This is a genomic window from Rhodococcus sp. BH5 (assembly GCF_027583855.1).
GTDB lineage: Bacteria > Actinomycetota > Actinomycetes > Mycobacteriales > Mycobacteriaceae > Rhodococcus_F > Rhodococcus_F qingshengii.
Genome location: NZ_JAJHVW010000017.1, coordinates 1 through 55850, shown reverse-complemented (window position 1 = coordinate 55850; position 55850 = coordinate 1). Strand labels below are relative to the sequence as shown.

Sequence of the window (55850 nt, the reverse complement as noted above, 5' to 3'; positions counted from 1 at the left end):
ACGGCCGCGGTGGGACGGATCTAATGTCAGTAATACTGGCATTACTGTCACGTCCGCAAAATGTCACGAAAACCTCACTGACGTGCATGTTGCTAATAGCAGCATTAACAGCATTGGAGTCGAGAGGGCCCTCGTCGCTGGCAAAACCCACCCAGGCGGGCCATCGAAAGCGGGGAATACTGGTATTACTGTCATTCCTGCCATTATGGGCCTCGCGGGGCTTAACCCGCACTCAAACGCGATTTGCTGCTATTGACAGTAATACTGGCTTTTTGCGCTAAGGGTGGCGCAGCTTCCGTTTCGGGCCGCCGTCATCGCGCAAAATTGCAGGTTGCGAGGCCGAGCCGTGGCGCCGCACGGTGGGTGCATGTCCCGCTCTACCTTCAAAGTGGATAGGGGAGGGGAGGGCTGTTGCGGTTGCTCGCCGGGCTTGGATCCTCACCTTCGGATCGCGTTTGCCAGTTTTGCATGCGCCACCAGCCAGGCTTTGCGTCCTTCCGCAGAGCCATCTCATTGCTCCGGACGTACTGCGCCAGATGCAAAATGACCAATGCTTCGGCTCACGTTTCCTTCGCCCGGAGTCGGATGTTGTTTCGTGCTGGGCCAAAGACTGTCACTCCATGTTCGACCTCGGCCGGCGTCGAGCTTTGGTGAACGAGAGAAACCCGGTCTGTTGCGTGCACTGCGGCTTGGTCGTGGGAGTGCACGGTCGCGGTGTCGTAGGCATAGGTGGTGGTGTCTTCTCCGACGTCGCCGAAGGAGTCGTCGACGAGGTTGCTTGTGGCGCGGTTGGTGGCGCGGACGCGTGTGGTGTCGAATGCGTCGGTATGGGCGTTCCCATAGGCGAAGAGAGTTGCGTGCCCGAAGATTTGGGATCGTGCGGCGTCGGTGGCCACGATCTGGGCACTGCGCTTCGTTTCGGGTGTCAGTCGGGTGATGATGACTCGTGAGACGCCGACGATGCGGATCGTGACGCCGTCGGGCAGCTCGGCGTCGGTGAGTTCTAGGGGTTCGTCGTTCCGGTGGTCGATGACGATCGTCTTTGCGCCGGTGCGCAACCGTTCGTGGATCTGGGGGACGGTCTGGCAAGGGGAGAGCGGCCGGCGTCTGACGGACGGCTTTGCGGAAGGGCGTTTTCCGTTCATCGCTTACCTCGATCGGACAGATGGGTGATCCACACGGGCGAGGTTTCATTCTCACGGGCGGATGCCTGGGTCTTTCGGATGCGGGCGCTGTCGGCCGCTCGGCGGGCGACGAAACGGGCAGCTTGGCGGCCGGGGGAGTCCTCGGCAGCGGCTGATGCGTACCGGCCCCGTTCCGCCTCGAACGCTGCTGCCTGTCGTTCCCGTTCGACTTTTTCCTGGTCAGCGGCTATCTGAGCGAGAACGTGCGGGGCGAAGGCGAGATCCTGCTGCTTCATGAGCCAGCGCATGAACGCGATGGGGTGCTTCGGGTCCGGTGCCATCCGCGTGGCCTTGCTCCAGGCGTCGATCGCGTCGTTGAGATCCGCGGCCGTCCAACCGTGCGCCGCTGGTTCGGCCAGTGCGGGAGCCCACCCTCGGGGGGTGTGCCGCCGCGCCCAAACGGGAGTTCGCGGGTTTCGGAGCCATTTGGATGCGAGCAATAAGCCCTTCCGGATGGCGTCAGCCTTCTCGAGATCGGCCTTGGACTCCTTGCGCCGCGAAGCGGCTCGTTTATCCACAGATCGTTTAGTAGTTAGAACCTCTCTACGAGAGGAAGGGATACAAAACTGACCCCTGCGGGGGTGGGGTGCCATCTGTATAGATCCGTCGACGACGATGCGAGTGTTATCCACAGGCTTGCGTGGATGCAAAGCCCAGACAGATGCCCAGCCGCGGCCTCGGTCTTGGAAGCGATGAGAGCCGAAGCGTTCGCCTCTGCGGCGTAGTCGGCCGCGGAGTACTTCGGTGGCCACACGCAACAGTTTGAGGGTCTCGCGGGCGCGTTGGATGGTGCGTTCGCCAAGGCCGGTGCGTTCGACGAGGGTCGCGATGGTGAGGCGGCTGTTGCGTCCGGTTTTGAAGTCGGCGGCGCCGGCCATTGCAGCTGCGACGTTCAGGAGTGTTTTGAGGCTGATGCCTCCGCCGGTGTTGGCGACGAGCTGCGGGCGGATGGTGTTGTATTCCGCGGTGTACGCCGTTCGGACACAAACCTCGACCCAGTGCTGCTGCCCCTGCCAATAAGCGAGACCTGCGTGCGCGCCCTCGTCAAGTTCAAGGCGAACTTGGCAGTAGCGGCGGCACGCTGCTTCGCGGCCCCCTAGCGCGTTGAGGTACGCAGGGGTCAGCGAATGGCACTGGTGCCCGTACAGATGGCCCCTCATTCTGCGAGGAGTACGAGCTGTTCCGTAGCGGCGCCGCGTAGGGCTGCTACCGCAATACGGACGTTGTATGGTCGCGGCCGCATCAAACAGTGCGACTCGCGAAAACTGAGTTGTTGAATCTTCATCAGGGCGCGATGTACCCTGAGACGTACCTAGCACGGTAAGTCCCTTCGGGGATGCAGTAGTCGCGAGCGGCGAACTCGCTATCTACAAGGACGGACCCTGGTTTCTCCGGCATGAGAGCCAGGGTTTTGTCGTATGTAGATGTACTACTGCGCTCTAGCTATTCAGATGTTGTAGTGGCGACTACGCAGCTGTGAGCGGCAGCACCTCCTGATTCGGATTCAGTTCGCGGACAAGATCAGGGCGATCAGCGCGGAGGCAGAGCAAGTCGGAAACGTACTGGCTCACTGAAGAGACGCCGGCCTTTTTCCGTTCGATCTCCAAGAGCTCGTACAGCTCGTCAGGCACTCGACCAAGCCGCTTACGTTCTCCAAGGCTCGGGCGTCCGACCTTGTTGTGAGTCCCCTTGCTCGGCATGGCTTCCTCCCTGTCCGCGGTTCCGCTAATTCTGGACCTGTAACGTTGGCACTCTGCGGAGGCGCGCCGATTCCTGGTCCAAAAAATCTTCACGGCTTGACTATAGTAAGGCCTGACTCTAAAACAGACCGTAGATCCTCTGGCTGAGATGACGGGGCGTGAGAAAATGTTGCTCATGGGACGAAGCGCGACTCCGCTGGCCACTCGTGTCGAAGAACTGTTCACCGACCGTTGGCCACGCGGAAACAAGGTGGCGAACGCCTTGGTCGCTGACTATGTGAGCAGAGCCGTGGGACGCCCGATCGATCGGCAGTACATCTACCGCATCCGCACGGGACGTGTGAGGAAAGTCGACGTCCCTGTCTTGGAAGCGATCGGTCGATACTTCGACAAGAATCTGGACTACTTCTCGGGCGAGGCGACGCCGCCAGCCGACGAACTTGATCGAGCGCTAGCCGAGAGCGGAATGCAGATTGCAGGGTTGAGAGGGAAGAAGCTCACAGAGGCGGACCGTCTCCAGCTCGCTCGCTTGGTGCGGGAGGCGAACGATCTCCTCAAACGCGATGAAGCGCAGGATTCATGAGCGCGCAATCCCGCCGGCGCATGGATTCATACGTCCGGGCGACTGTGCGAACACCATTCAGCATCGAGACCTTTCTGAAGAATGTTTCGCACGAGCTCGGCCGTCCCGTTCATCGACTGAGTGGACTGCCCGCAGGGAGTCGCCTGTCGGGCGTGGCACTCGAAGAGCTGACCGGTGGGGGCGGGGCGGCTTTCGTAAGCGGGCCGGACGGGAGTCCCGAAGATCACCAGCTGTACGTTCTCGCACACGAAGTGTGGCACCTGATCAAAGGCCATCGATGCACGAAGCATCGGGAGGATCTCACCCCGATTGCGCGGCTGGCTGGGGTATTTCGGGAACTGGAGTGCGAAGTCTTTGCCTGGAAGGTCGGTTTGGCAGCAACCCGATCGCTGCGCCCGGCGGGCAGGCTGCCGGCTCCAACCCACTTATTGACCTCTGCGTTTGACTCGCGGCCGCGATGACAGGCCGCGTGTGATCGCCTCCTGGGCTTCCTATGCTTTGTTTGCCGCCGGCATTGTCCTTCTCTTGAGGGGTTTGATCCTCCAACGCCGAGAGCGGTCACTGCTTGGAGTTGGGTTCATTTTTTACGCACTTGCGCTGCGCACCTACGCGCCGCTGCTGCCGATCGGAACCCGAACCCCGTTGGAAACCGAGGACCGTATCTGGGGAGCTACGTTCACCGTGATGGGCGGCTGGGCGCTGCTGACGTTGATGACGGCGACGATCCATGCGTACCGCACCAATGAGGTGGATTGGTCTAAGCCAGCAATAAAACGCGATTTCGCGGTACTGGCGATCGCGGCCGTGGCCAGCACATTCATCCTGCGGGTGGCTTTGTCTGGCGGATATGCCCCTACTACGGATTTCCTCAACGAATACGGATCAGACCCTGCGGTCATGGTCTACGAACTCGTATTCGTGCTTTGGATGGTCGTTCCTTTCGGACTCCTTGGCTATCTGACCTGGAAACATACCGATGACTTCGGCAGGTCTCTGACGGTTATTGGCTGCGGAGTCAGCGTCGCATGGGGAGCATGGAAGCTGATTGGTGTCGGCGCACACCTAGTGGGTTACGACCGGATCGACATCGAATCGCCGGTGAGCGTGGCCCTTGCCTTGACCGCGTGCTTTTTCGTCGTCAGCGGTCTATCGCTTTTCACCGTGCGCCGCGTAGCGAAGCAGGTGAATCTTCTGCTTCGCTACGGGTGGCGGCGAATGATCGACGACGCGAGGCACCGATCCCCTAGAGATACTGAGAGATAAGCCGAGATTTGAAAATCTTGCCTGAGTCCTCGCGAGGCAGGGTGTCCACGATCTCAAGCCTTGTCGGGATCTTGTATTTCGCCAACTCAGTGGCGATCGCTTTGCGAATTCCCTCTCCGGTAAGTGTGGTTCCGGGTCGTGCAACGACGTGGGCTGCGACGGCTTCACCGAGATCGCCGCCTGGAACTCCGAACACTGCGACGTCTTCGGCGGTCGTGAGCTTCATGATTGCGTTTTCGACCTCGGCCGGATAGATGTTGACTCCTCCGGAAATGATGACCTCGCTGGTCCTACCGGTCAGATAGAGGAAGCCCTCTGAATCGACATATCCATGGTCTCCAACCGTGACGAAGCCGGGAACTGGACTGGGATCGGAACCTTCGTGGTTGATGTACGAGAACTTTGGCCAGTAGTCAGCACCCTTGACGTACACCTCGCCGACTTCGCCCGCAGGCAGCACGACGCCATCACTAGACACGATTCGCACCTCAGCCCCGTCAACCGGCCGACCAACGCTACCTGGACGTTGAGTCCATTCCTCTGCGCTGATCCAGGTAATTGTGCCCGCTTCGGAGCACCCGTAAAACTCGATGAGAGCATTTCCAAACCATTCGATCGAACGGCGCTTCACCTCAGGCGGGCACGGCGCGGCCGAGTGAATCAAATGTGTCAGACTGCTGACGTCGTACTGAGATTGGGTCTCAGCAGGCAGTGAGAGCAAGCGAGAGAGCATGGTGGGGACAATTTTGGCTTGCTCGATCCGGTGCTCTTGGATGAGCTGAAGGAAGCGTTCGGCATCGAACCTGGGCATGATCGTGATGTTCGTGCCCATCCGCAACGCAAGTACGGCAAGTGCGTTCGGGCTGGTGTGGTACATCGGACCTGCGACCAACATCTGTCCGCCGGGTTTAAGGCCCATTCTTGTCGCTGTTCCCCCTGCGATCGACAGAAGTTGATGCGGGGACATCCGTTCTCGCAGTACCCCTTTGGGTAGTCCTGTTGTTCCGGAGGTGTAGACCATTCCCATGGAGTCGACGATGGCACCCTCTTGATGAGGTAATGGCGTTTCGGTTTCTCTGAGCAACTCCTCGAGCGTGACGTATTTGCCGCTAGGGCGCGCCAGTTCACTGCTCACTCCCAACTCTGCGAGCAGTTCACCAGGCATAGCTACTTCGATGATGTCGACGGGGTTCTGCAACTGAGAAACAGCATCTTCGGCGCTACTGATGAACTCGGTGTGCGCGATTACCAGTCGCGCGCCGCTGTCGCCGAGGAGATGACAGATCTCTGAGCCAGTCCAGTGCCAATTGACTGGAACCGGATTTCCGCCGCAGCTGGCCACTGCGAGCGAAACTTCGAGAAACTCGATGTCATTCCGCATTACGAGGGCTACACGTTCCCCCGGCTGTATTCCTCGCGCCTTGATCGCGGCGGCAAGTCGGCCGGCACGTTGTTGGGACTCGTGCTGGCTACGGACTCTGGTTCCACAGGTGACGGTCGGCTGTTGAGGGTCGTCCATTGCACTCATGCCATCGAAGTCTGCCAGGTGAGGGCCTGTAGCGAGCTGATGGTTCAACTCCGCAGCGCCGCGAATCGGACGAAAGTCACATAGCAGAAGCGCGTGGGATGTTGCGGACAATCGCCCAAAGCTGTTTACTTCTGATTGCGCAGACGATCAAAACTGATCGTTTGAGTTACTTGCGGGCAGCCATTACAGGGGGAGGCGAGGATGGAGTTGCACTCACGGCGACGTATAGGGAGGCCGGGTACGGGTTCGCTCATATGCAGCCTTGACCTCGTCCACCGTGGCGTCGAGCCCCTGTGCCAATTTTTCGGCGACATCTTCCCTCAGTCGAGAATGCCCTCGCTCGACGGTAGCCAGAGCGGTCGTGGACATTCCAATCTTCTTGGCCAACTGAGGCTGCGTCAGACCTCGAAAAACTCTGAGGTCGCCCAGATATCTCTCATTCCGCGGGATGAGCACTACGTCATCCATGGTGATACCGAGAACGTTGACGACCCGAGCAAGGTAGTCGACCTGCGGGGAAGCCTTGCCCACTTCCCAACTCAGCACAGCAGCGGGACTTACCTCTGCAAGTCTCCCGAGCTCCCCCCTGGTGAGCTTTTTCGCCTTACGTGCAACTTCCAACGAAGCGGGCGAAAACCCCCTCAAGATTCGTCGGCTCATTCCTCGCACCCGCACATGAGCCATCACTTTGCCTGACCCCAATCTATGCCGTCCCAGTGTCCCGCAATGGACATCGGTGATAACATCCTGTTTTAGAATCAGATCATAAAGTACGAAGATGCGGGGCGAGAAGGGGAAGGGGCCGAGATGCAGACGAATTCATCGACGCACCTACTCTGCGCATCTCGACAAAGCTCAGTCGCAGGCAAGCCAATTCGCCTGGCTACAGATGCGACTGCGGTGGTTGCTGGCGCAAGGTTATGCCGAATCGCGTGCCACACATACGCAACCGCGAAAGACCCCAGGGACGGACTCCTGTTTGGCGACCGGTCCCGTCCCTGGGGCTCTCTTCTGCCTGCGACACCATTCGCATCAGGGCGTCCGGACCGCAGGCTTTCGAGCTTATGCGGTGTCGTTGAATCCGCAACCAGCCGGAGGCAACTATGGAAAATCCCGCAAGGCTTTCCGTTGAAATTGATCGCCACGAGATAGTTCCTGCTGGCAAACGCCAGCACACGAGCACGGCTGAGTACTTCGCCGTCTCCTCATATCGCGTTATCGAACCTGTGCCGTGCGCAGGCCGGGCCATGGGTCACACATGTGTACCCGCCGTCGTGGTCGGCGCCCGACTCTGCCCGGTCGGACATTCGTTGATTCCCGCGGGCTCCGTTGTTATGGCGCATCTTTCACGCTCCATCGAACTTCCCGGCGCTGTTGCGTCGGGATCACAGGCCGCGTAGCTCTCGCTTTTTGTGCGGCCGGCCCCACCACGAATCCACCTATGTGTTTGCAAAACAACACGATTGAAGGGATGTCATGAAGCAGTTCAAGAAACCACGGTCCGGCGGCCGTCATCGGTCGCCGTCGACGGGTGCGGTCGCAGCCGTGACGTTGGCGGCGATGGTCGGAGCCGCCTTCGTCAATGCCGGAGTTGCGATCGCAGCGCCGACCCAGCCGGGAATCACCGCTCCGTCGCAACCGGGCATCACGACACCTCCGCCTCCGTCGGAGCAGCCTGGCATTACTACTGCCCCTGAGGTTCCTGCGCCGACGTCTGATCGTTCGTACTGGACGCCGCCTCCGGCTGAGTACGACAACATTCAGTGGCAGCCTTCTCCTTCGACGCAGCAGTCGTCCCCGAACTACGGAGGCGATAGCAGCGGGAACTACGTTGCGCCGGCGTATTACGGTGACCCGATCGACGTGGGGACACTCCATCTCCCGACCGAAGTCGAGATCATCGCTCCGATCGAAGCACCGCCCCAGATGTTGCAGCTGGGTGATTACGTCGGGCCGAAGCCCAATTGGATGTCCGACGAGTATCTCGAGCGCACCAATAACACTGCATCTGTCGGTGTTTCACAGTTCGCGACATTCTGGTCCAGTGTCGGCGTCGACGTCGATCGTTCGCAGCGTGTCTCGGCTGCAACCTTCGGCGGAGCCGCAGCAGGTGCCTTGGCGGCCGGAACCGCAGGGTTCACAGTGGGCGCTTTGGGTGGCGGCACAGTGGGCGGTTTGATCGGGGCCGGTATGGGCGGTCTGGTTCCGCTTCCCCCGCCACTGCCGGAAGCGACGACAGGCGTCGTCGGCACGGCAATCGGTGCCGGTGCAGGTGGATTGATTCTCGGGATTCCCAGTGCCGTGGGCGGCGCTGTGGTGGGTGGGTTGACGGCGGGAGCAATCGGGGCTGGTGACACCGATGCCGAGCCTCGCCACATCGACGTGCCGAATCTCCCCGAGCCGGACGCACCTGCGATCACCTCGCAGACCAGTGACGCGCTGGCGGCGCAGGCCCCGCAGGTCGCACAGGTCGTCACCGACGCTGTGGCGTCCGTTCCGCAGATCACCGAGAACGTCAACGCGCAGCTCACTACTGCACGTGAAACCGTCCTCGCTCAGCCCGGTGGCGATCAGGTCATCGCCGCACTCGACAGCGCGGCCGTCGAAGCGAATTACGCCTTCGGACCTACCGCCGATCTGATCGGCCAGGCCCTCGGCGCTGCTGCCGCTGGAGCGAGTCCCGCGTAATCACTACCGCCGCCGGGGTCGGGGCTTCGGCCCCGGCGGTGTTAGTCGAAGTTCTTTTTCTTTGCACGAGAGGAAATATCGACATGTCAGGTCAGAACTGGTTTCCACCGTTGGACCCGACCGAGTTCGCCGACGAAGTGGACACGGGAGAGCAGACCCCAGACACCGGCGTACATTCCGAACCCGAGTCCGAAAACCCCGATGAGGAATCAGAACTCGACTCCCTACTCGACCATGCCGAAACTGTTGAGAGCGAACCGGTTTCCAACGGCAACGCTGGCCCGGCAGAGGAGACCGTTGTCGCTGCGGTGAACCGACCCGCCCAACACCTCACTCCCACATCCGAACTCGCAGATGAGGACGAGACCGGATCGGCGACCGATCCGATCTCCAGTGGGGCCGTCGGTGTTGTCCGCACGCTCCCGGTCGTCACCCTCGCTGTCAGTGACCTGAATACACAACCGGATTGGGCATCGGAATGGGATCTTCCGTCCACCGACCCGGAACCGACACCGACCACCCCGGATGAGGGGGAGCGGATCGGAATCCCCGAGCCTCCCCCTGGATCCGACAGGGCGCGTGGCCGGAGTCGCCGCACGAAAGCCGCTGTCGGGGGAGCCGCTGCTGCCGTGCTGGCCGTCCTCGTCGGCGGAACCGCAATTGCGCTGGCCTCCGGTTCCGACGAACCGGACGCTCCAGCCTCCCTCGAAGTACCTGGAACCACTACGGCTTCACCGGCGGCGGGAACCTCTGTCGCCGGGGCGCAGGCCGCCTCGTCCTGGTGCCCGAGCAGCGTCAAGGGCGACGTCATCAGCGGGAATGGCCCTGGCGGTACCGGATCTGGCCCTGATGCGATCCTCGGATTTCAGTACGCCTTCTACGTCGATCGCAATGCGGACAAAGCGCGAGGCTTCGCCACTCCGGAAGCTGCGGCCACCCAACTGTCGACCTTGCAAGCCGGCATCGACGACGGCGTCCCGGTCGGCACCGAGCACTGCGTTCTGATCCGCCCGTCCGGTCAGCCGGGTGTCTTCGCCGTAGAGATGGTCCAAAAAGCCGCGGACGGCGCGATCGTGCGATACGCGCAAACCATCAGCACGACCGTGCGTGACGGAAAGACGCTGATCGCGGCCATCAACGAGAGCGTAGGCACGCCGTGACGTGGGCGGGGGACTGGCTCGAGGGCGAGCCGACAGAAGACAACGAATCCGACGAGACACGGTCGGCAACGGTGGACGACACCGCACCGCCGCTTGTGCCCGGGTCCGAGGCAGAAGCCCCGGTCGATGAGGTGCCCGAGCCAGAAGATGCACTGATTCCGCTGGCACCGCCTTCTGCTGTGCTGATCGCCGGGGTTGCCGGTGGAGTCGGAGCCACCACGACAGCGGTCGGTCTGGCGAGTGCACTGCACACCGAACTCGTCACTGCTGCCGCCGTGGATACGACCCCTGCCGGTGGTGACCTGTCCGAGCGTGGCTGCGGGCGCGAGCTGAACCCCGGTCAATGGGTCTCCGAGCACGGGGTGCTGTGGGGTCGCCGCACGCTCGGGGAACTGAGCGGCGACGTTGCGGCACTCGCGTCCGTTCACTCACTCCTGACCGCGTCCGGTCATTTTCCGATCTACGACGCCGGAAACCCTTTGCGTGCCCAGCATCTCGCGCCGCTCCTGGCCGATGCGTCGGTCGTGATCGTCCTGGTGGTGTCCAGTCGCGGCGACTCCGTGAACCGTCTTCCCTCCGTCCTGGAATGGATCGAGAGCACCCTCGGCGCACACACGTTGGCATCGGTCGTGGTGGCCGTCGTCGAGGTCCGTCCCGGCTCGACGCCGGTGGCCGATCACCTCAGTGCCCATATGGCGGGCCGGATCGGAGCGGTGCGCCTGATCGGTCACGACCGGTCGTTGGCCGCAGGAGGACCAATCGTGACCTCGGCGATGGGCAGCGGTGTCGAGCAGGACTTCACCGCTCTCGCCGCCGACGTACGAAACCTCGGTGCAGCCGCGCCGACGCAGTGAACAAACACATCCGAAGGGAAATCCGCATGAGATATGCGAGAGGGATCACCACAGCGGTGACGGCCACGGTCGTCCTCGCACTGGCAGGAACCAGTCTGGCGAACGCCGCACCCACCTCAGGCGACTCCGCACCGATGCCCTGCACCGCTTTGGGAGTCTTCGGTGTTCAGGGGACCAACCAGTCCGCTCCGGATGCCGACCCCACCATCGACAGCGGCTTCCTCGGCATGTCGGTGATGGTGCCCTTGCTCCAGTCCGCTGCCGGTGAGGTCTCACGGATGCTCGTCCCGTACGCCGCCGACTTCGGTTGGCGGGGAGCGACGTACGAGCAGTCGATGACCGAGGGGGTCGACAAGACCAGCCAAGCGATCGCCGATTACGCCGACCGGTGCCCCTCGTCGATGATCGCCGTGACCGGATACTCGCAAGGCGCACAGATAGCGGACACAGTCATCCGCAATATCGGCAGCGGCAAAGGCCCGATCACAGCGGACAAGCTCGCCGCCGGTGCCTTGTTCTCGTCCCCGAATCGCCCGCAAGGTGCCAGTACCTTCCCCGGCGGCTCGTCCGGACAGAGTTCACCGACACCGCCCAAGGGCGTTGCCACCTCTGCCTTGTCGGATCTGACGGTGACCACCCCGACCCCTGCTGACGGCGGCGGCATAGCCCCGAACTACGCCGCCTCCGCCGGGTACGGCTCTGTTGCCGGCCGCGTCGCTTCGTTCTGCACCGACGGCGACCTCGCATGCGCGACACCACAAGATGCGACGCTGGCCCGCACCGTCACCAATATCGCTGGGCAGCTGCACCTCGAGCAGCAGGATCCGCAGAAAACTCTGGTCGACCTCGCGGGCGCATTGGGTGGGGCGACAATTCGCACCGCCGCCGACGTCGTCAACGACGACATCAACTTCTCCAACGGCCGGTTCACCGTGCAGTCGTCCGGAAAGACCATCCTCGGGCGCCTGTCCACGAATTCCGATCCGCGCTCCGCCACTCCGGACGCGGACGCCGATGTCATCCGAGCAGTCATCAAAACCGGTGTCATGGGATTGCAAGCGGGCATCGCGGTCGCAAAGAAAGTCCTCACACTGGACACGATCGGCACCCTCGCCACCGTCGGCATGGCCAATCCCCCTGCTGCACTGGGCATCTTGGCAGCGAAAGTCGGGGACGCGGCAATGAGTTTGTTCCCGCCGTCCACCGGCACCCAAATCCAGAAGTACATCTACAACGAAGTCCAGCGCGGCATTTCCGACAACAAGGACCTGCTGAAGATGGCAACGCAGGTCAAGTACTGGGACACGGCCCGCAACCACGGCACCTACGACTCGATTCCCGTGGGAGGACAGGGACAGACCCCGGCGAAGTTCACCGTCGAGTGGTTCTCCACCCTCGCGAAAGAACTCTCGTCCGGATCCACGTCGGCCGGGGCGAGCACCACGAAAACAGCCTCGCCGACGACTCGTCCGAGCGGGACGCCCTCTGCGGCCCCCTCGTCGTCGACGCCGCTGACCAGCTCAGTGTCCGCCACGACATCGGCGGTTTCTCCCGAAATCGTCGGGCCGGGCGGCGCGTTCGCGCCTGCCCAGATCCCGACTCCCACTCAGGCGCCTGCCGCCGCACCGCCCGCGCAGTGATCGGTCGGCGGCGCACGGAACTCCTCTGCTGCGCCGCCGCCCAGCAAACCCCGGGACGCACTGACGTCCCACTCCAACCGAAGGGACCATCTCGTGTCAGATGACAGCAGCAGCGGAGGCGTCGGCGGTGCCATCGTCGTTGTCGGTGCCGCAGCCGTCGCGTTCCTTCTGATGATCATGGCCGTGGTGGTCGTTCTCGTTTCCGAGGACGAAGAGTGCGCTCCCGTCGAAAACGGGGGCGGGCAGGTTGCCGCTGCTGGTTCGCTGGTCAAGCCCACCAAGTCGTCCGAAACAACGGACACCTCTCCGTTCGGTCCGCGATGGGGCACCGAACACAAAGGACTCGACCGTGCGGGTCCTGTCGGTACCCCGATCTACGCGTTCACCGACGGCCGCGTTCGTGAAGCCGGTCCCGCTGACGGCTTCGGGAACTGGATCATCGTCGATCACGAAATCGAGGGCCACGTATACAGCTCGGTTTACGGGCACATGTTCGACGACGGTGTGATGGTCCGCGCCGGAGAGCAGGTCCGTGCAGGTCAGCAGATCGGGGCGATCGGCAATGCCGGCGGCTCGACCGGGCCGCACCTTCATTTCGAGGTGTGGGACGGCGGTCGTCTACCCGACGGCGCCGGTACCGCGGTGGATCCGCAACCGTGGATCGACAAGGCCGCCGAACCCGGCGAGGCTCCCGCTGCGCCCGCACCGACATCTCCGGGCTCGGGCGATGCGGGCGATGAAGGTTCCGGGTTCGGAGGTTTGGACGGCCGACAGTTGGCGATCGCGAAGCAGATCGTCGCGGTCGGTGAAGTCATGGGCATTCCCGATCGCGGTGTCATCGTCGCGCTCGCCACCGCAAGCCAGGAATCCGGCTTTCGCATGTACGCCAATGACGGCACCGATCCTCGCCTCGAAGCCGATCAGAAGGACGTGGGCCGATCCCTGGACTTCCCACACGATGCTGTCGGACGAGATCACGGCTCCGTCAATCAGTTCCAACAGCAGTACCCGTGGTGGGGAACGCTCGAAGAACTGATGAACTCGGCCACTGCATCACGCAAATTCTACGAAGCGCTGGCCAAGCAGAGCGGGTGGGAATCGCTACCGATCACCGTCGCAGCACAGAACGTTCAAGGATCGCTGTACCCGGACGCGTACGCCGACGACGAGCCGATCGCCACCACGTTGCAGGCCAAGTTCAAGGGCGCCGGGGCGAACATGTCCGAAGCCGACCTCGCATCCATCGCAGCTGGTGGAGCCATCGCCGTCGCCGACGGCGGCAGCGCTGCCTGCAACGATCAGCAGCCCGCACCCGGTAGCGGCGGCGGCGAGGGTCCGGCCAGCGAGTTCGGACGAGCCGTCATCCTGGCTGCCTCGCGCTGGATCGGTACCCCGTACGTCTGGGGCGGTGGCGACACGAACGGCCCCACCGGCGGCGGATTCGACTGCTCAGGTCTGACGCTGTACGCGGTCTACCAGGCATCCGGCGGACGAATCAGCCTGCCGCACTTCACCGGATCGACCGCAGATCCCGGACAGCTCTACGACTCACGCGGCGCAGAGGTCCCCATCGACCAGAAACAGCCCGGCGACCTGATCTTCTTCGGTCCCGCCTCGAACACGCACCACGTCGGCATCTACTACGGCCTCGAGAACGGCGAAGAGATGTTGCTTCACGCTCCGACCGAAGGCCAGACCGTCACCATCGCTCCGCTGTCGGGGATGTCGGGAGAACAAATGCACGTCCGCCGCTTCGGCGCATCACAACCGCAACCGCAGGAGGCACGATGACAAACCGGACTGACCGCAGACCGATGAGGTTGACCGCGTTCGCCGCCATGACCTTCGCTGTTCTCGCACTTGTCGGATGCGGGCGCAGCGATGACCACGACCACCCGATGGATGAGGGCGGCCCCACTCAATCATTGACTGTTCCCGCCGATCCCACTCTGCCGGAACCGTTTTCCTCGGTCGATCAAAGCGATCCGGAAGCCGTGATGGTCGCGGCCGCGCAAGCTCTGTTCTCGTACGCCCCCGGGGCGGACACCAACCAGATCGACGCAGCGAACCGGGCAGCACCGCTGCTCGACGAGCGGTACTACACCGACAACGCGTCGTCCTTCATTGCTTTGGCACCGATCACCGGTCGCCAATGGGAGTCCTGGCGTGAGCGCAGCGCGGTAGCCACGGCCACGGCGACGGTGACCGCCGACAATCACCCCGAGGACAAGCCTGCGAAGGTCTCGCGAGTCGTGGCCGTGACGGTGACCGCCGTCGATGCCGGCGGCCGGGAGATTGATCGGGTTCCGTTCGCGGCGTACATGACCGCCACCAAGCTCGGTGTGTGGCGCGTGAGCGCGGTGATGGTCCGATGACCAGCGCATATGCCGATGTGCCGCGTCGCGGTGCTCCGATGCCGAGCGGTCCACGCATCGCGGGGGCTGTGATGCCCGGGACCGATGAATCCGCTCCGATCTGGGAAGGCCCGATCGAACGTGAGGCTCTGACCCCCGCCCGGCCGCTTGTCTGGCTTCTCGGAGCTACCGGCGGCGCCGGAGTCTCCTCGCTGACGCGTTCCCTCGCGTACGCGGGGGACTGCCAGCGCGGCTGGCCCGGATACATCGGTGACCTACCGGGCGCGGACTCACCGCTGGTGGTGCTCGTTTTTCGCACGACGATGCACGGCGTAGAGCGTGCTCATTCACTGCTTCTGCAACACGCCGCCGGTGGCACGCCGGAAGGAACACACATCCTCGGCGTCGTGTCCGTCGCCGACAGTGATCGCCCACTGTCCAAGCCGGTCCGGAACCGTCTGGCCGTCGTCGAGTCGCTGGCGCGCTCGCTGGCCGGTCACTGCTGGGACGTGCCGTGGCTTGAGCCCTGGCGGGTCATGCCTCCTCGCGAACTTCCCGAGTGGTCTCCGTCCTCGACGTTGCCGGCCGACAAGAAAGCGGCGCGTGACCCGACGAGATACCCCGTCGCCCCGGTCATCGCTCTCCACGACCAGATCCGAGTCGCAGCAGCAGCTCGGGTGAAGGAAATCAGTTCTTCCGCAACATAACTCGAAAGGCACTTTCTCATGAACGCACTCCACACCCTCAACACCTACATCCTCGCTCAGCAGCCCGCGCCCTTCCCCTCGCCTGGACAGGGCGGGGACGTGATCGACGTTCAGATGACCACTCCGCCGTCAGGCGACAAGTTTCAGGTCCTGCTCGGCGTCGGCCTGTGGGCGGCAACAGCTTTCCTGATCGGACTGGGAATGATGGCCGGCGTCAAGTTCGCCCAGTCGTTCGCCGACGGCACCGCTGGACGCGGCGAAAAGATGATGGTGGTCGGTGTCGCCGTCGGCGCGATCATCACGTCCTCCGCCGCCTCGTACGTCACCTGGTTCATGGAGTGAGTACTTCGATACTGGCCGCAGGCGGCGGCATCAAGATGCCCGGCGAAGACGTGCTGGTCCCGCTCGGGCAGATGCTCGGCGTGTTCCTCTGGTTCGTCGCCGCCGGTCTGATCGTCGCCGCGATGCGCGCCGGTGTCGAAGTCGCGCACCGCTTCGACGACGGCGAAGTCACCGGCCCCGGAATCCGGCGGTTGATCTCGATCGCCATCGGCGCCATCGTCACCGCCTCCGCAATCACGTGGGCGGGATGGCTCCTCATCTAGCCCGTCTCGATTCCACTACTCACTTTGCGAAAAAAGAAGGAAATCATGGCAATTCACCGTTACCGCCTCGTCGGCGCTCTCGTCGCCGCAGCTCTCGCGCTGTCGGTGGCCACCGCGTGCGGATCGCCGGAGGAGGACCCCGGAACCGGCACCGCCGCGGCGGTCGACACCAGCGCAGCGCCGCAGCAGGTGACGTGGGAGAGCTACCGCGGTGTCGCTGTCCCTGTCTCCGCGGTCGACGGACCGACAAGCATTTCGGCGAAGATCCCGTTCGGATACAGCCGAACACCCCAAGGGGTGGTGATGGCCGCCATTCAGGGCCAGAGCCGTCTCGCACTCGCACCGGACGAGACCTGGGCACAGACCGCACAACTGCTGACCGCCCCTGGCCGGGGCCGTGACGCGTACGCCGTGGCGCGGGTGATGACCTCCATCACCACCGAAGCCGATCCTGCGCAGACAGCCCAGTTCGCCGGATTCCGCATCGAGGACTACAGCCCCGACGAAGCCGTGGTGTGGCTGGCCACACGGATGCCGGACGCTGCACTGTCTGCATCGCCGACCTCGCTGATCTGGCAAAACGGCGATTGGAAGATCACTCTCCCTGATCCGCAGCCCGAGACCTCCGAAGCTGCGCCCACCGATCCAGTGCCGTTGACCTCGCTCGACGGATACACCGCCTTCTCCTACGCCGACTGATCTTCCCCCGACTTTTCAGGAGCCACCCGTGAGTAACCGCACCGAACCCCGCGAGACCACAGAAGGATCGCGCCTTCGCCGCACCGGCGAGTGGTTGGCGACCAGCCGCACGACCGGGATCGCCGCTGCCGTGTTCTGCGCGCTTCTCGCGGTGGTTGTGGCCGTCGCCGTGGTCATCGCCGTCACCCGCGACGACGATTCCGCCGGCAGCGGCGCCCCCACTTCCACCCAGCCGCCAGCGACGGCACCCGCAAAACCCGACAGCGGCACTGCGTTCGGCGTTCCGTCGGCGGATCTGTTCGGGCGCGTGATCGCCAACCCGCTCAACCCGCGTGGTCAGGCGTTGCCGCAGTCGCCGGCAGATCGCCCCTCGTTCAAGGAAGGTGACCCGGTAGCAGCTCCGGAGGGGTTGATGTGGCAGCAAGTCGGTCCGTTCATCCTGCCGTTCTCGACCTCCGACGGTCCCACTCGAGTAGATGGCCCATTGGCCACGGGTTTCGCTCGCACCCCTCAGGGCGCTGCGCTCGCTGCCTGGCAGATCAGCATGCGGACGGTCATGGACCAGGAATCACTCGATGCGGTCTTCGACAACCAGATCGAACCCTCGACACGGGGGAACAAGGCGTCGTGGGCGCCGAAGAAGTGGATCGATTGGAGCCAGCTGCCCCCTCAGTACATCCCGGCGGCATTCAAGATTTCCGGTTGGAGCGCTGACAATTCGTTCGCGGTCGTGGAGGTCGCGGCCCGCGACAAGATTCCGGGATCTTGGTTCACCACTCGCTTCGAGGTCGTCTGGCAGGACGGTGATTGGAAGATCCGTCGCCCGTCCACCCAGCTTCCGCCGCAGACGATCACTTCGCTGACGGGGTGGACCCAATGGTGAAGCGTCTGGCTGCGATCGCGGCTCTGCTCCTGGCGGTGCTGGTCTTCGGGCCGGTCGCGCTCGGGCATGCCCAGCCCCCGGCAGATGATCCGGGTACTTCGGAAACCGGGCAGGCGCCGGCTGACGACGACATGTATGCCGGTTGCCGCGACGTCGGTGATTCCGTACCAGTTGTCGGTGGGTTCCTCGAGCGGTTCTGCGACTTGGGCACTGCTGTTGCCAATCCGCAAGACGCGGCCGGCGAGTTCGCCGACGGGATGTGGAAATCGGGCGTCGGCAAGGCCGCCGAAGTGTTCCTCGACGGTTGGAAAAAGGGCATCACTTTCATGCTGACGTGGTGGATGACCAACTCGGTCACCGGCGCGGTCGGAAACAGTGACACCGAGAACACCGTCTGGCAAGTGCACCAATTCTTGCGAATATTCCAGATAGCGGCGTTCATGATCTCGGTCGGGATCTCCGCACTCAAACTCGCCTGGGCCAAATCGCGTCTGGCACAGCAACATGCCGAAGAAACGGCAATGATGTTGACCCGCACAGTGTTCGCGTCCTGGACTCTAGTTCCGCTCATCCTCGCCGGCGACGAACTCTCCCGAGCAGCGGGTGTGTGGCTGGTTCAAGCGATGGTCGGAGAGAACATCGACGAAGCGGCGAACAAACTCCTCGCCGTCGCCGAAGTCGGCCCTCTCCTGGGTCCGGGCTTGATCTTCGTCTTCGCGATCTTGGGCATCGTCGGAACCGCCGTGCAAGCGGTGTTCATCATGATGCAGATCGCGATGCTGCGCCTCGTCCTCGGATGGGCACCGATCGCGGCCGCCGCATCAGGAATCGGCAGCGCCGGAATGCAGGCCTGGACGAAACTACGGAATTGGGCGGTGGTGTTCGCACTGTTCCCGTTCGTCGCTTCCAGCGTGTACGGGATCGCTTTCCTCTCGGCCGCCGGTGCTACCGACGCACAAGGTGTCTTCGCCGGAATGATCCTGCTGACACTCTCGTGCCTGACGATGCCGGCGTTGGCGAGACTGATCGTTCCGGCGATGGGTTCGATGGCCGGCGGCAACGGCGGCGCGGTGCTGGGCGGCATGCTCGCCGCGACCGGCGCGAGTATGGGCGCTTCGATGATCCAGTCGATGTCCTCCTCGGCTGAACAGGATTCCGGGTCCTCCTCGTCGTCGAGCGTTCAAGGCGGCCCGAGTACGGAACCGACCGGCTCCAGCACCCCCTCATCCGGGTCGAGCTCACCGGCGCCCTCGGGCGGTGGCACAGAAGCCGCATCGAGCGGTCCCTCTGGGGCAGCGACCGCGAGCGGTTCGTCCGGAGCAGCATCCGGTGGCGCATCCGGAGCAGCATCCGGCGGTGCAGCTTCCGGCGCGGCCGCGGCCGCTGGTCCTGTCGGCGCGGCCGTCGCCGTCGGGCAGGAAGTCTCCGACCGGATCGGCAGCGCTATGGGCGCCGTCGCATCGACGATCGGCGACAGCGCCGCCGGAGCAAGTGGGGGAGCGGACGTTCCGGACGAGCCGCAAGGTGGGCGATCCGGATGAGCGCACGCCACACCGCACCGTTCGACCTCATTGATTCCATCCTCAAGGAGCAGCTATGAGCACCGAAGCACCGGCCCGCCCCAACACCTACGGCGGTCTTCACGAAGCCCCCTCGACGTACCTGTTCGGTGTGTCGAAGAAAATGTTCTACGTCTTCGCGTCGGGCATCGTGGCCGGCATCGTTGCACTGCTCGCCGGGTTCTTCATCTCCGGAGCGGTGATCCTCGGCGTAGTGGTGCTGACCTGGGCGCCGCTCGCTGCACGCATCGGCGGCAAGTCAGGGTACGAATTCGCCACTGAACTCACCGGGTGGAGCAAGCAACGTCGGCGCGGCCAGCACATCCTGCGCGCTGGTTCTCTCTCGAACGCGCCCGGAGGCCGAACCCGAGTCCCGGGAATCGGCGCTCCGATCGAAATGTGGTGGGGCATCGACAAACTGGGTCGACGATTCGGAATGAGTCATCTACCGAAACTGCATCAGTACACGATCAGGCTGCGTTGCTCTGTGCCCGGATACAAAGGCGTCGAACAGGGGCAGGTCGACCTCGACGTCGCCAACTGGGGAGAGTTCATCAACCTCAGCGGACAGACGCCGGACATCGAAGCGATCGCCACCATCATCGAAACCCTCCCGGAGACCGGCGCTCGGCAAGACGCGGAAATCACGCGACTGTGCAAACCCGGCACCTCTGAACTCGCACAAGCGGTGGTCCGCGAATCGGGCACCGGCGTACGTCACGGAATCCAGCTGCACACCCACATGGCGCTCACCTTCACCGCGAACACGGAAGCCAAACGCAAGGATCCGATGGCGATGATTGCCGATCTGGCAGAACGCCTTCCGTCGATCTGCGCGAACCTCGGCACCTTCCGCGTGACCGCTGTCCCGATGTCCGATCACGAAATCTCCGCAGTCGTGCGCCGCGCATACGATCCCCGCCCGGTTGTCGAAGCCGAGGTGGAATCGTCACTGCGCAGCGGAGAGATGTACGTCGACTGGCTCGATGCCGGCCCGATGACGGCCGAGGAAACCAAAAACACCTACTTCCACGAAGGCGCGGCCTCGCGGACCTGGGTGATGAACGCACCCCCGTCCGGTGCCCGCAACGAACGGATTCTCAAAGCACTTCTCGAAGGTCACGGCGACGTCCCGCGCAAGCGCGTGACACTGATTCACCGGCCGATGTCCCCGGCCGACGCCGTGAACGCAGTCGAGAGCGGCTACGTCTACGCAGTCGGTGAACGCAATGCCCAACGCGGTATCGGGTCGGTCCGCGCAGACCTCAAGGTCAAGGCAGCAGACCGTACTCGCGTCGAGGTCGGCAACGGTGCCGGCGCGACAGCGGTCTCGCTGATCGTCACCGCGTCGGCAAGTACCGAAGCCCAGCTCGACATTCAGGCCGACACGATCGAATCCCTGGTCGCCGGGTGCTCGACGAAGGTACGGCCCGCATGGCGATACCAGGCAGCGGCATTTCTCTCGGGCGTCGGAGTCGGGGTCTATCTCCAAGACCACGCAACGACGGCGAAAACCTTGCAGGCCTGAACCGGCCGACCACCACCGACAGGAGAAAACGATGAGTTTGATGTTGCGCCGCCGGATCGCAGACCTGACCGGCACGTACGAACCCGGACGCAAGAAGCAGAATGCTTCCCTACGCGATCCGATGGCAGCGGCACGCAAACGCCGCCAGGCAGAGGAAAAACAACGCATCGCAGACGAGAAGGCAGCAGCGAAAGCCGCCGAACTCGCACGCGACCCTTCCCGAACCGAACCGAAATGGCGACGCGCCCCCAAACTCACCGACCGCGGTTTCGCCGGCCACGGCGGCGGCAAGATGGGCGTCGTACCCAAGCCGCCGGAGTTCCGCGGCACCAGTGTGCAGGCATGTGGGCTCTCCCCGTGGGTAGTAGGCAGCACCTATCCAATGGTCGGAACCCCGCTCGGGAAAGATCCCGACGGCATCTCGTTCCACTACGACCCGATCACCGCCACCTACCGTTCACGCCGACAGAACACCCCCAGCGTGTTCATGCTCGCCCTCCCCAGTAACGGCAAGTCCACGGTGGGCCGCAAACTCGTCAGCGGCGGCATCGCCCAAGGTCACATCCCGTTCGTGTTCGCCGACACCAAACCCGACTTCACCAAGGAAATCGAAATCATCTGCGGCGATCGCGGCAAGATCGTGCGCCTGGGACACGGCGAGGGGTACCTCAACCCGCTCGCGATCGGAGCTCTCGGGTCGGTGATTCCGCTGCTCGCGGACTTCCCCGACTTGCAGAAGAAAGTGATCAAACAGGTTCACCAACGCCGCAAGCGCGTGATGCAGTCGCTGTGCGAAATCGAGCGCGGAACAGCGCTGACACAGGCCGAACGCAACATCATCACCGCGGCGCTGCGCCTACTCGAAAAGGACCCCCGTTTCGGATACGACAACCCGCCGCTGATCTCGGATCTGCTCACGTTGATCGAGAACCCGCCGGAAGAGTTGATGCGCAAGGCGTACACCCGCGACAAGGACAAGTACCTCGCCAAGGTCGAATCCCTCCTCGAGACATTGTCCGCGCTGCTCGACGGCGATCTCGGTGAGGTGTTCTCCCAGCAGACGACCACCCCGATCGACTTCACCGGCGAGGATCGACCGACCGGTGTGTGCGTGGACATTTCAGCGCTCAGCCACGGTGACACCAAGCTCGAAGCTGCGGTGATGGCCGCATGCTGGGAGGACGGATTCGGCGCCATCGAAGCCGCACACGTCCTCGCCGATTGCGGACTTCGCGACCGGTTGCTCTTCCTGGCGGTGCTCGACGAATTCTGGCGAGTCCTCGCCGGCCCTGGAATGGTCAGCCGCGTCGACGCCCTCACCCGCCTGACCCGCACCGTCGGAACGGCGCTGGTGATGATCACCCACACCGTCAAGGACCTCGAATCGCTCGAAATGGACTTCGACATCATGAAGGCCAAGGGCTTCATCGAACGCGCCGGAGCGTTGATCGTGGGAGCCCTGACCTCGGACGAGATGGACAAACTCGACTCCATCATTCCGTTCACCCGCGCAGACAAGGCATGGGTCTCCGCGCTGTCGTCCCCAGCCGGCTACGACGCCCAACTCGAAAAGCCAGGACCACCCCCAGGCCGAGGGTTTTTCCTGCTCAAACAGGGCACCGAACGCATTCCGGGGCACCGTTTCGAGACCGTCCTGACCCCCACGGAACTGAAATACCAGTGGCACGACACCGACAGTCGGTTCGTCGACGCCACCGACGCCGGATACGCGGCACAGACAGCGAAGGACAATGCGGCATGAGCGGCAAACGCAGCACCCGCGGCAACCGCTACGGAGCAGAGGTGCGCAGTGCCACAGTAGTTTTGGTCGACAAGCTGCGCCCTCAGTATCCGTCTCTGTGGGCGACCATCGAGCGTGTCTCCGCCGATACCGGGATCCACACCTCCACCGTGCGGGCATGGCTACGGCAGCGGGAAGGCGCGGACGCCGTGAAACCGCAACCGTGCGCCCCGGATTCCGAGATACATTCCCTCCGCGTCGAACTCGAAGCACTACGCGAAGTGAACCGTGGACTGATCGCCGCGAACAGAGGCCTGTAAATGACGCATATCTTCCTCTACAGCACCGCCACCGAAGTCGGTGAGCCGTCGGCCGCATTGCAGAGTGCGGTACAGAAGATGCACGACCTGGTCGCCGACCTCGAAACGAAACACCGTTTCGTTGCAGTACAAGGCCATTCACACACCGTCATCCCCGCTCGAGTAACGGGAACATCGTTGACAAGCAGGCCGCGGCCCGGTTACGCCGTCACATTGACCACCGTCGTCGAGATACCGACGGACAACACGTAAATCCGAAAGTTGGTAGTAACCACCATGTTTCGACGAATACTCACTTCCCCCGTCAGTGCCGCCGTCGACAGTAACGGAGATCAGTCATGAGTAAGGGTTCTGTGCGTGATCCCAGTCAAGGTGACGTGGCGTTCGAGGTGCTCGGTGTGTGCGCCGGGATCGCGGTTGCCGGCGTCGTCGGCGCCTCCGTCGCGATGCAGTTCGGCACCGAGCAGGATGTTCCGGTCAATCCGATGGCGATGGTCGCGGGCTTGATCAAGGGCGATCTCGTGTGGGAGTCCGGCGCGAGCGTAGTGGCGATTGCCTTCGCCTTGGCGTTGATCGTGCTGGTCGCAGTGGGCATGTGGTTGTTGATCCTGCGCAAGCGGGACAGCACCCGCGTCGACGAGCTGGCCAAGTACATGGGCCGCGGTCGCGACATCGCTTCGTTGACGGAACAAGCATGCCGGGCAAAAGCCGAATCCTTGCAGGTGTGGCTCCGTCCCGACGACGTTGTCGGCATCCAGCTCGGGTACCTGTTGCTGCCGAGCAAGCCGGTGTTCGGGTCCGCCCCGATGTTGCGCGGCAGCTGGGAGGACCTGCACGTCGATATTTGGGGTCCTCGCACCGGTAAGTCGACCAGTCGCGTCATCCCCGCAGTTCTCGATGCTCCCGGCGCAGTCCTGACCACCTCGAACAAGCGCGATGTCGTCGACGCGACCCGCGACGTTCGAGCGGCAATGGGCTCGCAAGTCTGGGTGTTCGATCCGCAGAGGGTCGCCAATGAGGAACCGAGCTGGTGGTGGAATCCGCTCACGTGGGTGACCGACGAAGTCAGGGCCGCCGACCTGGCCGATCATTTCGCCTCCGGTGACGACGGACTCGAAGCGAAGACGGACGCATTCTTCGATCCGGAAGGAAAGGACCTGTTAGCGGCACTGTTCCTGGCTGCGGCACTCGATCGCCGCCCGATCACACAGGCATATACGTGGGTCACGGACGTGCAGAACCAGGAAGCGGTGAAGATCCTTCGCCAACATGGGTACGGATTGCAGGCCGACGGCCTGGCCGGGCAGTACAACGCACCCGACAAACAACGCGGCGGTGTGTTCGGTACTGCCAAGAAGATGATCCGCTCACTCAAGATCAGGACGATTCATCCCTGGGTGACATCGGACGGTTTGTCCGATCCGCGGCCGCATTTCGATCCTCGCGAATTCGTCCGTTCCGGAGGCACGCTCTACAGCCTTTCCCGCGAGGGCAACGGTTCGGCCGGCCCACTGGTCACGGCGTTGACCGTCGCCGTGATCGACGCAGCCGAAGAAATCGCGACCACCTCACCGAAGGGACGTCTGCCTGTTCCTCTCGTCGCTCCTCTCGACGAGGTCGCCAACGTCGTGCGCTGGTCCAAACTGCCTAGCCTCTACAGCCACTACGGTTCACGCGGAATCATCATCATGGCGATCTTGCAGTCCTGGTCACAGGGTGTGGAGGTGTGGGGCGAACGCGGAATGAAGAAACTGTGGTCGGCGGCGAACGTCAAGGTCTACGGCGGTGGTGTCGCCGTCGATGACGGGGTGTTCCTTCGGGACATGTCCACCGCGATCGGTGACCATTGGGAGATCACCGGGTCGGTCACAGCCTCCTCGCAAGGCCGATCCACTTCCAAGCAGCGCACCAAAGTTCGTACGTTCACCGAATCCGAACTCGAAGCACTGCCACGTGGCCGGGCGATCGTACGTTCCTCCGGTAACCGGCCTGTGATCGTACGGACGGCGCCGTGGATGGCCGGCCCGCACGCCGACCAGATCAGGGCGTCAATCGAAGCCCACGATCCGGCAGCCCCGGCGACGTTGGCGGAAGCAGAAGAAGGCCTGTCCGAATGGCTCAAGCCAGACCACGCGGGAGCTGCGCGTGAGGCGGTGTCGCTGTGAACGCGCCGTTCGAGCCACCACCGGAGGACGATTTCGATCCGGGTGAGGCTGACTATCTGCCGCCGGAAGATGCGGACTATCTACCCCCATCCGCGTACACGCCCCTAAGCGGAGGAGATGAACCGAACGTCGAAGCGCCGCTGAGCGAGAACCTCGAGGCGATGGTCGGCAAGGCAGTTCTCAAACGCATCCAGAAGGAAGCCGACGCGATCGCTGAAGCGAAGTGGGCGGAAATCCTCACTCCGGAGCTGTACGCGCGACTCGAAGCCGCGGCGGCGGCCCGGTTGCTGGCGCAGCTCGAGATTTCACTCGCCGATCCGGAACCGGAGTCGGAGCAGCCGGCAGAGCCGGAGCTGGTGTTCGGATCTGTGGAGGAGTTCGTGCGCGAACGGATCGCCCCTGTCTATCGGCGTGAGGTGATCGAGGGGTCGTCAAGGAACTGGTGCACGCAGTGGTGGAAACATGCCGAAGCTATCTCCCGGTTGGAAGCCCTGTGGCGCGCATGGGAGCGTCTGCGCCTGGATCCCTCGACCGGGATGAGTGTGTGGTGGCGCGATCACGCCGACCACCACATGGCGCAGCTTTTCGATCCAGAGGGCACGTTCAAAGCGTGCTCGGTCCGCAGCGGTCATGCCGGCGGCGACTTCGCGATCGTGCCCTTGCCGATTGAACCCGCACCGTCGTCGATGTTCCCCGACATGCGTCTCTCCCCTGAATCCGCGCCCACAGCGGCGTCACCCCACAAGGAAGGCAACAACTGATGTCAGAGCACGACGAAATCGGTGAGGTCAATCAAGAGCTCACGCGCATGTTCCGGGTCGGTTTGCAGTCTGCGTCCCGTCTCGCAGAGCAGATGGGTCGCGCACGTGAGAAGCAGATCCGCGACGCCGAAGCCAAAAGCGTGCAGGCGGCCCGTGAACTGCGTGAGCGGCTCGTCGCTGAGCGCAGTGCGATTGAGGCGCAGCTACGTCCGGTGATGACGGACCGCTGGTGGGAGGACGCTTCCCATGCGCAGATCGCCGACAGCTGGCAGCAGGCCCGCGGCTGGCAGGACCACTCGCAGCCCGCGGCCGATGCCGCAGATCGCATCCGCAAGGAAGTCCAGACACGGTACGGAATAGATGCGGGCGCCCCCGGGATCGACCCGCGAGAAATCGAGAACCTGCTCCAGAAGGCCGAAGAAGCCAAGCGGGCCGCTGTCGCCGAACAGGAACTCGCCGAACGCGAGAACGTGAAGGCTTCCGAGCTGATGACCGAAGCCGATCGGCTCGACAAGACGGCGACGGAAGCCGAAGGTACGCCGGCCGAAACTGAAATCGCCGAAGACGCAGACGCTCATCGGGCGGCCGCGGAAGCCGAGTACGACTCGGCTGAACGTCGCGATGCCCTCGCCGCCGACATGAACGCCGGAGGAGTGGACAAGGAAACGATCGGGGCCCGGATGACGGCCGACCTCGACCAGGCCAAGCATCCCCGAGGAGCGGTGCAGACCGGGACAGGTAAACCGCCAGCCGCCAGGAAAGGACGTCCGAGCAAGGGCCGCAGCCAAGAACGCCAACACACCGGCCGATAGCCGGGCCCCCTATCTACGAAGGAGATCGACCGATGTGGCCGTTCAAACGACGCACAGCACAGCACGATGGCGAGAGGTCATCCGAACCGACAAAAGCCACAACGGAACCCCCGCCGTGGCCACGCCTGGCCAACCACGAAACGTACGGACAATTCGTAACCGACGACGTCGCGCTGACCTTGATGGTCGGCACCTTCAATCATGCGATCATGCGGCCGCGGGGCAACGCCAACGTACGGATGCCGGCGATCGCTCTATCGGTGCCGCCCGGTTCCGGTTTCGACTTCGCCCATCCCGAGTACGGGTTCGGCGGCTGGGTCGAGCCCCCTGCCGAGCGAGTGCTCCGTCTGTGGGCTGATGACTTGTTGACGATCTCGCATGGAAATGCGCGGCGATTCGTCGTTGCCGGCGACGAACCCTTCGACCGGGAGTGGGTCGAGACGATGTTTCCACCGTCCCCGTCCGGTGACGACTTCATTCCCGAACGGGCACTGGTGATCGTGCAATTCGGGGATACGAGGGAAGGCGACTACGCGGCGACGGAACTTGACGCCTCACCCACGACGCTGACGTATATCGAGGACTTACGACAAGGATGAGACACCGAACGAAATCAGGACCCACACCCGGATTCGGGTGTGGGTCCTGATTTCGTTTGAGGGTCTGCACTGTCATGGCACGCCCGGTCGCAGGCGGTGCGCGCACAAGCTGTTCTGGAGCTTCTGGGCGGTTCCGCGCTTTAACTTGCAGCGGTAGACGGAGTGTTGCTGACCCGCTTGACCCACCGATGGAGTCGGGCGCGATCGCGTTCGACTTTCTCGACATCGGGGTTGTCGCGTTCGCGGACTGCGTCGGCGAATGCTCGTTCGAGGATTTGCTGCATTTCGGGACTCGGGTTACTCGTTGTCGTCATCGTCGTCAGCCTCCTTTAGCTCGATCATACTGATGGAGGTCGGGGTTTCGACTGTGTTGTTGCTCGCCCGCGCGGCGTTGAGATCTTTCGACGTCATTGCTGCCGCCTCGCCCGCCGCCAGCAGTCGGGCCACCACTCGCAGCATGGCGATGTCGACAGGGCTGAACCCGTCCACCTCGCGAGTGTTGGCTGTCAACATCCCGAATTCGATCCCCTCGACACGAACCGCGACGGAAACGTAAGAGCGGTACGCGCGTTGACGGTTGGTGTCGAACCCCTTTGGAGTGTGCAACTTAATGTCGGGCTGATAGTCGGCATCGTCGGCCTTGAGCAGCTCCCAAACATTCGAGTCCGTCTCATCGTTCTCGATAAAGGTGCTGGTGAACTCGTCAAGGCGAAGAGGACCGAAAGTGGCGTCTCGCGTCATCTCCCGACCATTTGCGGCTGTCGGATTGGAGACCACGAAGTAGGCAACCCGAGGAGCCTCGTTCGAGAGCAATAACCCTGCTGCCTGCACCGCGTCCGACCTGAATCCAGAAATATCTGGCTTCTTCAGCGCGGTGGTCGCCGCTACGGCCCGAAGGCGGTCAGCGACGCCCAACAGTGTGCCATTCATCTGGGTTTTCGCCCGGAACTCGACATCCGATACCTGAACTTGGGCCTTCTCCTGTTGCCTCCGGAGATCCTCCTTAACGGCGGACTCGTTGCGAGATTTGAAGAAAGTAACGGCCGATACGGCCAGACCAAATACAGCTGCTGCCACATACATCGATGCCTGGAACGTCCCTTCGCTGGTTCGCATCAAGATGAACGTGCCCGCAGTCGGTGGGGCCAGCAGGAACGTGGCAATGTTGTACTGCCGCGCCCGGTCTTTCACGGGCTTGCCCTCTGATGAACCCTGATCTGATGCAGGGGTCGCGCCTGTCGTTACCACTGGACGACTATCTCACGCAGCTGTCATGAACCTCGCCGAAGCTGGAGAGCGATGACGTCCCCGCGTCCCCTGCAGGTAGATGATTGCGTTAAGGGATCCCAGCACGGCCAGCCCGACGTCGAGTCAGCATGCCACTGTGGATGACCACGCCCCACGCCAGTGGTATGACTACGTCACGAGAAACCAACTTTTCCGTTTATTGTGGGAGGGATATGACCGAGGTCGGATTGCAAACAGGAGACAAGTTACCGACCTTTGCAAATATCCCAGAAGCGGGCTCACCGCCCGTTGTGATCCTTGCACCAGCCATGCAAGGAGCACCCGTACTGACCCCGAAGCAATATCTGATCACCTACTCCGACGAGGAGTGGGAAAATTTCACTATCGAGTGGGTCCGAGAACTCCGGGAGCCATACGCACTCGTTACTCGCATGGGAGGGGCAGGCGACCGGGGCGCGGATGTCGCAGCATGCCTGAGCCAACACGGCACCGCCGGCGAGTGGCATTGCTTCCAATGTAAGCATTACGAGAAGGCGCTCCTGCCCTCAGACGCATGGCCCGAGATGGTAAAAATATTCGCCGCGAAGGTCCAAGGCATATATGAGCTTCCAACTAGATATATCTTCGTGGCCCCAAAAATGGGGCCCTCGTTGACACGGTACTTGGCCAATTCGAGCACGCTCAAGGCCGAGTTTCTCAAAGCCTGGAAAAAGTCCGATTCCAAACTGGGCGTTGGTTTGAGCGCTGCCGACTACGCCGCTGTCGAAGCTCTCGCCAACGTCACGGACTTCTCCATGTTCGAGGCCCGCGATATCGATGAGATCATCGAACTGCATAAGAAAACGCCTCATCATGCTCGACGTTTTCCGACACCGCTGAAAACGCGCCCAGCAGTCGAGGCGCCCCCAACAGCGCAGCAATCGAAAGAATCAGTTTACGTACAAAAGCTACTGGCCGCCTACAACGAGAAGTACGGGCTGAACCTGACGAATCTCCACGAGGCTCGTACGAACACTAAGACGCAGGCGCATCTGGTTCGGCAGCGAAAAGCGTTCTACAGCGCAGAAGCGCTGCGGGTATTCGCCCGTGACAGCGTCCCGGACGAGACGTACGAAGCAGTCGAAGCCGATTTGTTCGAAGCGCTGATCGAGATTGAAGATCGGGAATTCAGTCTGGGGTACGAGAGGCTTGCTGCCGTCCTGATCGCAGCCACAGGGCACACTCCCAATCCCGGTAATATCCTCGCTCCAGCAGTCACGAACCTCGACCTCAAAGGCATGTGCCACCATCTAGCGAACGCCGACAAGCTGACTTGGTGCAAAGAGGAGTCCGAGTGAATCCTTTGAACAGCCCGGTGGAGGCGGGAATCCGCACGTTGGTTCTGCTAACGGAAGTGTTCCCCCGGAGGATGGATCTTGCAGAGCTCGTGTACTTCGACCACGCAGTTCTCCACAGTGGCAACTTGGATGGTGGCCCGGACAGTCTCCACCCAGAACTGCCGATCAGCCCGGGCGAAATGGCCCTCCGCCGCAAGCTCATCGAGCAAGGCCTCACGGTCCTGATGCGCGCTGATCTCGCTGAAATAGCCGCTACCGAGGACGGTTTTCTGTATACCGCAACAGACGAAGCCTTCAGCTTTCTTTCTGTACTCGAAGCACCCTACCTACATCAGCTCAGGAAGCGCGCGGAGTGGTTGATTTCGACCTACTTTTCTGAAGAAACAGACGTTCGCCGCAGCATGAAAATGATCACCCAAAGCTGGGCCGATCGTGCACTCTTCACTGGCCCATCTCAGAGGGAGATCGAAGATCGATGAGCTCCATGACGTTGCTCCATCTCACTATCGTCGGCCCCGGGATGCAACCGGCGACAGTGGAATTCGGAGATCATCTCACCGTCATCTACGGTGCCTCGGACCGTGGTAAATCCTTCATCGTAGAGGCCATCGACTACGTTCTCGGTGCTACGAAAATCAAGCAAATTACCGAGGCGGAGGGCTACACCCACATACTGCTGGGCCTTCGCCTGGACGAAGGGCGAGTCGTCACGCTCTCGCGGTCTTTTGACGACACAAAAGTCGATATTTTCTCCCAGGATATTCGCACGCTCCGAGCCGCTCCCCCGGAGAAAACACTGGCCATAAAACACAGTGCGAAATCCGAGAAGAACATTTCACGCTACCTGCTCCAACTGATCGGAGCTGACGGTCGGCAGCTTTTGAAAAATCAACGCGGCGAGCTAATCTCGCTGAGTTTTCGCTACCTAGCTCACCTGTCCATCATCAGCGAAACGCAAATGGCCGCGCCTCGATCACCTGTCCTTGCAAGCGGAGTACCTACAAGCGTTACCGCCGAAAAGTCGGTGTTCAAGTACCTCCTGACCGGACAAGACCAGCACAAGGTCGTAGAGGGGGCGAGCGAGGTGGAGAAAAAGGTCGGCAAAGGAAAGATCGACCTACTCGACCAGGTCATCACCAGCACCCGAAGCAGCCTCACTACCGAAACATCGGAAGCCGAACTTCAGAAACGACTCGTACGTGTGGAAATGACGCTGTCCGAGGCATCAAGTTCGGTCGGAGAACTAGTTTCGCAACGCGCCCCCCTTTTGAACCAAACGCGCGCACTTGACGAGTGGGGCACTCGCAATCGGCAACGCGCCCGCGAGGTTCGAACACTGATAGCCCGATTCGATCTGCTTCGACGGCAATACGAGTCAGATCTGGATCGCCTGGAAATGGTGGCCGAAGCCGGAAACCTCCTCGGATATTTCCAGACTGGGCCATGTGTTTTCTGTGGGGCTGCACCCGAGCATCAACAGATCGGCCACCAACTCGACGAGACCACCAGTCTCCAAGCTGCGGTCATAGCGGAGATGCGAAAAACAACCGAGCTTCGCACCGACCTTCTCAGCACCATCGAAGATCTTGACGGTCAGTTGAACGGACTAGACGAGGAATACGCCAACAGTCTTGACCAAACAAAACGTCTCAACCTCGCACTCGGACACATCGAGGCACGTCTGACTCCGTTGAGATCTGACCACCAAGAGGACCTATCGCTCCGGTCAACGATTCAAACTGATCTGGCCGTGCATGCTCAGATCCAACGACTCGAAGACCTGAAGGCTGAGTTGTCAAGCGCACCAGAGACACCCCCTCCCGCTCGAGTCGATGGCATACCCACCAAAGACCTCCATGAGTTCGAACTCATGATTCACCGGATATTGCAGTCATGGCAGGTCCCGGGGGACAACCTTGTCCACTACGATCAATCAACTGCTGAGATCAGCGTCGACGGACGTGCTCGCACCAGCAGGGGCAAGGGAATGCGGTCTGTCATTCATGCGGCGTTCACCGCGGCCCTAGCTCAATACGCGGCCACGCGCGGTCATCCACATCCTGGATTCATCGTTTTGGACTCGCCGGTTCTCACCTATCGCGAACCTGGCGACACCCAACTGACGCCTCGTGTCGTTGAACATTTCTACAAAGGCCTCAACGATTTCGAGAGCCAAATCATCGTAATCGAGAACGGCGACCCGCCTGAAGACTTAGACCCGGACGCTGCGATATACGCCTTCGGAACCGCAGGCTCGGATCGGGCCGGTTTCTTTCCAACGTAACCGGGATTCGAAACCAGCTCGGTCGCATCGGCAACCGCCTTACATTCTGTCCATGCCATATTCGATTACGACCGCGCCGGAGACCAAGGTACAACTTGCTGCCCACGCGGCACTACTGAGTCAATGTCGCGAACAGATCCACGGCATTGTTGCGACCCATCAGTGGACTCCGCTACCCGGTTCCCGGGGTGAGATTGACATCACCGCGAGTGCCAACTACTCCACCCCTCCATCTGTCTGGGTCAACGAGGTTGTCGCGACCTACCTCGACATGGCTGGACACCATTGCGCCGCCCTCGCAGCATTGTGCGAATCCAGTGAGGTAGTCATGTCTGGCGACATGCTCGTGCGGGCGGTGGTCGAGTGCTGTGCCCGCGCTTCCTGGGTTCAATCGGGGCCGACCCCGCAAAAGCGATTGGCGCGGGCATACCTCGAAGAGGATCAGAGCAACGAAGAGCAGAAAAAGGTGGCAGGCAGACTCATGAGGAAAAATTCGCCTTACACCGTAACTGCAACGGACCGTTTCAAACGGGTCCGTGCGGAGATCAAAGACAACTTCGCGGATGATCACGATCTCAATCGCCGAGTCATCCACGGTGAGCAACGAGTGGGGCCGACCGACGCTGTGGTGCAGTTGTTCACTCTGTGGGAGAACAACGGCGCTGTTGGATTTAGCGGCCCCAAACAGAAAGACGGCTATTACGATCTACTGTCCAACGGTACTCACCCGACGCTCTACAGACTGCGGATGCTCCGTCGATTCGAAGCAAGCAGAAATGGCCCGATCGGAAGATCGACACTGATCATGGATCCTGGTTTCCTCTCCTCGCTTACCCAACTGGCGGTGATGGCGATCTACAACGGCCTGTCGCTCACTTACCGCTACAACGGGTGGCCCTTCGATCCGGACGAGTCGTTCGCACGGGAAATCGACAAGGCGCTGCCAAACCTATTGAGATAGGACCACCGATCGCCGTGCCCAAGATGATTCCGGGTCTTCTGAGCGGGCATCAGCGCTGGGGGCCGTGGTCCCGGTTTCTTCCCGCTCGGGTCTGCTCCCGTTGGGGATCGAGTCGCGAGGGGAGTGGAGACGGCTCGCGCTTTGCTGCTTCGCGTGCGGAAACCGGGAAGTCACCGGCGGCAAGCGTGGCGGCATCGCTGCCAGCTTGTTCGGGCGACGACGCCGGTTCCGTCGTCGTCTTCTCTTCCGACGCCGGCCGTTCGAGCACTGCGACGCTGCCCTCGGATTCGACCTGCTTGACACCGGCGCGAGGTTGGGGCATCAGACGATGAATCGCTTCGAGTTCGCCGCGCACAGTCATCTCGAGGTCACGCGCCCGACTCAAGTCGCCGACTGCACGATGTGCGGCGGCGATCGCTTCAACTGACTTGATCAGTTGACGCAGCAGCAGCGCGTACGACGCGGCCTTGCCGAGCTGTGGACTTGTTTGCATCAAGATCAGGGCCGCACCCCCGGCCGAGACGACGCCTGCTCTCTTCGGGGCGTGCTGATGTGCGGGGATCTGTGAGGATCGAGCTAGTTGTTTCGCAGCGTGGGCAAGGGGTCCGGGTGTGGCTTCGGTGCGGACTGACCATGCGTCGAAAACGCCAGCCGTGCGTCCCGCCGCGCGTGCCCACTGTGCTCGGTCGGTGACGGGAATCGAAGCAAGGTATTTGTTCCAGGCTGCGATGTCCCGGCCGGCTCGCTCGAGCAGTTTCGGGTCGAGCATTTTCGCTTCACGTCCGGGTCGCGCGGCGGGGCGCTCGCGCCGTGCGCTGCGCCATTCGTCGACGGCCTCTAACGATGCCGCAGGGGTGTCTTCCCATTCCTTGCGGAGGCGGGGGAGAGTCAAGTCTTTTGCTAGATGACCGCCGCCGTAGAAGATCGGCTTTGCATCAGCTCCGGTGGCTTCGCGGTCGGGTCTGACGGCGACCTTGTAGCCGACCACGACGTCATCACGGCCGGAGGCGAATCGGGGCCGGACGATCAGCCCTTGCCCGCGAAGTCGGCGTACGAATTCAGCTTCGGACTTCGACGATGTCGAGCATGCACGCACACGGCGGGCGAGGAGATCGCGGTCGAGTTCGGTCTGTCCATTGCGTACTGCGCGGGCATTTTCAGCTCGGTGGTATCCGCGTTCGCCGGTCTCGTTTTGACGGGATTCGATGACAGCGAGACCGTGTTCACGCTCAATGCGTGCGGCCGCGACGCTGGCTCGTTTCCAGTCACGGTAGAGGTTGACTTTGGTGCCGTCTTCGCGCACGGCGGATGCGGCGATGTGGATGTGGTCGTTGCCTTTTGCGGACACTCCGTGGCGGACGGCGACCCACCTCGCAGGGCTGCGGCCGGATGTGTCGGTGAAACCCATTTCGTCCATGAACTCGGTGGCGATCTTGTTCCACTGCTCGTCCGTCAGCTCGCCTTCGTCGGCTTTGAGCGAGAGTGAGCAGTGCCAGACATTTCCGTCGCGGTAAGGGTCGATCGGGTCGCGGACCTTCTTGTCGTGACTGTCGCGAACGTCTTGGCCGGCGTCGTCGCGCAGGTAGTTCGGGATCTTGATTTCGGTGCCGAACACTTTGCGGGGTTGGTCGATCTGCTTGCCGATCGCGAGAGCGTCGACACCGCTGAGTTCGTTGTCGTCGTGCCACGCCATGATCGCGTAGTCACCGGCCACCAGATGGGGGTCGGTGTGCTCGTTGCTCTTGCCCGGACCTGCGAGGTACGACATCAGTCCGGTGACTTTGGCGCCGCGGGAAATCTTGACGATCACGGCGCGAACATCTCGTCGAGGGTGCCGTGAATCCGGTCCGCCAAACGCCGCACGCTCGCCAGTGCGCCGTTCAGTTCGGCGGGGATGTCTCCGGTTGCGTTGGTGGCTTTCGCCATCTGGTTGATGTTGATAGAAATTGCCGACAACAACCGGAACGCGGAGAACAACTCCGCAGCAAGATCGCGCCGATCAGTAGCAGTTTCACCGGAGTCGGACAGGGCGGACTCGACCATCAGCCGCGCCACGGTGATGCGCGCTTCCTGCGCACGGCGCAGCAACTCGGACTCCTCCTCTGGAGTCACCTTCACCACGTGCCGGCCAGCTCGACCGCCCGGCACATTCTCCCGGCGTTCACGACGGAACCGGCGGGGTCGACTGACCTCGTCTTCACTCATGTCCGTCGTGCCTCCCTTCGGCCCAGCGCAGCGCCCCCACCACGTGGGGCTACACGCCAGTGTCTCAGGTCCAGAGCGCAGCGGCAAGACTTGACCCAACTTAGGGCACCTAAGTTACTATCTTGCTCTGCCGGGGCTCAGATTTCGTGGTCACTTCCGTTCTGGATCTCGTCCCCGAAATCTCAAAAGCGCCAGGACGAGCCTGCGAGTTCCTCCGGTCTCGAATTCGTCCCCATTTGGGGGCTGGTCCCGATTGTGGGTGCCTGAGACGCAGCGGAGCGGAGAGGGAAATCTCGGGCATCCATATGAGGATCGGAGCAGTCCCGATCTGTGGGCGAATCTCGGAGAAAAGAGGATGCGCCGCGCGGAGCGCGTCGATACGCAGTTCGGGTGGTTGATGTTGCCCACAGGCGGGCACCGGGGTTCTCGGCATTGGGCACACACCAGATTCCTCCGCTCCGCGTCTGGTGTGCACACAACGCCGCCCCGGACACCCACCCGGGGACAACGGGACGAGTCTCCGCGAGTTGCGCTTAGCGCACGTTCAGTGGTGCACGGACGGGCGAGATTTCTCCTACGATGTAGCGCATGAACACGACACCGAACACACCAGACTTCGACGCACTCGACGCAGCTATCAAGGCGGAAGCCGAAGAGAAGATGAAGATCATCCGTGTGGTGGCAACCGCACACAAGGAACTGCTCGACACTCGCGAGGAGTTCGCCCGCAAGGACGCCGCCAACGTCGGCAACCTCGACGCCGCGATCAACGAAGCGCTCCGTGTCGGGTTCACCGAAGCGTCGATCAAACAGTGGCGTGTGCCGGCTGCACGGAAGTCAGCAGCCAAGCGAACGGCGACGAAGAAGCCGGTGACGAAGAAGATCGAAACTTCGCCGGCCTCTGAATCCGGTGAGCAGAAGAGCGCTTAGGACGCCGCGCGGTGACCACACCGGCTGTTCGCTCGGGGACGACGCCGCTCACTGTTGTTCGCTCGCGCTACGAACTGATGAGGGACGCGTGGTACCGGTTGATTCCGGCGCGTACGCAGATTCGGTTCTTGTCCACGGTGCTACTGGGCTACGCGATTCACAACGCTGCGTATGCCGTGGACGACCCCACTCGCGAGAACCTCAAAGACGCGTTTCTCTCGTGGCTGTTTTGGTTGGTGTTTGCTCTTATCCCGCCGATCGCAAAAGCAAAAGCCGGCGGCCGTTGGCCGCGCATCCGATCGGTGGCCCGCTCGCTGCGCGTCACCTGGGTGCGGTCGATCCGGTGGTTGGGCTTTGTCATGCCGCGACCGAACTCGCAGATGTCTGCGTGGAGAAGGATCGGGTTGTGGGTTCTCCTGATTCCGATTCTCGTCGCGATCGGAAACTATCTACTCTTCGCATATGGCGTGAATCTGGATACGTGGTTTCCGGTCACCGATCCGGACACCATCGCCGCGAACGAGACTCGGAAGGAATTTCTGATCCGGGGTGGAATCTTCACCGCAGTGACCGGGGCTTTCCTCCACGCAGCACTACCGGAGGAGATTCTGCACCGGTCCGGCGTCCTCGCCGTCCAGCGTTGGAAACCGACGAATCGTGTTCTGATTCTGTCGGTTGCCTCGGTCATGCTCGTGCTCTTCGCTTTCGCTCACCTGAAGTTCGGTTCGGCAATGTGGTGTCGGCGTTCATCGGCGGCGCACTGTTCACAGTCCTCGCCCTGTACACCCGTTCACTGTGGCCGGCAATCGCTGCCCACGGATTCGCCAACCTGATCATCGAAGTGCAGTGGGTGCTGAACTCGTGACCTCTCCACTAGCTCCACGCACACAACGAAAGGCCCAGCCGTGAATGACAAGAGCATCCCTGTGGAACGCTCCGCAGTCGAGGCCGCGATGTACCAATCGACGAAGCATCTCAAGGTGATCACCGATGCGGATCTTGCCGCTGTTGTCGAAGGACTGACCGGCGAACCCGTTGCGCGTGCTCAGATCGATTTCGCGTTTCCCGCGCCGGGGACGACGGATCACTTGTTCGATTGATCTTCGGTGCGCCGCATTGCACTGGTGGCGTGCTGGGGAGCTGGCGCAGCGGTTGTTAGGGCTCGATGCCCGCACAACCGCCACCGCATACGGGAGCGGCCCCGACTTCTTCGCGAAGTCGGGGCCGCTGCCGTTTTTCAGCTGTCGAAATTGTCGACGTCGACGCCGAAGGATCGCGCTGCATCGGCACCGATCGCGTGCAGTTGCGTGGTGACTGCGGCGGGCGAGACTGCGTGCTCGAGTGCGAAGTCGAGCAGGTTGCGCAGTGGGGTGTCGTGTTCGCCGTTACCTTCGATCACTGCGGCTTGGGCGGCCTCGAGTGCGATGCCGGTACTGGGCCCGTCGCCGCTGATGTACGAGCAGTACGCCGCGACGGTGAGAATCTGGATGCGAGCGTTGCCGCGTACCTGGCGGGCGATGGTCGCGAACGCGTGGGCGGCTGCGTGCTCGTTTCCGTTGGCGGTGAACAGCAGGGCATCGCGTGCGGTGGGGCTGATGGTGGCGCACAGTCCGACACGTGCGGCCAGCTCGGCGTCCGGGTTGCCCCGTGTGCGGATGAGTGTCACGAGTTCGGTGACGGTGTGGCGAACGAAGTCCGGTCCCTGCGCGTGCAGCGCTGCGTGTGCGGGTGCGGTGTCCGCTTCGACGGTGACGGCGTAGCGGGCAGCGATGTCCTCGCGTGAGGCTGCGGTGGTGCGGCCCTCTTCGACGGCGTTGTGAATGCTCAACGTTGAGGCGTTCGGGTCTTCGGTGAGTCCGGTCGCGTACGTGTCGAGGTCGGTCCACAACGCTCCGGCTTCGAGCGCGGTGACGTGCAGGGCGAGCATGTCGTGGATTCCGGCGTCACGGAATCCCTGGCGCAGGATCGCGATCTGGTCGAGCGCGATGACTGCGGCGGCGTCTTCGGCGACGGCAACGCAGATCGTGGCGGTGGTGTCGGCGCGTGCGGCGGCTTCGAGGTACGGGGCGGGATCGAATTCGGTGCCCTCGCCGGTGGCGGCGTCGGTGCGTGCGACAAGGGCAATTTGCTTGGTGGTTCGGCCGTCGACGATTTCGTCTTTGAGCATGATCACGATCACCGATGCGGTCGGGATGAATCCGAGCATGGTGGGGATGGAGGCGAGTACCTCGGTGGCGGTGTTCAAACGGATGCGCTGCATGTCGTTCCCCTCGCTGATGAAAGTGACCGGGCCGGGTGCCCCGCCAATTTTTTTCGCCTGCTGGCAAAGGAGAATCGCGTCGGCATGAGGGGCCGGAGTGCCACCCCTGGGCCGGGAAAATTTCGGCGGGAGCTTGCGAGTGACGAAAATTTCTCGGAGCCATCGGCCGGCGCTTGCGCCGCCAGGGGTTGCGCGCAGGTCACCGCCGACGAGAATCGGAAGGCCAGAAGGAGGACAAAAAGATGTTCTTCATCAGGACGCAGCGAAGCGGAGTTCATTTCGGGGGACACCGAAGGTGGCCGGCCGCCGGGCAGGCGTCACCTCTCCACCGGCAGCGTGCAGTCGCCAACACCTACTGCCCGCGGGCGGACATAACAACGGTCGGCGGGTCAGCGGTGCGGGAAACGCACCACTGACCCACCGACCGGGATTCTGCTAGGACTTGTCGCCTGGGGACTTCTTGTCGCGTGAGCCGCCCAAGCTCAGGATTGCCGTCAACAGTGCTCCGACAAGCAGAAATCCGACAACGCGCGTGCTTCGTTCAGCGCCACTGAGATCCGCCCACGTCAACAGTTGCGCGAGGACTGCGACGAGGTAGAGCAACAGGGTTGCACTCGTGAACTTGTTCATGACGCGAGCCTAACCAGCGCGACGCGCTCAGAAGTTGATGTAGGTCGGGTTCGTGCTCTTTTGCATCGTGGCCGGGCTGCCGCTGTAGCCGATGGACAGTCCACCGATGAAGGACGCGGACACCGATCCGGCACTGCCACCGTCCTGGTTGTGCTCGTACGCGAACTGCGCTCCGAACGACTGCGCGTTGCAACCGAGTTTGCGGGTAACGGTCGAGCTGATGTGCCCGTGGTCGACGTTCAGTTTGAAGCCCGACACCGCATCGCGAAGGCCCACGATGGGAGCGCCGCCGACACCACCGTCTTTGAGGTACGCCGCGCTGTCGGTGGTGCGTTCTCCGTCGTAGTAATACGAGTTGTACGTCGTGGAGACCGTAGTCAGGCATCGGTTGGAGAAGTCGAACATGATGGAGGCGAAGTCATCGGGTGCAGATCCGTTGACGTAGTCGTCACGAAAGTTCCACGTACCCATGTACGTTGCGGTGCGTCCCGGGGTGGGCAGCCAGTATCCGACAACGCTGAATGCATCCGTGGGGACTGCACGGGCGACGATCCCTTCCTGCGGTGTCTGGTTGCTCAGTAGGTCTGCCGTTGCGGCATCTACCGGCCCGTCGACGCCGGAGACACTGAACTGGATGCTCTGGCCGAGCTGCTGTTCAGCCAGAGCATTGATGCCGATGAAGTCATGGGGATTCTGTTCTGCGTACGCGAGCAAAGGATCTGCCGCCGGGGCAGGTTCTGCGGTAGCAGTAGGCGCAGCGGCGAGGGCTGCGAAGGAAAGGGCCGTGACGGCCGTTGCGGCCCATGCTTTCGACTTGACCATGAGTATCTCCATCTTCGATGTACGTACCCGACGATTACTGAACAGTTACTGACCGTAGCGTAAGTTCAAAATTTCGCAAACCGATTGGTACGTACTTCATCGAAATGCCCCTGATATTTCGAGAAAAGTGCAGTTCGTTCGCAAAATGTGCGCCTATGCTGCGCCCACCCTCAATGGGCAGCGCACCGATCCAGATTTCTAGCAAATAGGCAGTGATCGACCGGGCGAGGTTTCATTCCGTAGACTTTCGGGTGCGACACCGGGCGGGCTCCTACCGCCCGGTGTCGCACTGCGTCTGTGGGGTGCTGCCGTCTAGGCGGCTGCGGTGTCCTCGGCTTCGTCGGCGTCGGGTTCGAGTGCCTCGGCGAGGGTGTGGACTGTCGTCAGGACTGCGCGGGCGGTGTCGGTGATGACCTCGAGGTCTCCGTTTCCCCATCCGGCGATGTAGCCGATGCTGTAATCGGTGGTGTCGAGTCCGAGCAGTCCGGCCAGGACGTAGGCGACGGATTCGGCTTCGACTTCGGCGCGGCCTCGGTGCAGATCGGCGGGGTCGATGTCTCCGCTGGCGTGCATGAGCGCGTGGGCGGCTTCGTGAATCATCGTTTTCGCGGCTTGGGCGTCGCTGATCGTGTCGTCGACGATGATGCGGCGTGATCCGTCGAGGCTGGTGCGGCCGTTCGATTCTCCGGCGATGTGCTCGCGGGTGACGGTCCATCCCTGTTCGGTCATCACCTGCGCGATGCGGGTGTAGATGGTTGCGGGGTCGTCCCCTTGTAGTCGGGTGGTGATGGTTTCTGCTGCTTGGGCGGGGTGTCCTTCGATCGGGTCGGTTTGGGCGATGTCGAACACGGACAGGATCGGGAACCGTGCTGCGCGGCGGGTGGTTTCCTCGCCGGTCTCGGTGTCGGTTTCGGTGATCTTCTTGGTCGAGTAGCCGAAAATCTTGATCGACTTTTCGCCCTTGCGGACCTGTCGTCCGAGTTCTTGCCACTTGCGGAATCCGGCGACCTGGCTGGCGTCCGGGGCCTGCGAGAAAATCAACATGACGTTGTTGAAGCTGTACGCGTGGAACGCTGCTGCGGCGGTCAGGTAGGCGGCCCATGCATCGGTGTCGGTGAGCTGGGCGACCTTCGCGGTGATGCTCTCGTGCAGTGCGGCGGCCTGCTCGCGTCGCGCTGCGCTCTTGTCTGCCGTGGTCTTCGCACCCATAACTTTCAACCTCCGCTGATCCGGTGGCGTCCCCCTGCTCGGTGGCCGCCATTTTTTTGCCCTGCTGGCAAAGGAGAATCACGTCGGCATGAGGGGGCCGGAGTGCCACCCCTGGGCCGGGAAAATTTCTCTGCGAGCGTGCGAGTGCGGGTTGAGAAAATTTCTCGGAGCCCTCGGGCCGGCATCGCCGCCAGGGGTTGCGCGCAGGTCACCGCCGACGAGAATCGGAAGGCCAGAAGGACAAACAAATCAACGCTTTTCGCTGGTGCGGAGCGCAGCGGAGCTCAATTCGGAGGACACCGAAGGTGGCCGGCCGCCGGGCAGGCGCCAACACACCGCCGGTAACAGGCCAGGCGTTCGCACCTCCTACTCGGGCGGCTGGCGGGGTGATTGTGCGGGAGCGACGGAGGCCGGCCACGCTTGGTGTCGCGGTAGCTCTGATCAATCTTGGATTGAGATTTCTCGCCACAGTATCGAAGTTCATTCGATGATGATTCACCGGCTTTAACATAATCCGATTGCATTCTTTCCGCTTATCGATACACATTATCTCCGGGCAATAACTTTAATGGCGTTTAATGCGCGTTCTCATTTTCCCTAACGTCGCGGGGATGCTCGGCATGTAGTACTGTAATGACACCTACCGGAGCTGTGACCTGCTGGTTCGGTGCCCACACAGGGGGCTACCGGAATTGGCTTGGCGCTGTTATGGTTGGTTTCCGTTCACGGGCCTCGTGATCGGTTCATAACCAGATTGATTGGAAGGAACGCCACACATGTGTGCTTTTTCTGTCGATAGACAATTCAACTGGATCAATAGGAAGCGGGAAAGATATGAGCGACGGTTATAGAGAAGATATTAGTGAGGGTGCGGCCGGTCGATGGGGTTGGACACGTTGGTGGTCCAAGGTCGAGCGGTCCAAGGTGGTTACTGGCGGCGAGAAGACAATTTTGATGATTGACCTGCTGATACAGGGTCTCTGGTGGTGTCTCCGGCCGGCAGTGGAAGCGCTGGTATCCGCAGGTCCAGATTTGGTCGTGTTCGTCGTCCCTGTGCTGGTGGGTGCGGGATTTTCGTTCTTCGCGGCGTGGGCTGTTTTCGGGTTGTTGATGCTTGTTCGGTGGTTGATTAGGAAGTACTGGCCGGCTCGGCAGCAACGCCTGTAGTGATTTAGTCGCGGTTTGATCGCAGGGTGAAGGGCACGTCGCCGCCGGGTTAAGCGGCGGCGGCGCGCTTCTCTCTGGTTTTCAGGTTACGTGCGAGTGTGTCTGACACGAGTCGGAATCTGTCCTACGGTGGGTTGATGAATCAGTCAACGCCGGTGACGCAGCCGTGTTCAGAAGTGATCTCGCCGGGCGTTGGGTGCGGTGGGGTGTGGGTGTCGATGCCAACTGTGGTCGGCGGTTCACAGCGTTCGGGGAAGTGTGAGACGTGTGGGAGTACCCGGCGGACGCCGAACGTGCCGACAGTTTCGTATGTCGTCGATGCGGCTGACCTGCGCTGACTCCGCGCAATCGCGAGGGTCAGTCTCTGCCGAGGTCGTGTTCGCGTTTCGGTGTGGCCGGCCGTTTCGGTGTGGTGTCTTCGGGGGCCGCGCTGCGGGCACGGTGCGTGGGTGATGCGGGGAAGCTCATGCGGGCGCGGTTGGCGATGTCGCTGAGTTCGTTGGGGTTGTAGGGTTCGCGGTTTCCGCTGCGTAGGTGCTCGATCATCGCTTTGTGGTGCTCGGCTACCTCGAGGTGGATGACGTTGCCTTGAGTTTTGGCGAGGGTGGGTGGTTCGGTGTTGTTGCGGTGTACGCCGGGGGCGAGGACGTCGCGGAGTGGTGTGTGGGTTGCTTCCATGGCGACGTAGCGGGCTGCTTGTACTGCGGAGGCGTGGACTTTTTGCCAGTCGATGGTCCAGCCGGAGGATTTGAGGAGTTCGTCGAAGAAGACTCGTTGTGTGCGGGAGTTGCCGTCTCGGAATGGGTGCAGGACGGTGGTTTCGCCCCAGTGGTAGGCGAGTCGGTCGACGGCGCGGTCTTTCGGGAGTCCTTGGGGGAAGTTGTCTTTGGCGATTCCGCGGAAGATGAATGCGGCTTGGTTTTCGATGTGTTCGGGTCGGCAGTGTGGGAGGTTCATGCCGACGGCGCCTGTGTCGCGGGTGCGGAGGGTGCCGGCCCAGTCGTAGACGTCTTGCAGGATGAATTGGTGGATCTTTTTCAGGTGTTCGAAGTCGAAATTGCCTGCGATGGGCTGTGTTTCGAGTTGCAGGATGCGCTGATAGGCGGCTGCTCGTTCATCCTCGAGGAGTGCTTGGGGGTCGGTGTGCCCGAGTTTGTTGATCAGGACCCCGGTTTCGGGGTCGACGTACGGGTCTTTCAACTGCGGGCAGCTCGGCGGCGGCGGTTTTCGGCGAGGACGAGTGCGACTGCTTCGTCGCCGGTGATTTCTCCGCGTAGTTGCCGGCGTCCGATTTCGATGTCGTAGTCGGTGGGTTCCATGCCGGCCATGCGGTGGCCGGCGGTGGCGGCGGTGATGGCTCGGTCGATCTGGGCTTCGGTCATGTGCGACTGTGCGTTGCGTGCAGTGGTCACCGGTGCTCCTTCGTCGACTCGGGCGAGTGTGGTGGTGCGCGGGGGAGCTGCGCACCGTTCTCTATTCTACCTGATCATTGCCTGTTTCCTGCGGTCAGCAACGGTTGTGGGGCGGTGTTCAGAACAGAGTGTTTTGGGTTTGTGCGGCTGCGTTGTCGGTGCGTTTCTCGTAGGCGGCTGCGAGGGTTTGCGCGGCGGTGGGGCTGCATCCCATTTCGGTGCCGATTTCGTCCCAGTCGGCACCGTGGTGGTGCAGCTGCCAGGCGTCGTGCTCGTCGTCGTTCATGTTCTGGGTTCCTGTCTGCTCGAGGGCGACCTTCGGAGTTTGGCCGCTTTCAGGAAGCTGTAGGTCGAAAGGGCGAGTAATCCGACTCCGGAAATGAGGGTTCGGCTGGTTCCGATGGTGAAGTCCAGGGCTGCGACGGCGAGGGCGAGGACACCGAAGATGCTGTGTTTCACCACCCCCGGCCTGCTGATTCGCTGATCTGGCTTGTCTGGAGTGTTCATGCTCGGCCTTCGCGGATGGCGGCGAGGCGTTGGGAGGCTGCGCGGCGTTCGCGGCCGATGCTGAGCAGGTGCTCGAACAGTTGGTCTTCGGGGAGTTCTTCGGCGGCTTGGGCGAGGGATCGTGCTGCTTCGCGGAATCCGCGGCGGTAGGCCTGGGTGAGGACTGCGGCGATGTTGTGCTCGAGTTCAGCGGACGGGACGCCGATGGTGGTGATGTCGGTGAGTGCTTTGGTGAGCTGTTTCCCGAGGTGCCCGCTGGTGCGTCCTTCCTGCTGCAAGGTGGTGAAGACGTGGGCACTGTTGTGAGGTTTGCCGGCAGTGACTAGCTCCTCGATGGCGGTGAACAGTGCTGCGTTCACGGGTCGGTAGAAGTCGGCGCTGGTCAGAGCTGCGACGGCACGCTTCGCACTCTCGGCCGGCGCCCAGAGCAGCGAGCAGAGGAGTTGAGCCTCGACGTCGAGGGCGGTGCTGTATTCGTCGATCTCGCCTTCGTTGTCGGTGAGGTCGTCGAAGTCGGGGACGGTGGCCAGTGAGAGTGTCACGTCGGGGTCCTTGCTGTCGCCGGTGGGCATGGGAGGTCAGGGTCGCGGTGAGGTGAGTTGCCGGTGGCTGCGCAGGATCTCGGCGGCTGCGCGGAGGTTGCGGGCTGCGTCCTCGAGGTGAGTTGCGATGTCCTGGTCATGGCCGGCAACAACTTCGGCGGTGTCCGTGCCGGGGGCGGTGTAGAGGGTGTGTAGCTCTTCGCGTGCATCACTGATTCCGGCGAGGGAGTCGTCGAGGGCGGCGAGCATGGTGCGGAGTTTGCGGTCGACGGATTCGCTGTCGCGGCGGAGCTCGGCGTCGAGTGCGCGGTCGACGAAGTCTGCATCGGGGGTGAAGGTGAATGCTGCTGCGGTCATGGTGTCCTCGTTTCGCTGGTGAAAGTGTGTGGTCAGGCGGCCGGGGTGAGCTTGGAGATTTCGTCGGGACGGAATCCACTCCAGTGGTTTTCTCCTGCGACGACGACGGGGGCTTGCAGGTATCCGAGACTCATGACGTAAGCGCGGGCCTGTGCGTTTTCGGTGATGTCGATGACGTCGTATTCGATTCCCGCTTTGTCGAGTGCGCGGTACGTGGCATTGCATTGCGCACATGCGGGTTTGGTATATACGGTGATCGCCATTGTCATTCCCCCTTGTCGGTGATTCTTTATTGATTTCATTCTATCGAACAATGCGATATAAGCCAATACTTTCTCGGGTATTTCTTCGATTAGTTTCCGCGTTAGCTAATGGCATCTTCAATCATTTTACGCATTCTTTCACTAATCCAAACCATGATGTACACAGCTGCTTCCATGCGCCCTACCAGCATTTTTGCCCCTCCCCCGGTATGTGCCGATATTCTGGTCTCGGCGGGAGTGAGTCAAGGTGAGTGTAGGAAAAAATATCGTAGCGCCTTTGTTCGAGTGTGCGAGTGCGCGTGTGGATATTATTTCTGGAGCGGCCTTGATGCGCGAGTGTCGGGATAGAAGAATGTTCACACCGGGGCGGGTCGGTTCCTTTTCCTTGCGCTTTTGTCGTGGTTCGTGGCCGGCGGCCGGGTGCTTTCTTGTGTGTCTGTGGTGGTGTCCGTATTCCGCCCTTCCGGTCCGCCGGTGGCTCTGACCGCCGGCCGGGGGCGGAAGGTGCGGGGCGGAAGGGCGGACGGTCCCCAGCCCTTTCGGGCTGGGGATCGCCGCTTCATCGGGTCAGTCGATCGCGACCTCGTCGAATGTGAGCTGTCCGGTGATGATTTCCTCGACGGCGGCGAGGGTGTAGCCCAGTTCCATCAGGAAACTGAGGTACTGGTCGGCGTTCTTGGGCTTGGATCGCCATGCGTCTTTGACCATGCGGGACTCTTGCGCGGCGATCACCAGCGCGAGGAGCAGCACCTGAGCGCGAGCCTCGGACACCTTCGCCACTTGCTCGGCCAACTCTCGGCCGGGGTAGTAGCCCTTGAATCCGAGCAGCTCACCGAGTGATTCCGCTGCCTTGTATTCCGAGATCAGTCCGGGATCGCGGGCGAGGGTGGTCGCGACGTAGGCCGCTGCCGTTTTCGGTGGGGTCTTGCGGGCGAGCAAGGTTGTGCGCAGGAACTCGCGGCGGACGGTGGTCGCGGCCTCGGCCTGCTTGTTCAGCTCGCGGACTCGTCGGCGTTCCTGCTTGTCCTTCGCTTCCTGCTCGCGCACTGCCCGAGCTGCCTCGGCGGGGCCGTTTCCGCTGCCACCTGCGGCGGCGGGAACTGCGTCGATGATCGGGCGCGGCTCGAGTCCTGCGCCTTCCTGGTCGATGCACCAGTATTCCGGGAGGTATTCGGGCCGGTAGTCGACGGTGTTGGCGTGCCGTAGCCCTTCGTCGGGTACGGCGGAATCGTCGTCTTCGGTGTCCCAATCGACGTCGTCGTAATCGACGCGCTCGTCGGTGGCTTTGTCGAAAAAGGCGTCGTTCAATCCCAGGAACACTGCCCAGAACTGCGGGGCTGCGTCGATCATGTCCGGGGTGACCTCGTCGCCGTCTGTGGTGACCAGGTCGGATGGGGACGGCACCTCCTCCCCGAAACTGATGTGATCGTGCGGAAGGATCGTAAATCCCTTCTCCTCGAACGGGGCTGCGGCGAGGGCGTATGCCTCCCGTTCTTCGCGCAACCCGCGTAGTCGCTCCGCTACGTGGTCGAAGTTGTAAGGCCGTGTGGTCAGGAGCTTTTCGACGGCTTCGGTGTCTCCTGCTTCCTCGAACTCGGCCACTACTGCCGCGTGTGCGAGGTCGAGCTGTCCGGCGTCGAGGGCGGCGCGGGCTGCCTCGGCTTTCCCTACCGCTGCCTGGGCTTTCACGTCCTTTTTGTCCATCGCGAGGGTCTTGGACACCTTCGTGATGGATGCGCCGAATTCGAGCATCTGCGCCACTCCTCGGGTGTGCTGAGCTGCCGTCAGCCCTTCGCGGTGCCGGTTGGCGGTGATCTGCTTGCCGATCCGGTCGACGGCGCGGGCCTTGTCGCTGCCTTCGGTGTCGGGGTAGATCACGACGGGGATGCTGGTCAGGCCGGTTTCGCGGGCTGCGAGGGTGCGGCGCTGGCCGTCGCGGACGACGATCGTTCCGTCTGCGGTTCGGACGGCGCTGATCGCTTCGAGTACTCCGTTTTCGCGGATGGATTCGACGAAGTCGGGGGTCTGCGCCAGATCGACGCTGTCGCGGACGTTCTCGCCGATGTCGAGGGCGTCGGGGTGCAGCTGCGCGACCTCGAGTGCTGCGGCGGGGGCGGTGTGTGTTGCGGTCATGGTGTTGCCTCTCGTAGACTTCGGGACACGACACCGGGCAGATATCAGCTGCCCGGTGTTGTGTTGTTTCCGTGGGCTTTTCGGTCTCAGGCTGTGGCCGGTTCCAAGATCACTTGATCGGCCGTGGGGTGGCGGTCTCGGCAGTTATCGGCCTCGATGTGTGCGTCCATCAGGTCGGAGGCGTGGCCGTGGTAGTCGAGTGCGATGAGCAGCTCCACGAACACGTCGATTTCCGAGCAGCAGTTGTGCTCGACGACGCTGTCGAGATATTCGGCTGTCTCGAACAACTGCGCCCAGGCATCTGCTTTCTCGCAGATGTTGTGCAGGTCGTAGCCGTACATCGTTTTCTCCTTCGATCGGGCGGTTGTGGTCGGTCATGCTGCGCGTCCTTGCGTGTGACGGATGGGTGGGTGGTTAGTTGGTGGGGGTGGCGGCGGCGTCGATGTCCTCCTCGGTGTGTCCGGCGTCGCGGGCTGCGGCGCGGGCGGCTGCGAAGGCATCGACCAGGGCGGTGACGTCGATGAATCCTTCGCGGCTGCGGTCGAACATCGCTGCATCGAGCGCTGCGGTCGCCTCGACAACGGCGACGAGCGCGGGTGCGAGGGTGTCGGTTTCGGTGCTCATGTGGGGCTCCTTTGTGGTGGGTGGTGGGTCGCTCAACCGCAGATGCAGTCCTCGTCGCCGGATCGTTGCGCGGTGCAGGCGTAGTCGCCGGGGTCCGGGTAGATGCACATCTGCGTGTCGTCTGTCATTGCAGGGCAGGAGGTTTGGCCGCAGTCGCAGTTCGTCTCGTTGCTCATCGGTTTTCCTTTGCTCGAGGTTGGTGGGTGGTTGTCGTTACTCGGCGTTGACGCACTGTGCGGCGTCGTTGTGCATGCGAGGGCAGGAGTAGTCACCGCACCCGCAAGTCAGTCCGGCGTAGTGGCTGGTTGCCGCGCCGTAGTCGCCGCCCTCGGTGTAGTCGTAGCCGTCGCTCATCGGTGACCTTTCGTTCGTGGCTGGGGACCAATCCCGTGCCCCGCCAATTTTTTTGCCCTTCTGGCATAGGAGAGTTGGACCGGCATGAGGGGGCCGGAGTGCAACTGATGAGCGGAAGAGTTTTTCTGCGAGCTTGCGAGTGCGGGTTGAAAAAGTCTTTCGAGCCGAAGGCCGGAGCGAAGCGGAGTCAGCGGTTGCGCGCAGGTCACCGCCGGTCAAAATCGGAAGGCCAGAAGGGAAAACAAATAGAACGCTTTTGCAGACGGAGCGAAGCGGAGTTCTCTTCGGGGGACACCGCAGGTGGCCGGGCCGCCGGGCAGGCGGATGCAGTCGGTGATCCGACCGACTGGGCTCAGTGCCTGACATTTACTCCATGAGAAACTGAAATCAGAAATAGGCCGTTTCCACGTAACGCGATTTGGCCGGTGGAGCGCATACGCCTAGTTCTAAAGTAGTAATTTGGCGAACCATACCGGATTTCAGTGAAACACCTAGCCTAAAATCGTACCTAAATGCAATCACTAGTTCCGATTTGATTACAAAATCTTACTCTACGTTTAACACACCACACGGTTTGGTTTCAAAATGATGTTCCATTCATGCGGAAGGAAGTTTCATTGAAGATTCACCGCTGGAGGCGCACACGTTCGCGTTTGATGACACCACTCGTCATCTTCACTGCCATCGCCGCAACCCTGCTGGCTGCCCCCGGAGTAGCGCATGCAGATCAATACAGAAACGGGCACTGGATCTTTGGATCCATCGAGCAAGAATTTCTCAGGTTCCTCAATCCGAACGGTTCTTCGCGAATCGGTGAACCGACAAGCGATGAACTACTTGCCGGCGCATCCGGGGAAGGGAGGTGGCAGGAGTTCGGTTATACGAATCGCATTTTCTGGACCGCAGCTGTCGATCCAGGTCGTGGCCGGCAAGTCGGAGGACTGATCTTGTCCAAGTACCTGACCCCTAACATTAAATACGAGAAGGGTGTACTCGGATATCCGGTCACTTCCGAGGAACAGGCTGTGGGTGGTCGGTACAACAATTTTCAGAACGGCGCGATCACCTATCAAAACGGTGCTATTGCGGCATATGCCACATACGGCGACATCCGGACGCAATGGGGCGCGAGCGGGTGGGAGACCGGACCGTATGGATTCCCGTCAACTGATCCCTACCAGTGCACAGAGGAAACCAACGCGAATGGTGTTTATGGCAATGGCAAGGGGCAAACTTTCCTCAACGGAAATAAGTACTTTACCTCCGGCGCGGACAGTTCCTTCATCAATCCGGGCAGCGAGTCTGTCAACACAGCTCTCAAAACGCTAACCTATAAGGGAACGACAAAATATACCAATGCACTGAATTCCACAAAGCTCATATGGAACGCACGCGGCCTGGTTCAGATTCAGCAATCCTCTGATCCGAATCTGGCTGATGTAACAATCAGCGACTATAACCAGCCAGGTGGGGCGGTAGGTTTCTACGATAAAGCATCGCGAACTGTTCAGTTCAATGATGCCTATCTGAGTGCGACAACCTATCCGAACAACATGTACAGCACGCTGGCCAGGCAGACAAACCTCGTTGCACACGAATTTGGACACGCGATGGGGATGGGTCATAGCTGCCAAACGGCGTTGATGGATCCGATAAGTAGCAATGTCACTCAGCTGAACATCGTCGACAAAACCGCTTTCTCGCAGATGTGGAGTTTCCCATGACATGGAGTCACACCCTGAAGCCCATCACTGCAGTGCTCGCTCTTACCGCGGTCTCCGCTTTTTCCGCGGCGTGTTCAACTCCTTCGTCACCGACCGCTCCCATCGTTGATTCCGCTGTCGTTCAGCCGACGGAGGGTGTCAGCTCTCTAAGTAGAGTCGAGGCGTTGGAGGGTATGTACCCGTACGACGTATCCAATCCACAGATGGTCGCATATCAAGCTGACACCATTGTTGTCGGCACGGTCACCGAGAAACTGGCTTCCATATCGAGACTTGGCGCCGTGCCCGAGACGCAACATACAGTTCATGTCAATTCTGTTCTGAAGGGTGATGTGGGAGATGAGATCACCGTTTCGCAATCGGGCGGTCTCATAGAGGAAACCGACACTCTCGTCTTAATGGAGGATGTTCCACTGTTGACTGTAGGTTCTGCATACGTCTTGTCTCTTGTGTTTGATCCAGCGGTCAACTTCTATACAGTTATCGCCTTCGCTGGCCAGCAGGAAATACCGGCCGAAGCCGCGAAAGCCATCGAGGAAGCTCCACAACAACGAGGTGGCACGACAAATGAACCGGAGGCAGTCACGGTTATGCGTGACGCTGTCGCCGATCCAATTAATCCGTTCGTGGAGTAGCGTCCCTGGCACTGTCGGTGGTTGTATGCCTTCGTTTGGCACGCAACCACCGACTTCAAGGAGCTAGAGGGATGAAGTGCAACTGCTTGTTTTGCACTTCCAGCGTCATAACGGCCTCGTACGCTTCAGGTAGCGGATACCCACACATTCCATCAACCGGAAGGGCAACCCTGACAGCATTCCCGGTGGCGTCTACTAGCCACACCACCGGCGTGGAAGCGCTTGATGCCGTGGGGCACTCACCAGACCACGGCGATTTGGGAGACTCTCGATTCAACTGCGCCACTACTTGCGCCATGTCCCCGATTCTAGATGTCTCCAGAAGGACTGCCTCGCTTGAGTCGTTTGTGTATTCAAGGAACTGGCACACCACAACAGATGTCGGCTCGAAGTCGTCAGGAATCGTGCCCGCCGGAGGTAGAGCATCCGACATTGGCTCTGGGGGCTGTACTGGTACAGGTATCGCCGCCGAGAGCACCTCCGGTGCCAAACATGTGGAGTGATCGACCACACCCCCCGAAGGCAACGCCGCTGGGGCCCGTTTCTCGTCGAGGACGCGGAAGGCGATCAGCCCACCGACCACGAGAACAGCGACCAAAACTACCGTTATGAGCCCTGTACGAAATCGCCGCATACCTAACACTATGCCGACCACCTATTGCCTACTGGATAGTTCAAGTCGGTCCTACACTTCGGTAACCGCATCGGCGGTCACCAGCATGTCGATCACGACGAGATTGGTTCCGCCGGCATCGGTGACGCGCACGGTTACTCCGGCCAGCCATTGACCGTCGTGCATTTTGGCCCAGAATTTCAAAACCCCGTCGAGGTATCCGGACATGTAGAGCGCGGAGGTTTTCACGCGCATGCTCACGTGATCGGCGCGTGAGGCTCCTCCGCGTCCGAGCGGGAGCGCGCGGCCTATGTCGACTTTCACTGCCCTCGGTGGGTCGAATGTCCTGATCACGGGGTGGTCGGGCCAGCGTTCGGTCCAGTGGTCGGTATTGATCACTGTGCCGCCCGGAGCGGCGGTGTCGCGGTGAGGCTGTTGTCGTCGACGGTGGCCCAGCGGAGTTGTCGGGTGTCGTCGCAGATTTCCATGCGGCCTGTGCGTTGTTGGAATCCTTTGCCGGCGGCCGCGACGTCGAGCTGAACGCCTGTCACTCGCCCTCTCCCCGCTGATAATCCTGTGTATCCGGCGACTCGGGATGAGATTCGCAGATCCGGGCCGTCCCATTGCCCCTCAGTGACGATAAGCAGCGATCCCTTACTCCTTGCACGTGCAGCGACCGCTCGTCCTCGTGAGGGCGTTACAGCGCCACCAGAGAGTCCCAGGACAACCACGTCGAATCCCTCCAGCAGAATTGCGGCGCAGTCGATTGCAGCGTCCTTGGGCTGGGGCACGAGGGCGACCTTCGCCAAGTCGCCGCCTTGCTCGTGGAAGGCGAGGAGTCCGAGTCCGGGCATTCCGATCACCGCCACGTGCCCACCGGCAGCGGTGACAGTGGCGAGGAGTCCGATCAGGACCGATGCTGCGCCGTCGACGCTGACGACGGTTCCGCGTGCCAGTCCCCCACGTGGGAGCAGATCACCGATCGGCTCCGGGACGGGAAGCATCCGGAGGGTCGATTGCGCGGTGGCCACGATCGGGGTCGGCTCGCGCTCGCCTACGGGTTTGAGCATCACCGACGGCGTGGCTGGTTCGGTGCCGTCGGAGCAGGCAGGGATCGAGGCCATCTTGCGGCGTAGCTGTTCGAGCTTTTCCGCCTCGGTCAGCACTGTTGTTGCTGATGAGTGGGGCTGTTGGTTCATCGTCGCCCCCGCTTTCCTGGATCCGCGTACACTCCCGCACACCCAGGGTACTCGAACATAAGTTCGACTAACACCAGCCGAGGCCACCCCGATTCCTACTGTCGGGCGACCTGCTCGGGCAAGCTCGGGTCGTTGTCCTTTGGCTGTTGACCGCAGTCGGGGTTCGTAGTGCTCGACTTTTGGAGCAGGGGCTATGCCTTGCTCAGAGCTGCCAGGGCGGCTTCGCCGATGGGTTCTTCGGCGAGCATCGGGACGATAGCGGTTCGCTGGCTGTATTTGTTTGTGATGCTGCCGATTTCGCTGACTTCACCGGCAGCGCGCTGTTGCAGGAGCGGCGAGGTCGGTTCGGCAGCGGCGAGGGAGTTGTTGACCACCCATGCCCAGGGTTCGATGCCTGCGCGCTGCAGATCAGCTTGCAGACCGGCAGCTTCGAGGACCGGTGTGGTTTCGGCGAGGGTCACGAGCAGGACCTTCGTGGCGTTTGGGTCCTGGAGTCGCATCAATGGGGTGGTGAAGTTCGTGTTCTCTCCCATCTGGCGGGCGATTTCCCGGTGGTAGGAGCCGGTGGCGTCGAGGAGCAACAAGGTGTGACCAGTCGGGGCGGTGTCGACGACGACGAATTTGCGGCTCGATTCGTGGATGACCCGCGAAAATGCTTGGAAGACTGCTACTTCCTCGGTGCAGGGCGATCGGAGGTCTTCGGCGAGGTTGGCGCGTCCGCGTTCGTCGAGGTTCTTGCCTTTGCTGGTCAAGACCCTGGTGCGGTACTGCTCGGTGGCCTCGGCGGGGTCGATGCGGGAGACCTGGAGGTTGGCGAGTTCTCCGCCGAGAGTGTCAGTGAGGTGCGCTGCGGGGTCGGTGGTGGTCAGGTGCACCTGATGGCCGCGTTCGGCGAGGGCGACAGCGATCGCGGCGGCGATGGTGGTCTTGCCGACTCCGCCTTTGCCCATGCACATGATCAGGCCGTGATCATCTGTGTCGAGTTCGTCGATCAAGGAGGCGAGAGGAGCGCTGGGCAGCTGCGGGGCCGGGTCCGCTGGGGCGGCAGATAACGGGCTGGGATCGGTGGTGAAGAGGCCTTCGAGTGCGTCGATACCAACGATGTTGGCCGCTTTGAGGGGGACCTGATCGGTGGGTAGTTGCGCCAATTCGGTTGGCAGGGCGGCGATCGCGGCTTGCTCTCGTCGGCGGATCGCGGTCGCGAGTGGATCGGTGTCGTCGGCCGGTTCAGGGAGGACTCCGTTGATGACGACGTGTTGGTGGGTCAGTCCGATGTCGGCCAGTTCGCGGTGGGTGCGGGTGATTTCGGCGAGCGTCGAACGCTGGGCGCGCGAGACCAGGACGAGGCGGGTCCGCTGCGGATCTGCGAGGGCGGCAACGGCGTCGGCGTAGATGGTGCGCTGCTTGTCGAGTCCGGACAGCGGCCCGAGGCACGATGCGTCGCCTTTGCCGTCGTCGAGGAACTCGGTCCACGATCCGGGAAGCTGCAAGAGCCGGATGGTGTGCCCGGTCGGGGCGGTGTCGAAGAGGACATGGTCGAAGCCCGCGGTGATCTCATCGCTCCCGGAGAGCAGTCCGGTGAATTCGTTGAACGACGCTATTTCGGTGGTGCAGGACCCGGAGAGCTGTTCGGCGATCGCCACGATCTCCTTCTCGGGGAGCAGCCCGCGGACGGGACCGATGATCCGCTCGCGATAGGCGGCAGCGGCTTGTTCCGGATCGATCTCGAGCGCCGACAATCCGGGAGCGGCGGAGATCGGGGTGATGGTGTTGCCGATGCTCACACCGAACACCTGCCCGACGTTGGAGGCGGGATCGGTGCTCACGAGCAGCACTTTCTTCCCGGCGCGAGCGAGGGTGATCGCGCTCGCGCACGCGATGGAGGTTTTACCGACACCGCCTTTGCCGGTGAAGAACAGGAATCGGGGCGCGTTGCTGAGGAACTTCATGTCCGGTGTGAGCGCTTTCTTCAGCAGCAGGTGGTGGAGTCGGTGTCGTCGGTGGAGCAGCATGCCGAGGTGTCGGAGAGTCCGAGCGTGGCGATCCCGGCCGGCGCCTCAGCCGTTGCGGGTTCGGTGATGCCTGCCCATTTCGCGAGTTGGCTGCGGGTCGGATATGTACCGGTCAGGGCGGTGACTCCGTCAACGAGCGCCAGCGGGAGTCCTTCGGAGCCGGAGATCTTGAGGAACGCTGCGACGGTGCTGTTTTCGGCGAAGGCAAGGGGGTCGTTGGCGAGGTTGTGACGAGCGATGGTGCCGCCGTTGCTAGCGACCCAGTCGAGGTCGGCGGTGAAGGTGATCAGCGCTTGGTCGACGTCGTCGCCGCAGACGCCGGTGTTGCAGCACAGGGCGGGTTCGAATACTTCGATGGTGCTCATGGTGATGTTCTCTTTCTAGCTTCTCGAGTCTTCGATGGTGCGGGTTCTACCGATCCGGTGTCAGCGGGTCGCGAGACGCTCGGCGAGGGCGTCGACGCGGGCGGCGATGTCGTCGCGGACAAGGCGCATTCGTTCGATTCCGTCGATTCCGCGTTCGGACGGCTCGTCGGTGTCCCAGTTCTCGAAGTCGGTACCGGCGACGGGATCGACCTTCGCTTCGCTGCCGAGAGTGACGACGAGGTCGACATCGCGCACCAGTTGCGGATCGATCAGTGTCGGAGTTTCACCGGTGATGTCCACCCCGACTTCGAGGAGGGTTTCGGCGGACAGGGCGTTGACCGCGTCACCGGGTTTCGTGCCGGCCGAGTACACGTCCACCTGGTCGCCGGCGGCTTTGCGCATGAGACCGGCGGCCATCTGAGACTTTCCGCCGTTCTTGACGCACACGAACAGCACTGAAGGCGTGCTCATCGAAGTTCCTTTCGCTGGGTGTGGGAGTCAGACGGCGTCGACCGTGTGGCCGGCTGCGTCGAGCGTGTTGGCGGTGATGTCGCCGCGGTCGGCCAGCCAGCGTTCGGCGTCGATTGCTGCGGAGCATCCAGTGCCGGCAGCGGTGATCGCCTGGCGGTACGTGTGATCGACCAGGTCACCGGCAGCGAAGACGCCGTCGACGGAGGTCGCGGTGGAACCGGGAGCGACGCGCACGTATCCGGCGTCGTCGAGA

General features: G+C 62.0%; 61 protein-coding genes and 1 pseudogene. 31 read left to right on the top strand and 31 right to left on the bottom strand.

All coding sequences use genetic code 11. The features are described from left to right. Positions 1-560: 560 nt before the first annotated feature. From RhoBH5_RS28660 to RhoBH5_RS28650, 3 genes are all read right to left on the bottom strand, one after another. A complete protein-coding gene (locus RhoBH5_RS28660) occupies positions 561-1145 on the bottom strand; it encodes a hypothetical protein (protein ID WP_270009092.1) in 585 nt (194 codons plus the stop codon). Then, entirely contained in the window at positions 1142-2344 is a 1203-nt protein-coding gene (locus tag RhoBH5_RS28655) for a replication protein (protein ID WP_270009091.1), read from the bottom strand. The genes RhoBH5_RS28660 and RhoBH5_RS28655 overlap by 4 nt, the downstream gene beginning before the upstream one ends. A gap of 306 nt (positions 2345-2650) precedes the next feature. Next, positions 2651-2884, bottom strand: a complete 234-nt coding sequence (locus RhoBH5_RS28650) for a toxin-antitoxin system (protein WP_260684599.1) — start codon at positions 2882-2884, stop codon at positions 2651-2653. Positions 2885-3059: 175 nt separating this feature from the next. Here RhoBH5_RS28650 and RhoBH5_RS28645 point away from each other — a divergent pair, with 175 nt between their 5' ends. Both RhoBH5_RS28645 and RhoBH5_RS28640 read left to right on the top strand, forming a co-directional pair. Continuing rightward, positions 3060-3467 (top strand): hypothetical protein, encoded by a 408-nt coding sequence (locus RhoBH5_RS28645; RefSeq protein ID WP_270009090.1) that lies wholly within the window; start codon positions 3060-3062, stop codon positions 3465-3467. A 471-nt stretch (positions 3468-3938) separates the two neighbouring features. Further along, positions 3939-4730 (top strand): hypothetical protein, encoded by a 792-nt coding sequence (locus RhoBH5_RS28640; protein ID WP_270009089.1) that lies wholly within the window; start codon positions 3939-3941, stop codon positions 4728-4730. On the opposite strand, the gene RhoBH5_RS28635 is transcribed toward RhoBH5_RS28640, so the two are convergent. Both RhoBH5_RS28635 and RhoBH5_RS28630 read right to left on the bottom strand, forming a co-directional pair. Continuing rightward, on the bottom strand, positions 4711-6258 hold the full coding sequence (locus tag RhoBH5_RS28635) for an AMP-binding protein (RefSeq protein ID WP_270009088.1): 1548 nt from the start codon (positions 6256-6258) through the stop codon (positions 4711-4713). The genes RhoBH5_RS28640 and RhoBH5_RS28635 overlap by 20 nt on opposite strands. Before the next feature lie 213 nt (positions 6259-6471). Further along, positions 6472-6918: a helix-turn-helix transcriptional regulator gene (locus RhoBH5_RS28630; protein ID WP_270009087.1), complete on the bottom strand. Its 447-nt coding sequence runs from the start codon at positions 6916-6918 to the stop codon at positions 6472-6474. Between the two features lie 816 nt (positions 6919-7734). Here RhoBH5_RS28630 and RhoBH5_RS28625 point away from each other — a divergent pair. The 20 genes from RhoBH5_RS28625 to RhoBH5_RS28530 all read left to right on the top strand — a co-directional run bounded on the left by RhoBH5_RS28625 (position 7735) and on the right by RhoBH5_RS28530 (position 27333). Then, positions 7735-8946, top strand: coding sequence for an insoluble domain protein (locus RhoBH5_RS28625; RefSeq protein WP_270009086.1), 1212 nt, complete (start codon positions 7735-7737; stop codon positions 8944-8946). 83 nt (positions 8947-9029) lie between these two features. Next, a complete protein-coding gene (locus tag RhoBH5_RS28620; protein ID WP_270009085.1) occupies positions 9030-10106 on the top strand; it encodes a hypothetical protein in 1077 nt (358 codons plus the stop codon). Further along, positions 10103-10960 carry a hypothetical protein gene (locus tag RhoBH5_RS28615; protein WP_270009084.1) on the top strand — a complete coding sequence of 286 codons (858 nt, stop codon included), beginning with the start codon at positions 10103-10105 and terminating at the stop codon, positions 10958-10960. Before RhoBH5_RS28620 ends, RhoBH5_RS28615 begins: the two co-directional genes overlap by 4 nt. Before the next feature lie 26 nt (positions 10961-10986). Continuing rightward, entirely contained in the window at positions 10987-12600 is a 1614-nt protein-coding gene (locus tag RhoBH5_RS28610; RefSeq protein ID WP_270009083.1) for a cutinase family protein, read from the top strand. Between the two features lie 93 nt (positions 12601-12693). Beyond that, entirely contained in the window at positions 12694-14391 is a 1698-nt protein-coding gene (locus tag RhoBH5_RS28605) for a peptidoglycan DD-metalloendopeptidase family protein (protein WP_102999565.1), read from the top strand. Continuing rightward, on the top strand, positions 14388-14975 hold the full coding sequence (locus RhoBH5_RS28600; RefSeq protein WP_270009082.1) for a hypothetical protein: 588 nt from the start codon (positions 14388-14390) through the stop codon (positions 14973-14975). The genes RhoBH5_RS28605 and RhoBH5_RS28600 overlap by 4 nt, the downstream gene beginning before the upstream one ends. Beyond that, entirely contained in the window at positions 14972-15661 is a 690-nt protein-coding gene (locus tag RhoBH5_RS28595) for a hypothetical protein (RefSeq protein ID WP_158656635.1), read from the top strand. Before RhoBH5_RS28600 ends, RhoBH5_RS28595 begins: the two co-directional genes overlap by 4 nt. Positions 15662-15679: 18 nt before the next feature. Further along, positions 15680-16003: a hypothetical protein gene (locus RhoBH5_RS28590; RefSeq protein WP_042925324.1), complete on the top strand. Its 324-nt coding sequence runs from the start codon at positions 15680-15682 to the stop codon at positions 16001-16003. Then, positions 16000-16266: a hypothetical protein gene (locus RhoBH5_RS28585; RefSeq protein ID WP_019750044.1), complete on the top strand. Its 267-nt coding sequence runs from the start codon at positions 16000-16002 to the stop codon at positions 16264-16266. The genes RhoBH5_RS28590 and RhoBH5_RS28585 overlap by 4 nt, the downstream gene beginning before the upstream one ends. A gap of 45 nt (positions 16267-16311) precedes the next feature. Continuing rightward, positions 16312-16965, top strand: coding sequence for a hypothetical protein (locus RhoBH5_RS28580; protein WP_270009081.1), 654 nt, complete (start codon positions 16312-16314; stop codon positions 16963-16965). Between the two features lie 28 nt (positions 16966-16993). Continuing rightward, positions 16994-17848, top strand: coding sequence for a hypothetical protein (locus tag RhoBH5_RS28575; protein WP_270009080.1), 855 nt, complete (start codon positions 16994-16996; stop codon positions 17846-17848). Beyond that, positions 17842-19389 (top strand): hypothetical protein, encoded by a 1548-nt coding sequence (locus RhoBH5_RS28570; RefSeq protein ID WP_270009079.1) that lies wholly within the window; start codon positions 17842-17844, stop codon positions 19387-19389. Before RhoBH5_RS28575 ends, RhoBH5_RS28570 begins: the two co-directional genes overlap by 7 nt. Before the next feature lie 55 nt (positions 19390-19444). Continuing rightward, positions 19445-20935 carry an SCO6880 family protein gene (locus RhoBH5_RS28565; protein ID WP_019750040.1) on the top strand — a complete coding sequence of 497 codons (1491 nt, stop codon included), beginning with the start codon at positions 19445-19447 and terminating at the stop codon, positions 20933-20935. A gap of 31 nt (positions 20936-20966) precedes the next feature. Beyond that, positions 20967-22697 carry a hypothetical protein gene (locus RhoBH5_RS28560; RefSeq protein ID WP_019750039.1) on the top strand — a complete coding sequence of 577 codons (1731 nt, stop codon included), beginning with the start codon at positions 20967-20969 and terminating at the stop codon, positions 22695-22697. Then, positions 22694-22996 carry a hypothetical protein gene (locus tag RhoBH5_RS28555; protein ID WP_270009078.1) on the top strand — a complete coding sequence of 101 codons (303 nt, stop codon included), beginning with the start codon at positions 22694-22696 and terminating at the stop codon, positions 22994-22996. Before RhoBH5_RS28560 ends, RhoBH5_RS28555 begins: the two co-directional genes overlap by 4 nt. After that, positions 22997-23248 carry a hypothetical protein gene (locus RhoBH5_RS28550; RefSeq protein WP_020971509.1) on the top strand — a complete coding sequence of 84 codons (252 nt, stop codon included), beginning with the start codon at positions 22997-22999 and terminating at the stop codon, positions 23246-23248. An 86-nt stretch (positions 23249-23334) separates the two neighbouring features. After that, positions 23335-25161, top strand: coding sequence for a type IV secretory system conjugative DNA transfer family protein (locus tag RhoBH5_RS28545; protein WP_270009077.1), 1827 nt, complete (start codon positions 23335-23337; stop codon positions 25159-25161). Beyond that, positions 25158-25922 carry a DUF4913 domain-containing protein gene (locus RhoBH5_RS28540; protein WP_270009076.1) on the top strand — a complete coding sequence of 255 codons (765 nt, stop codon included), beginning with the start codon at positions 25158-25160 and terminating at the stop codon, positions 25920-25922. Before RhoBH5_RS28545 ends, RhoBH5_RS28540 begins: the two co-directional genes overlap by 4 nt. Beyond that, positions 25922-26734: a hypothetical protein gene (locus tag RhoBH5_RS28535; protein ID WP_270009075.1), complete on the top strand. Its 813-nt coding sequence runs from the start codon at positions 25922-25924 to the stop codon at positions 26732-26734. Before RhoBH5_RS28540 ends, RhoBH5_RS28535 begins: the two co-directional genes overlap by 1 nt. A gap of 32 nt (positions 26735-26766) precedes the next feature. Then, complete coding sequence (locus RhoBH5_RS28530) at positions 26767-27333, top strand: hypothetical protein (RefSeq protein ID WP_270009074.1); 567 nt, start codon at positions 26767-26769, stop codon at positions 27331-27333. A gap of 140 nt (positions 27334-27473) precedes the next feature. Here the strand turns inward: RhoBH5_RS28530 and RhoBH5_RS28525 are convergent, their stop codons facing one another. Then, positions 27474-27647, bottom strand: coding sequence for a hypothetical protein (locus tag RhoBH5_RS28525; protein ID WP_155250638.1), 174 nt, complete (start codon positions 27645-27647; stop codon positions 27474-27476). Continuing rightward, a complete protein-coding gene (locus tag RhoBH5_RS28520) occupies positions 27631-28581 on the bottom strand; it encodes a hypothetical protein (RefSeq protein WP_270009073.1) in 951 nt (316 codons plus the stop codon). Before RhoBH5_RS28520 ends, RhoBH5_RS28525 begins: the two co-directional genes overlap by 17 nt. A gap of 212 nt (positions 28582-28793) precedes the next feature. Here RhoBH5_RS28520 and RhoBH5_RS28515 point away from each other — a divergent pair, with 212 nt between their 5' ends. The 4 genes from RhoBH5_RS28515 to RhoBH5_RS28500 all read left to right on the top strand — a co-directional run bounded on the left by RhoBH5_RS28515 (position 28794) and on the right by RhoBH5_RS28500 (position 33163). Next, positions 28794-29918 carry an ABC-three component system protein gene (locus RhoBH5_RS28515; protein WP_024488017.1) on the top strand — a complete coding sequence of 375 codons (1125 nt, stop codon included), beginning with the start codon at positions 28794-28796 and terminating at the stop codon, positions 29916-29918. After that, on the top strand, positions 29915-30397 hold the full coding sequence (locus RhoBH5_RS28510; protein ID WP_020971516.1) for an ABC-three component system middle component 2: 483 nt from the start codon (positions 29915-29917) through the stop codon (positions 30395-30397). The genes RhoBH5_RS28515 and RhoBH5_RS28510 overlap by 4 nt, the downstream gene beginning before the upstream one ends. Then, complete coding sequence (locus RhoBH5_RS28505) at positions 30394-32202, top strand: ATP-binding protein (RefSeq protein WP_270009072.1); 1809 nt, start codon at positions 30394-30396, stop codon at positions 32200-32202. The genes RhoBH5_RS28510 and RhoBH5_RS28505 overlap by 4 nt, the downstream gene beginning before the upstream one ends. A 328-nt stretch (positions 32203-32530) precedes the next feature. Next, on the top strand, positions 32531-33163 hold the full coding sequence (locus tag RhoBH5_RS28500) for a hypothetical protein (RefSeq protein ID WP_270009071.1): 633 nt from the start codon (positions 32531-32533) through the stop codon (positions 33161-33163). A gap of 49 nt (positions 33164-33212) precedes the next feature. On the opposite strand, the gene RhoBH5_RS28495 is transcribed toward RhoBH5_RS28500, so the two are convergent. Beyond that, positions 33213-34973 (bottom strand): relaxase/mobilization nuclease domain-containing protein, encoded by a 1761-nt coding sequence (locus RhoBH5_RS28495; protein WP_270009070.1) that lies wholly within the window; start codon positions 34971-34973, stop codon positions 33213-33215. Then, positions 34970-35368, bottom strand: coding sequence for a plasmid mobilization protein (locus tag RhoBH5_RS28490; protein WP_270009069.1), 399 nt, complete (start codon positions 35366-35368; stop codon positions 34970-34972). Before RhoBH5_RS28490 ends, RhoBH5_RS28495 begins: the two co-directional genes overlap by 4 nt. A gap of 588 nt (positions 35369-35956) precedes the next feature. On the opposite strand from RhoBH5_RS28490, the gene RhoBH5_RS28485 reads away from it, so the two are divergent. From RhoBH5_RS28485 to RhoBH5_RS28475, 3 genes are read left to right on the top strand one after another with little or no spacing between them, the layout of a single operon-like run. After that, positions 35957-36298 carry a hypothetical protein gene (locus RhoBH5_RS28485; RefSeq protein ID WP_270009068.1) on the top strand — a complete coding sequence of 114 codons (342 nt, stop codon included), beginning with the start codon at positions 35957-35959 and terminating at the stop codon, positions 36296-36298. Further along, positions 36279-37163: a CPBP family intramembrane glutamic endopeptidase gene (locus RhoBH5_RS28480; protein WP_442972475.1), complete on the top strand. Its 885-nt coding sequence runs from the start codon at positions 36279-36281 to the stop codon at positions 37161-37163. Before RhoBH5_RS28485 ends, RhoBH5_RS28480 begins: the two co-directional genes overlap by 20 nt. Positions 37164-37203: 40 nt before the next feature. Next, positions 37204-37398: a hypothetical protein gene (locus RhoBH5_RS28475; protein ID WP_270009066.1), complete on the top strand. Its 195-nt coding sequence runs from the start codon at positions 37204-37206 to the stop codon at positions 37396-37398. Positions 37399-37535: 137 nt separating this feature from the next. On the opposite strand, the gene RhoBH5_RS28470 is transcribed toward RhoBH5_RS28475, so the two are convergent. The 16 genes from RhoBH5_RS28470 to RhoBH5_RS28395 form a co-directional block, all read right to left on the bottom strand. Then, positions 37536-38558: a DUF4192 family protein gene (locus tag RhoBH5_RS28470; RefSeq protein ID WP_270009065.1), complete on the bottom strand. Its 1023-nt coding sequence runs from the start codon at positions 38556-38558 to the stop codon at positions 37536-37538. Between the two features lie 435 nt (positions 38559-38993). Next, complete coding sequence (locus RhoBH5_RS28465; RefSeq protein WP_270009064.1) at positions 38994-39188, bottom strand: hypothetical protein; 195 nt, start codon at positions 39186-39188, stop codon at positions 38994-38996. Between the two features lie 27 nt (positions 39189-39215). Further along, a complete protein-coding gene (locus RhoBH5_RS28460) occupies positions 39216-40010 on the bottom strand; it encodes a hypothetical protein (protein WP_270009063.1) in 795 nt (264 codons plus the stop codon). A gap of 312 nt (positions 40011-40322) precedes the next feature. Further along, positions 40323-41219, bottom strand: coding sequence for an ArdC-like ssDNA-binding domain-containing protein (locus RhoBH5_RS28455; protein ID WP_270009062.1), 897 nt, complete (start codon positions 41217-41219; stop codon positions 40323-40325). A 1524-nt stretch (positions 41220-42743) separates the two neighbouring features. Next, positions 42744-43586, bottom strand: a complete 843-nt coding sequence (locus RhoBH5_RS28450; RefSeq protein WP_075835814.1) for a Fic/DOC family protein — start codon at positions 43584-43586, stop codon at positions 42744-42746. Beyond that, complete coding sequence (locus RhoBH5_RS28445; protein WP_270009061.1) at positions 43583-43798, bottom strand: antitoxin VbhA family protein; 216 nt, start codon at positions 43796-43798, stop codon at positions 43583-43585. Before RhoBH5_RS28445 ends, RhoBH5_RS28450 begins: the two co-directional genes overlap by 4 nt. Positions 43799-43916: 118 nt before the next feature. Continuing rightward, positions 43917-44084 (bottom strand): hypothetical protein, encoded by a 168-nt coding sequence (locus tag RhoBH5_RS28440; protein WP_198174637.1) that lies wholly within the window; start codon positions 44082-44084, stop codon positions 43917-43919. Next, positions 44081-44305: a hypothetical protein gene (locus tag RhoBH5_RS28435; RefSeq protein ID WP_270009060.1), complete on the bottom strand. Its 225-nt coding sequence runs from the start codon at positions 44303-44305 to the stop codon at positions 44081-44083. Before RhoBH5_RS28435 ends, RhoBH5_RS28440 begins: the two co-directional genes overlap by 4 nt. Further along, positions 44302-44877, bottom strand: a complete 576-nt coding sequence (locus tag RhoBH5_RS28430; RefSeq protein ID WP_075835822.1) for a DnaB-like helicase N-terminal domain-containing protein — start codon at positions 44875-44877, stop codon at positions 44302-44304. The genes RhoBH5_RS28435 and RhoBH5_RS28430 overlap by 4 nt, the downstream gene beginning before the upstream one ends. Before the next feature lie 6 nt (positions 44878-44883). Beyond that, positions 44884-45204 (bottom strand): hypothetical protein, encoded by a 321-nt coding sequence (locus tag RhoBH5_RS28425; RefSeq protein ID WP_042925375.1) that lies wholly within the window; start codon positions 45202-45204, stop codon positions 44884-44886. A gap of 32 nt (positions 45205-45236) precedes the next feature. After that, complete coding sequence (gene nrdH / locus RhoBH5_RS28420) at positions 45237-45467, bottom strand: glutaredoxin-like protein NrdH (protein ID WP_270009059.1); 231 nt, start codon at positions 45465-45467, stop codon at positions 45237-45239. Positions 45468-46034: 567 nt separating this feature from the next. After that, complete coding sequence (locus RhoBH5_RS28415) at positions 46035-47600, bottom strand: ParB/RepB/Spo0J family partition protein (protein ID WP_270009058.1); 1566 nt, start codon at positions 47598-47600, stop codon at positions 46035-46037. A gap of 86 nt (positions 47601-47686) precedes the next feature. Next, a complete protein-coding gene (locus RhoBH5_RS28410; RefSeq protein WP_270009057.1) occupies positions 47687-47941 on the bottom strand; it encodes a hypothetical protein in 255 nt (84 codons plus the stop codon). A gap of 73 nt (positions 47942-48014) precedes the next feature. Beyond that, positions 48015-48224 (bottom strand): hypothetical protein, encoded by a 210-nt coding sequence (locus RhoBH5_RS28405; RefSeq protein WP_007734790.1) that lies wholly within the window; start codon positions 48222-48224, stop codon positions 48015-48017. Between the two features lie 32 nt (positions 48225-48256). Continuing rightward, positions 48257-48400 carry a hypothetical protein gene (locus RhoBH5_RS28400; RefSeq protein WP_020971538.1) on the bottom strand — a complete coding sequence of 48 codons (144 nt, stop codon included), beginning with the start codon at positions 48398-48400 and terminating at the stop codon, positions 48257-48259. A gap of 37 nt (positions 48401-48437) precedes the next feature. Next, positions 48438-48578 (bottom strand): hypothetical protein, encoded by a 141-nt coding sequence (locus RhoBH5_RS28395; protein WP_270009056.1) that lies wholly within the window; start codon positions 48576-48578, stop codon positions 48438-48440. Between the two features lie 656 nt (positions 48579-49234). On the opposite strand from RhoBH5_RS28395, the gene RhoBH5_RS28390 reads away from it, so the two are divergent. Together RhoBH5_RS28390 and RhoBH5_RS28385 are read left to right on the top strand one after the other, a co-directional pair. After that, positions 49235-50302, top strand: coding sequence for a matrixin family metalloprotease (locus RhoBH5_RS28390; RefSeq protein ID WP_270009055.1), 1068 nt, complete (start codon positions 49235-49237; stop codon positions 50300-50302). A gap of 173 nt (positions 50303-50475) precedes the next feature. Continuing rightward, complete coding sequence (locus RhoBH5_RS28385) at positions 50476-50937, top strand: hypothetical protein (RefSeq protein WP_270009054.1); 462 nt, start codon at positions 50476-50478, stop codon at positions 50935-50937. A 685-nt stretch (positions 50938-51622) separates the two neighbouring features. Here the strand turns inward: RhoBH5_RS28385 and RhoBH5_RS28380 are convergent. From RhoBH5_RS28380 to RhoBH5_RS28355, 6 genes and pseudogenes are all read right to left on the bottom strand, one after another. Further along, a complete protein-coding gene (locus tag RhoBH5_RS28380) occupies positions 51623-51949 on the bottom strand; it encodes a hypothetical protein (RefSeq protein WP_270009053.1) in 327 nt (108 codons plus the stop codon). Next, a complete protein-coding gene (locus RhoBH5_RS28375) occupies positions 51946-52749 on the bottom strand; it encodes a hypothetical protein (protein ID WP_270009052.1) in 804 nt (267 codons plus the stop codon). The genes RhoBH5_RS28380 and RhoBH5_RS28375 overlap by 4 nt, the downstream gene beginning before the upstream one ends. Before the next feature lie 191 nt (positions 52750-52940). Then, on the bottom strand, positions 52941-54698 hold the full coding sequence (arsA, locus tag RhoBH5_RS28370; protein WP_270009051.1) for an arsenical pump-driving ATPase: 1758 nt from the start codon (positions 54696-54698) through the stop codon (positions 52941-52943). Between the two features lie 20 nt (positions 54699-54718). After that, positions 54719-55126 carry an arsenite efflux transporter metallochaperone ArsD gene (gene arsD / locus RhoBH5_RS28365; RefSeq protein ID WP_270009050.1) on the bottom strand — a complete coding sequence of 136 codons (408 nt, stop codon included), beginning with the start codon at positions 55124-55126 and terminating at the stop codon, positions 54719-54721. A 60-nt stretch (positions 55127-55186) separates the two neighbouring features. Beyond that, complete coding sequence (locus tag RhoBH5_RS28360) at positions 55187-55597, bottom strand: arsenate-mycothiol transferase ArsC (RefSeq protein WP_270009049.1); 411 nt, start codon at positions 55595-55597, stop codon at positions 55187-55189. Positions 55598-55624: 27 nt separating this feature from the next. After that, a pseudogene (locus RhoBH5_RS28355) lies at positions 55625-55850 on the bottom strand (thioredoxin-disulfide reductase); the annotation flags it as partial.

Bases quoted from the DNA above. Each gene is read 5' to 3' on its own strand.
- RhoBH5_RS28660 (WP_270009092.1), bottom strand. From the start codon at position 1,145: ATGAACGGAAAACGCCCTTCCGCAAAGCCGTCCGTCAGACGCCGGCCG.
- RhoBH5_RS28655 (WP_270009091.1), bottom strand. From the start codon at position 2,344: ATGAGGGGCCATCTGTACGGGCACCAGTGCCATTCGCTGACCCCTGCG.
- RhoBH5_RS28650 (WP_260684599.1), bottom strand. From the start codon at position 2,884: ATGCCGAGCAAGGGGACTCACAACAAGGTCGGACGCCCGAGCCTTGGA.
- RhoBH5_RS28645 (WP_270009090.1), top strand. From the start codon at position 3,060: ATGGGACGAAGCGCGACTCCGCTGGCCACTCGTGTCGAAGAACTGTTC.
- RhoBH5_RS28635 (WP_270009088.1), bottom strand. From the start codon at position 6,258: ATGAGTGCAATGGACGACCCTCAACAGCCGACCGTCACCTGTGGAACC.
- RhoBH5_RS28630 (WP_270009087.1), bottom strand. From the start codon at position 6,918: ATGAGCCGACGAATCTTGAGGGGGTTTTCGCCCGCTTCGTTGGAAGTT.
- RhoBH5_RS28625 (WP_270009086.1), top strand. From the start codon at position 7,735: ATGAAGCAGTTCAAGAAACCACGGTCCGGCGGCCGTCATCGGTCGCCG.
- RhoBH5_RS28620 (WP_270009085.1), top strand. From the start codon at position 9,030: ATGTCAGGTCAGAACTGGTTTCCACCGTTGGACCCGACCGAGTTCGCC.
- RhoBH5_RS28610 (WP_270009083.1), top strand. From the start codon at position 10,987: ATGAGATATGCGAGAGGGATCACCACAGCGGTGACGGCCACGGTCGTC.
- RhoBH5_RS28600 (WP_270009082.1), top strand. From the start codon at position 14,388: ATGACAAACCGGACTGACCGCAGACCGATGAGGTTGACCGCGTTCGCC.
- RhoBH5_RS28595 (WP_158656635.1), top strand. From the start codon at position 14,972: ATGACCAGCGCATATGCCGATGTGCCGCGTCGCGGTGCTCCGATGCCG.
- RhoBH5_RS28590 (WP_042925324.1), top strand. From the start codon at position 15,680: ATGAACGCACTCCACACCCTCAACACCTACATCCTCGCTCAGCAGCCC.
- RhoBH5_RS28580 (WP_270009081.1), top strand. From the start codon at position 16,312: ATGGCAATTCACCGTTACCGCCTCGTCGGCGCTCTCGTCGCCGCAGCT.
- RhoBH5_RS28570 (WP_270009079.1), top strand. From the start codon at position 17,842: ATGGTGAAGCGTCTGGCTGCGATCGCGGCTCTGCTCCTGGCGGTGCTG.
- RhoBH5_RS28565 (WP_019750040.1), top strand. From the start codon at position 19,445: ATGAGCACCGAAGCACCGGCCCGCCCCAACACCTACGGCGGTCTTCAC.
- RhoBH5_RS28560 (WP_019750039.1), top strand. From the start codon at position 20,967: ATGAGTTTGATGTTGCGCCGCCGGATCGCAGACCTGACCGGCACGTAC.
- RhoBH5_RS28555 (WP_270009078.1), top strand. From the start codon at position 22,694: ATGAGCGGCAAACGCAGCACCCGCGGCAACCGCTACGGAGCAGAGGTG.
- RhoBH5_RS28550 (WP_020971509.1), top strand. From the start codon at position 22,997: ATGACGCATATCTTCCTCTACAGCACCGCCACCGAAGTCGGTGAGCCG.
- RhoBH5_RS28545 (WP_270009077.1), top strand. From the start codon at position 23,335: ATGAGTAAGGGTTCTGTGCGTGATCCCAGTCAAGGTGACGTGGCGTTC.
- RhoBH5_RS28535 (WP_270009075.1), top strand. From the start codon at position 25,922: ATGTCAGAGCACGACGAAATCGGTGAGGTCAATCAAGAGCTCACGCGC.
- RhoBH5_RS28530 (WP_270009074.1), top strand. From the start codon at position 26,767: ATGTGGCCGTTCAAACGACGCACAGCACAGCACGATGGCGAGAGGTCA.
- RhoBH5_RS28525 (WP_155250638.1), bottom strand. From the start codon at position 27,647: ATGACGACAACGAGTAACCCGAGTCCCGAAATGCAGCAAATCCTCGAA.
- RhoBH5_RS28515 (WP_024488017.1), top strand. From the start codon at position 28,794: ATGACCGAGGTCGGATTGCAAACAGGAGACAAGTTACCGACCTTTGCA.
- RhoBH5_RS28505 (WP_270009072.1), top strand. From the start codon at position 30,394: ATGAGCTCCATGACGTTGCTCCATCTCACTATCGTCGGCCCCGGGATG.
- RhoBH5_RS28500 (WP_270009071.1), top strand. From the start codon at position 32,531: ATGTCTGGCGACATGCTCGTGCGGGCGGTGGTCGAGTGCTGTGCCCGC.
- RhoBH5_RS28490 (WP_270009069.1), bottom strand. From the start codon at position 35,368: ATGAGTGAAGACGAGGTCAGTCGACCCCGCCGGTTCCGTCGTGAACGC.
- RhoBH5_RS28485 (WP_270009068.1), top strand. From the start codon at position 35,957: ATGAACACGACACCGAACACACCAGACTTCGACGCACTCGACGCAGCT.
- RhoBH5_RS28470 (WP_270009065.1), bottom strand. From the start codon at position 38,558: ATGCAGCGCATCCGTTTGAACACCGCCACCGAGGTACTCGCCTCCATC.
- RhoBH5_RS28465 (WP_270009064.1), bottom strand. From the start codon at position 39,188: ATGAACAAGTTCACGAGTGCAACCCTGTTGCTCTACCTCGTCGCAGTC.
- RhoBH5_RS28460 (WP_270009063.1), bottom strand. From the start codon at position 40,010: ATGGTCAAGTCGAAAGCATGGGCCGCAACGGCCGTCACGGCCCTTTCC.
- RhoBH5_RS28455 (WP_270009062.1), bottom strand. From the start codon at position 41,219: ATGGGTGCGAAGACCACGGCAGACAAGAGCGCAGCGCGACGCGAGCAG.
- RhoBH5_RS28440 (WP_198174637.1), bottom strand. From the start codon at position 44,084: ATGAACGACGACGAGCACGACGCCTGGCAGCTGCACCACCACGGTGCC.
- RhoBH5_RS28435 (WP_270009060.1), bottom strand. From the start codon at position 44,305: ATGAACACTCCAGACAAGCCAGATCAGCGAATCAGCAGGCCGGGGGTG.
- RhoBH5_RS28430 (WP_075835822.1), bottom strand. From the start codon at position 44,877: ATGCCCACCGGCGACAGCAAGGACCCCGACGTGACACTCTCACTGGCC.
- RhoBH5_RS28425 (WP_042925375.1), bottom strand. From the start codon at position 45,204: ATGACCGCAGCAGCATTCACCTTCACCCCCGATGCAGACTTCGTCGAC.
- nrdH (WP_270009059.1), bottom strand. From the start codon at position 45,467: ATGGCGATCACCGTATATACCAAACCCGCATGTGCGCAATGCAATGCC.
- RhoBH5_RS28415 (WP_270009058.1), bottom strand. From the start codon at position 47,600: ATGACCGCAACACACACCGCCCCCGCCGCAGCACTCGAGGTCGCGCAG.
- RhoBH5_RS28410 (WP_270009057.1), bottom strand. From the start codon at position 47,941: ATGTACGGCTACGACCTGCACAACATCTGCGAGAAAGCAGATGCCTGG.
- RhoBH5_RS28405 (WP_007734790.1), bottom strand. From the start codon at position 48,224: ATGAGCACCGAAACCGACACCCTCGCACCCGCGCTCGTCGCCGTTGTC.
- RhoBH5_RS28400 (WP_020971538.1), bottom strand. From the start codon at position 48,400: ATGAGCAACGAGACGAACTGCGACTGCGGCCAAACCTCCTGCCCTGCA.
- RhoBH5_RS28395 (WP_270009056.1), bottom strand. From the start codon at position 48,578: ATGAGCGACGGCTACGACTACACCGAGGGCGGCGACTACGGCGCGGCA.
- RhoBH5_RS28390 (WP_270009055.1), top strand. From the start codon at position 49,235: ATGACACCACTCGTCATCTTCACTGCCATCGCCGCAACCCTGCTGGCT.
- RhoBH5_RS28385 (WP_270009054.1), top strand. From the start codon at position 50,476: ATGTACCCGTACGACGTATCCAATCCACAGATGGTCGCATATCAAGCT.
- RhoBH5_RS28375 (WP_270009052.1), bottom strand. From the start codon at position 52,749: ATGAACCAACAGCCCCACTCATCAGCAACAACAGTGCTGACCGAGGCG.
- arsA (WP_270009051.1), bottom strand. From the start codon at position 54,698: ATGAAGTTCCTCAGCAACGCGCCCCGATTCCTGTTCTTCACCGGCAAA.
- arsD (WP_270009050.1), bottom strand. From the start codon at position 55,126: ATGAGCACCATCGAAGTATTCGAACCCGCCCTGTGCTGCAACACCGGC.
- RhoBH5_RS28360 (WP_270009049.1), bottom strand. From the start codon at position 55,597: ATGAGCACGCCTTCAGTGCTGTTCGTGTGCGTCAAGAACGGCGGAAAG.